Annotated in this window: 54 protein-coding genes (2 of these 54 only partly in view); 13 read left to right on the plus strand and 41 right to left on the minus strand. The window is 67.2% G+C overall.

What is annotated here, in order from left to right; translation table 11 throughout:
* The 4 genes in view from PKE75_RS03930 to dctP are tightly spaced (at most 27 nt apart) and all read right to left on the minus strand, a layout consistent with a single transcriptional unit that may run on beyond the window.
* Window positions 1-224: the 5' end (the start) of a malonyl-CoA decarboxylase gene (locus tag PKE75_RS03930; protein WP_271167395.1), read on the minus strand. It extends 1168 nt beyond the left edge of the window; 224 of the gene's 1392 nt are visible here — the first part of the coding sequence; it begins with the start codon at window positions 222-224; its stop codon lies beyond the left edge, outside the window.
* A 27-nt stretch (window positions 225-251) separates the two neighbouring features.
* Window positions 252-1604: a TRAP transporter large permease gene (locus PKE75_RS03935; protein WP_271167396.1), complete on the minus strand. Its 1353-nt coding sequence runs from the start codon at window positions 1602-1604 to the stop codon at window positions 252-254.
* Window positions 1601-2263 (minus strand): TRAP transporter small permease, encoded by a 663-nt coding sequence (locus tag PKE75_RS03940; RefSeq protein WP_271167397.1) that lies wholly within the window; start codon window positions 2261-2263, stop codon window positions 1601-1603. The genes PKE75_RS03935 and PKE75_RS03940 overlap by 4 nt, the downstream gene beginning before the upstream one ends.
* Window positions 2260-3282, minus strand: a complete 1023-nt coding sequence (gene dctP / locus PKE75_RS03945) for a TRAP transporter substrate-binding protein DctP (protein WP_271167398.1) — start codon at window positions 3280-3282, stop codon at window positions 2260-2262. Before dctP ends, PKE75_RS03940 begins: the two co-directional genes overlap by 4 nt.
* Before the next feature lie 308 nt (window positions 3283-3590).
* Between dctP and PKE75_RS03950 the strand changes: the two genes are divergently transcribed.
* The 3 genes from PKE75_RS03950 (at window position 3591) to PKE75_RS17895 (ending at window position 5405) form a co-directional block, all read left to right on the plus strand.
* A complete protein-coding gene (locus PKE75_RS03950) occupies window positions 3591-4259 on the plus strand; it encodes a GntR family transcriptional regulator (RefSeq protein WP_271167399.1) in 669 nt (222 codons plus the stop codon).
* Window positions 4260-4555: 296 nt separating this feature from the next.
* Window positions 4556-4813 carry a hypothetical protein gene (locus PKE75_RS03955; protein WP_271167400.1) on the plus strand — a complete coding sequence of 86 codons (258 nt, stop codon included), beginning with the start codon at window positions 4556-4558 and terminating at the stop codon, window positions 4811-4813.
* 280 nt (window positions 4814-5093) lie between these two features.
* Window positions 5094-5405, plus strand: coding sequence for a GCG_CRPN prefix-to-repeats domain-containing protein (locus tag PKE75_RS17895; protein WP_428979101.1), 312 nt, complete (start codon window positions 5094-5096; stop codon window positions 5403-5405).
* A gap of 229 nt (window positions 5406-5634) precedes the next feature.
* On the opposite strand, the gene PKE75_RS03965 is transcribed toward PKE75_RS17895, so the two are convergent.
* From PKE75_RS03965 to PKE75_RS04010, 10 genes are all read right to left on the minus strand, one after another.
* Window positions 5635-8769, minus strand: coding sequence for a multidrug efflux RND transporter permease subunit (locus PKE75_RS03965; protein WP_271167402.1), 3135 nt, complete (start codon window positions 8767-8769; stop codon window positions 5635-5637).
* Window positions 8766-9929: an efflux RND transporter periplasmic adaptor subunit gene (locus PKE75_RS03970; RefSeq protein ID WP_271167403.1), complete on the minus strand. Its 1164-nt coding sequence runs from the start codon at window positions 9927-9929 to the stop codon at window positions 8766-8768. Before PKE75_RS03970 ends, PKE75_RS03965 begins: the two co-directional genes overlap by 4 nt.
* A 232-nt stretch (window positions 9930-10161) precedes the next feature.
* A complete protein-coding gene (locus PKE75_RS03975; RefSeq protein ID WP_271167404.1) occupies window positions 10162-10743 on the minus strand; it encodes a histidine phosphatase family protein in 582 nt (193 codons plus the stop codon).
* A 59-nt stretch (window positions 10744-10802) separates the two neighbouring features.
* The gene (locus PKE75_RS03980; protein ID WP_271167405.1) at window positions 10803-11588 is read right to left on the minus strand and encodes a CbtA family protein; all 786 of its coding nucleotides are present in this window, start codon (window positions 11586-11588) and stop codon (window positions 10803-10805) included.
* A 117-nt stretch (window positions 11589-11705) separates the two neighbouring features.
* The gene (locus PKE75_RS03985) at window positions 11706-11918 is read right to left on the minus strand and encodes a CbtB-domain containing protein (RefSeq protein WP_271167406.1); all 213 of its coding nucleotides are present in this window, start codon (window positions 11916-11918) and stop codon (window positions 11706-11708) included.
* Between the two features lie 393 nt (window positions 11919-12311).
* On the minus strand, window positions 12312-12689 hold the full coding sequence (locus PKE75_RS03990) for a (2Fe-2S) ferredoxin domain-containing protein (protein WP_271167407.1): 378 nt from the start codon (window positions 12687-12689) through the stop codon (window positions 12312-12314).
* Window positions 12690-12695: 6 nt separating this feature from the next.
* Window positions 12696-13703: a CobW family GTP-binding protein gene (locus tag PKE75_RS03995; protein WP_271167408.1), complete on the minus strand. Its 1008-nt coding sequence runs from the start codon at window positions 13701-13703 to the stop codon at window positions 12696-12698.
* A 120-nt stretch (window positions 13704-13823) separates the two neighbouring features.
* Window positions 13824-15536 (minus strand): FtsZ/tubulin family protein, encoded by a 1713-nt coding sequence (locus PKE75_RS04000; protein WP_271167409.1) that lies wholly within the window; start codon window positions 15534-15536, stop codon window positions 13824-13826.
* Between the two features lie 82 nt (window positions 15537-15618).
* A complete protein-coding gene (locus tag PKE75_RS04005; protein WP_271167410.1) occupies window positions 15619-15945 on the minus strand; it encodes a hypothetical protein in 327 nt (108 codons plus the stop codon).
* Window positions 15946-15962: 17 nt separating this feature from the next.
* A complete protein-coding gene (locus tag PKE75_RS04010; RefSeq protein WP_271167411.1) occupies window positions 15963-17366 on the minus strand; it encodes a hypothetical protein in 1404 nt (467 codons plus the stop codon).
* A 589-nt stretch (window positions 17367-17955) separates the two neighbouring features.
* Between PKE75_RS04010 and PKE75_RS04015 the strand changes: the two genes are divergently transcribed.
* Entirely contained in the window at window positions 17956-19089 is a 1134-nt protein-coding gene (locus PKE75_RS04015) for a transporter substrate-binding domain-containing protein (RefSeq protein WP_271167412.1), read from the plus strand.
* A 54-nt stretch (window positions 19090-19143) separates the two neighbouring features.
* Entirely contained in the window at window positions 19144-19776 is a 633-nt protein-coding gene (locus tag PKE75_RS04020) for an ANTAR domain-containing response regulator (protein WP_271167413.1), read from the plus strand.
* Between the two features lie 85 nt (window positions 19777-19861).
* On the opposite strand, the gene PKE75_RS04025 is transcribed toward PKE75_RS04020, so the two are convergent.
* Window positions 19862-20005 (minus strand): ribosome modulation factor, encoded by a 144-nt coding sequence (locus PKE75_RS04025; protein ID WP_271167414.1) that lies wholly within the window; start codon window positions 20003-20005, stop codon window positions 19862-19864.
* A 326-nt stretch (window positions 20006-20331) separates the two neighbouring features.
* On the opposite strand from PKE75_RS04025, the gene PKE75_RS04030 reads away from it, so the two are divergent.
* Window positions 20332-21309 carry a tripartite tricarboxylate transporter substrate binding protein gene (locus PKE75_RS04030; RefSeq protein ID WP_271167415.1) on the plus strand — a complete coding sequence of 326 codons (978 nt, stop codon included), beginning with the start codon at window positions 20332-20334 and terminating at the stop codon, window positions 21307-21309.
* 27 nt (window positions 21310-21336) lie between these two features.
* Here the strand turns inward: PKE75_RS04030 and PKE75_RS17900 are convergent, their stop codons facing one another.
* Window positions 21337-21642, minus strand: coding sequence for a winged helix-turn-helix domain-containing protein (locus PKE75_RS17900; RefSeq protein WP_428979102.1), 306 nt, complete (start codon window positions 21640-21642; stop codon window positions 21337-21339).
* On the opposite strand from PKE75_RS17900, the gene PKE75_RS04045 reads away from it, so the two are divergent.
* Window positions 21637-21933, plus strand: a complete 297-nt coding sequence (locus PKE75_RS04045; RefSeq protein WP_271167416.1) for a hypothetical protein — start codon at window positions 21637-21639, stop codon at window positions 21931-21933. The genes PKE75_RS17900 and PKE75_RS04045 overlap by 6 nt on opposite strands.
* A 103-nt stretch (window positions 21934-22036) precedes the next feature.
* Here the strand turns inward: PKE75_RS04045 and PKE75_RS04050 are convergent, their stop codons facing one another.
* Entirely contained in the window at window positions 22037-23065 is a 1029-nt protein-coding gene (locus tag PKE75_RS04050) for a glycosyltransferase (RefSeq protein WP_271167417.1), read from the minus strand.
* Between the two features lie 186 nt (window positions 23066-23251).
* On the opposite strand from PKE75_RS04050, the gene PKE75_RS04055 reads away from it, so the two are divergent.
* Window positions 23252-23428, plus strand: coding sequence for a hypothetical protein (locus PKE75_RS04055; protein ID WP_271167418.1), 177 nt, complete (start codon window positions 23252-23254; stop codon window positions 23426-23428).
* 266 nt (window positions 23429-23694) lie between these two features.
* Here PKE75_RS04055 and PKE75_RS04060 read toward each other — a convergent pair whose 3' ends face one another.
* Both PKE75_RS04060 and PKE75_RS04065 read right to left on the minus strand, forming a co-directional pair.
* On the minus strand, window positions 23695-24717 hold the full coding sequence (locus PKE75_RS04060; RefSeq protein WP_271167419.1) for a fatty acid desaturase: 1023 nt from the start codon (window positions 24715-24717) through the stop codon (window positions 23695-23697).
* 338 nt (window positions 24718-25055) lie between these two features.
* Window positions 25056-25352 carry a hypothetical protein gene (locus PKE75_RS04065; protein WP_271167420.1) on the minus strand — a complete coding sequence of 99 codons (297 nt, stop codon included), beginning with the start codon at window positions 25350-25352 and terminating at the stop codon, window positions 25056-25058.
* 313 nt (window positions 25353-25665) lie between these two features.
* Here PKE75_RS04065 and PKE75_RS04070 point away from each other — a divergent pair, with 313 nt between their 5' ends.
* On the plus strand, window positions 25666-25881 hold the full coding sequence (locus PKE75_RS04070) for a hypothetical protein (protein ID WP_271167421.1): 216 nt from the start codon (window positions 25666-25668) through the stop codon (window positions 25879-25881).
* A 120-nt stretch (window positions 25882-26001) separates the two neighbouring features.
* Here the strand turns inward: PKE75_RS04070 and PKE75_RS04075 are convergent, their stop codons facing one another.
* The 8 genes from PKE75_RS04075 to rph form a co-directional block, all read right to left on the minus strand.
* Window positions 26002-27084, minus strand: coding sequence for a fatty acid desaturase family protein (locus tag PKE75_RS04075; RefSeq protein ID WP_271167422.1), 1083 nt, complete (start codon window positions 27082-27084; stop codon window positions 26002-26004).
* A gap of 164 nt (window positions 27085-27248) precedes the next feature.
* Window positions 27249-30062, minus strand: a complete 2814-nt coding sequence (locus tag PKE75_RS04080; RefSeq protein ID WP_271167423.1) for a [protein-PII] uridylyltransferase — start codon at window positions 30060-30062, stop codon at window positions 27249-27251.
* A 119-nt stretch (window positions 30063-30181) separates the two neighbouring features.
* Window positions 30182-32812: a DNA mismatch repair protein MutS gene (gene mutS / locus PKE75_RS04085; protein ID WP_271167424.1), complete on the minus strand. Its 2631-nt coding sequence runs from the start codon at window positions 32810-32812 to the stop codon at window positions 30182-30184.
* A 79-nt stretch (window positions 32813-32891) separates the two neighbouring features.
* A complete protein-coding gene (locus tag PKE75_RS04090) occupies window positions 32892-33272 on the minus strand; it encodes a type II toxin-antitoxin system death-on-curing family toxin (RefSeq protein ID WP_271167425.1) in 381 nt (126 codons plus the stop codon).
* A 9-nt stretch (window positions 33273-33281) separates the two neighbouring features.
* Window positions 33282-33506: an AbrB/MazE/SpoVT family DNA-binding domain-containing protein gene (locus tag PKE75_RS04095; RefSeq protein ID WP_271167426.1), complete on the minus strand. Its 225-nt coding sequence runs from the start codon at window positions 33504-33506 to the stop codon at window positions 33282-33284.
* Window positions 33507-33580: 74 nt separating this feature from the next.
* Window positions 33581-34729 carry a radical SAM family heme chaperone HemW gene (gene hemW / locus PKE75_RS04100; protein WP_271167427.1) on the minus strand — a complete coding sequence of 383 codons (1149 nt, stop codon included), beginning with the start codon at window positions 34727-34729 and terminating at the stop codon, window positions 33581-33583.
* A complete protein-coding gene (gene rdgB / locus PKE75_RS04105; protein ID WP_271167428.1) occupies window positions 34726-35388 on the minus strand; it encodes an RdgB/HAM1 family non-canonical purine NTP pyrophosphatase in 663 nt (220 codons plus the stop codon). The genes hemW and rdgB overlap by 4 nt, the downstream gene beginning before the upstream one ends.
* Before the next feature lie 8 nt (window positions 35389-35396).
* Entirely contained in the window at window positions 35397-36110 is a 714-nt protein-coding gene (gene rph / locus PKE75_RS04110) for a ribonuclease PH (RefSeq protein WP_271167649.1), read from the minus strand.
* A gap of 120 nt (window positions 36111-36230) precedes the next feature.
* Between rph and hrcA the strand changes: the two genes are divergently transcribed.
* Window positions 36231-37319 carry a heat-inducible transcriptional repressor HrcA gene (gene hrcA / locus PKE75_RS04115; RefSeq protein WP_271167429.1) on the plus strand — a complete coding sequence of 363 codons (1089 nt, stop codon included), beginning with the start codon at window positions 36231-36233 and terminating at the stop codon, window positions 37317-37319.
* A 58-nt stretch (window positions 37320-37377) separates the two neighbouring features.
* Here the strand turns inward: hrcA and PKE75_RS04120 are convergent, their stop codons facing one another.
* The 13 genes from PKE75_RS04120 to PKE75_RS04180 all read right to left on the minus strand — a co-directional run bounded on the left by PKE75_RS04120 (window position 37378) and on the right by PKE75_RS04180 (window position 50694).
* Window positions 37378-38736, minus strand: coding sequence for a PQQ-dependent sugar dehydrogenase (locus PKE75_RS04120; protein WP_271167430.1), 1359 nt, complete (start codon window positions 38734-38736; stop codon window positions 37378-37380).
* 252 nt (window positions 38737-38988) lie between these two features.
* The gene (locus tag PKE75_RS04125) at window positions 38989-39762 is read right to left on the minus strand and encodes a ferredoxin--NADP reductase (protein ID WP_271167431.1); all 774 of its coding nucleotides are present in this window, start codon (window positions 39760-39762) and stop codon (window positions 38989-38991) included.
* A 47-nt stretch (window positions 39763-39809) separates the two neighbouring features.
* Window positions 39810-40148: a ferredoxin FdxA gene (gene fdxA / locus PKE75_RS04130; protein WP_271167432.1), complete on the minus strand. Its 339-nt coding sequence runs from the start codon at window positions 40146-40148 to the stop codon at window positions 39810-39812.
* Between the two features lie 30 nt (window positions 40149-40178).
* Window positions 40179-41087: an ABC transporter ATP-binding protein gene (locus PKE75_RS04135; RefSeq protein ID WP_271167433.1), complete on the minus strand. Its 909-nt coding sequence runs from the start codon at window positions 41085-41087 to the stop codon at window positions 40179-40181.
* Window positions 41084-41959 carry an ABC transporter permease gene (locus PKE75_RS04140; protein ID WP_271167434.1) on the minus strand — a complete coding sequence of 292 codons (876 nt, stop codon included), beginning with the start codon at window positions 41957-41959 and terminating at the stop codon, window positions 41084-41086. Before PKE75_RS04140 ends, PKE75_RS04135 begins: the two co-directional genes overlap by 4 nt.
* Before the next feature lie 4 nt (window positions 41960-41963).
* Entirely contained in the window at window positions 41964-43388 is a 1425-nt protein-coding gene (locus PKE75_RS04145) for an ABC transporter substrate-binding protein (protein ID WP_271167435.1), read from the minus strand.
* 164 nt (window positions 43389-43552) lie between these two features.
* On the minus strand, window positions 43553-44335 hold the full coding sequence (locus PKE75_RS04150; RefSeq protein WP_271167436.1) for a Crp/Fnr family transcriptional regulator: 783 nt from the start codon (window positions 44333-44335) through the stop codon (window positions 43553-43555).
* Between the two features lie 199 nt (window positions 44336-44534).
* Window positions 44535-45497 carry a HEAT repeat domain-containing protein gene (locus PKE75_RS04155; protein WP_271167437.1) on the minus strand — a complete coding sequence of 321 codons (963 nt, stop codon included), beginning with the start codon at window positions 45495-45497 and terminating at the stop codon, window positions 44535-44537.
* 13 nt (window positions 45498-45510) lie between these two features.
* Window positions 45511-45744 (minus strand): 4Fe-4S dicluster domain-containing protein, encoded by a 234-nt coding sequence (locus tag PKE75_RS04160; RefSeq protein ID WP_271167438.1) that lies wholly within the window; start codon window positions 45742-45744, stop codon window positions 45511-45513.
* Window positions 45745-45755: 11 nt separating this feature from the next.
* Complete coding sequence (locus tag PKE75_RS04165; RefSeq protein ID WP_271167439.1) at window positions 45756-47498, minus strand: fumarate reductase/succinate dehydrogenase flavoprotein subunit; 1743 nt, start codon at window positions 47496-47498, stop codon at window positions 45756-45758.
* A 70-nt stretch (window positions 47499-47568) separates the two neighbouring features.
* Window positions 47569-47934 (minus strand): DUF971 domain-containing protein, encoded by a 366-nt coding sequence (locus PKE75_RS04170; protein ID WP_271167440.1) that lies wholly within the window; start codon window positions 47932-47934, stop codon window positions 47569-47571.
* An 89-nt stretch (window positions 47935-48023) separates the two neighbouring features.
* On the minus strand, window positions 48024-49745 hold the full coding sequence (locus tag PKE75_RS04175; protein ID WP_271167441.1) for an ABC transporter ATP-binding protein: 1722 nt from the start codon (window positions 49743-49745) through the stop codon (window positions 48024-48026).
* 52 nt (window positions 49746-49797) lie between these two features.
* Entirely contained in the window at window positions 49798-50694 is an 897-nt protein-coding gene (locus PKE75_RS04180) for a helix-turn-helix transcriptional regulator (RefSeq protein ID WP_271167442.1), read from the minus strand.
* 222 nt (window positions 50695-50916) lie between these two features.
* Between PKE75_RS04180 and PKE75_RS04185 the strand changes: the two genes are divergently transcribed.
* From PKE75_RS04185 to fhuB, 3 genes are all read left to right on the plus strand, one after another.
* Window positions 50917-53178: a TonB-dependent siderophore receptor gene (locus tag PKE75_RS04185; RefSeq protein WP_271167443.1), complete on the plus strand. Its 2262-nt coding sequence runs from the start codon at window positions 50917-50919 to the stop codon at window positions 53176-53178.
* 71 nt (window positions 53179-53249) lie between these two features.
* On the plus strand, window positions 53250-54083 hold the full coding sequence (locus PKE75_RS04190; RefSeq protein WP_271167444.1) for an ABC transporter substrate-binding protein: 834 nt from the start codon (window positions 53250-53252) through the stop codon (window positions 54081-54083).
* Window positions 54070-56025: a Fe(3+)-hydroxamate ABC transporter permease FhuB gene (gene fhuB, locus PKE75_RS04195; RefSeq protein ID WP_271167445.1), complete on the plus strand. Its 1956-nt coding sequence runs from the start codon at window positions 54070-54072 to the stop codon at window positions 56023-56025. Before PKE75_RS04190 ends, fhuB begins: the two co-directional genes overlap by 14 nt.
* On the opposite strand, the gene PKE75_RS04200 is transcribed toward fhuB, so the two are convergent.
* Window positions 56022-56410, minus strand: the end of a protein-coding gene (locus PKE75_RS04200) for a LysR family transcriptional regulator (RefSeq protein ID WP_271167446.1). The gene runs 490 nt beyond the window's last position; only the last 389 of its 879 coding nucleotides appear in the window; its start codon lies beyond the right edge, outside the window; the stop codon is at window positions 56022-56024. The genes fhuB and PKE75_RS04200 overlap by 4 nt on opposite strands.

The raw sequence follows: 56410 nt of genomic DNA on the forward strand, positions 1-56410 counted from the left end.
TTCTGAGAGGGCGACAGGCTGCTCCACCGGTCGAACACGAGGCTGGCGAGCGCCATGCCGGAGGCTTCGCCGCGGCCGCGCAGCAGGCTGTCGCAGATCTCCTCCAGACTCGCGCGCTTCTTGTGCGCAGCGGGCCCGTCCTCGGCGGGTCCGAGCGACAGCAACTGCCGGCCGCGCTCCGTGATTGTCTGCAGCATGTCGCCGAAGAAGGATTGCCCGCTCATCAGTCGGTGGTCTCGCGAAATGTCGGCTCAGCGCGTGGTCGGCAGAAGAAGGTCCGGCAGCCACATGGCGACGCCCGGAACCAGGCACAGGATCAGGATGGCGACCGCCATCAGGATCACAAAGGGCAGCGTTCCCCAGATGATGTCCCTGAGGGGGATGTCAGGGGCGATGTTTTTGATGACGAAGATGTTGAGGCCGACAGGAGGGTGGATCAGCCCCATCTCCATCGTGATGGTCATCACCACGCCGAACCACACCAGATCGAAGCCCGCGGCCTTGAGCGGCGGCAGGATGATCGGCGCGGTCATCAGGATGATCGAGACCGGCGGCAGGAAGAAGCCGAGCCCGACCACCAACAGCAGCACCGTCAGCAGGAGCAGCCAGGGCGACAGGCCCAGCGCCACGATGCCGGCCGCCGCGGACTGCGAGATATGCAGGTAGCTCATGACGTAGGCGTAGAGCAGCGACATGCCGATGATCAGCATCAGCATGGTGGATTCCCGTAAGGTCGCGGTCAGGATCGGGTCGATGTCCTTCGGCTTCCAAGCCTTGTAGATCATCGCGATCAGCGCGAGCGCGAGCAGGCCGCCGAGCCCGGCTGTCTCCGACGGGGTTGCGTAGCCGCCGTAGAGCGCGACCATGACGCCGGTCAGCAGCACGACGAAGGGCAGCACCCGCGGCAGCGTCGAGAAGCGCTCGCGCATCGTGAACGCGTCGCCCTTCAGAATCGTCGAGGTCCGTCCGGTCCGCTCGTAGACGTCCTTGGCGGCCGCATATTCGCGCCGGTAGTTGTGGACCGACCAGGCGGCGAACAGAGCGACCAGCAGCAGGCCCGGTCCGACGCCGGCGAGGAACAGGCGCCCGAGCGACTGTTCGGCTGCGACCGCATAGAGGATCATGGTGATGGATGGCGGAAGCAGGATGCCGAGGGTGCCGCCGGCGGCGATGATGCCGGCCGCGAAGCCCGGCGAATAACCGCGCTTGCGCATCTCCGGGATGCCGGCCGAACCGATCGCCGAACAGGTCGCGGGACTCGACCCCGCCATGGCCGCGAACAGCGCGCAGGCGAAGACGTTCGCGATCCCGAGGCCGCCGGGGATGCGGCTCATCCAGGCGTGCATCGCGGTGTAGAGATCCTGTCCCGCCTTGGACCGCCCGATCGCCGCCCCCTTCAGGATGAAGAGCGGGATCGAGAGCAGCGTGATCGAGGACATCTCTTCGTAGACGTTCTGCGTCACGGTATCGAGCGAGGCCGCGGGCATGAAGGCGTACATGAAGGCGAGCGCGACGAAGCCGAGCGCGAAGGCGATCGGGATGCCGGCCAGCATCGCGGCGAGCGTCGCGCCGCCGTACATCAGCCCGATCGCAAGCACGCTCATGGCCGGGTGTCCGCCGGAACGGGTCGGGCGTCGTCCGCCGGGAGGTTCTTGGTGAGGTCGGCGCCCATGCCGATTTTCTGCGCGCCCCACCCGGCGAGCTTCGGGCCGTAGATGACGGCTTCGAGGATCTGCAGGACGAACTGAAAGGTCAGCAGGCTCATGCCGACAGCCATCAGCGAATAGGGGATCCAGAGCGGCGGCCCCCAGGTCGATTGCGACGTCTGGCCGTCGACCCAGGCCTCGTGCAGCAGCATCCAGCTCTTCCAGGCGAAGAAGGCGACGAATGCGAGGCTGATCACGTCGGCGACGAGAAGACGGGCGCGGTTCGCGCGCTCAGGCAGCAGGCCCGAGACCGCCTCGATCGCCACATGCCCGCGCCTCGCCTGAACGCCTGCGGCCGAGAGGAAGGTCGCGCCGACGATGAGGAACACCGCTGTCTCGTCCTGCCAGTCCGTCGCCTCGTTCCAGACATGCCGCGACAGCACGCTGTAGCTCAGCACCCCACAGGCGACGACCAGCGCGATGCCGCCGAGCACGAGGATGACGTGATTGAGACCGTTCATGGCGCGGTCGACGACGCCGAGCGGGCCCGGAACGCGCGGCTCCGGCGCCCGGACGTTTTCGGCTGACGCCGTCGCGGCGTCGAAACCCTGCGTCACGCGACCTTCTCGGCCAGCCTGAGGAGCTCCGCGCAGGTTTCGCTCTTCGCCCCGTAGTCCGCCCAAGCCGTCGCCTTGGCGATGTCGCGCCATTTATCGAGCGTCGCCTCATCCATGCTCTCGACCTGCGCGCCGGCCTTGGAGAAGATCCGCTCGACGTTGAGGTCGTCCTCCTTCGCGCCCTGCTGGCCGAAGGGCTCGAGCTCCGCGCCGGTCTGCATGATGGCGTCCTGCTGGTCCTTCGGCAGGCTGTCGAAGATCGACTTCGACATCATGATCGGCTCGAGCATGAACCAGTAGGAACGCTCGCGGCCCGACGTCAGGTGCTTGGCGAGCTCCTCGAGACGGAACGAGATCAGCGAAGTGGACGAGGTGATGACCGCGTCGCAGGCGCCCGTCTGCATCGCGGCGTAGGATTCGTTCGATGGAATCGACAGCGTGGCGGCGCCGGCCTGCTTCAACATCAGGTCCATCTCGCGCGAACCGCCGCGGACCTTCATGCCCTTGGCGTCGTCCGGCGAGACGAGCGGCTTGCCGCGGCTCGCGACGCCGCCGGTCTGCCAGACCCACGACACCAGTACGATGCCCTTCGCCTGCAGGACCTCGGTCAGCTTCCTCCCGACCTCGCCGCTCTTCCAGGCGATGGCGTGCTCGTAGGACGTGACGAGCGCAGGCATCAGGCCGATGTTCATCTCGGGCACCTCGCCGCCCGCGTAGGGCGCGGGGTAAAGCGACATGTCTAGCGCGCCTTTGCGCATCGCTCCGAACTGCGCGTTCGTCTTCATCAGCGACGAGCCGGGATAGACCTGGACCTCGATCTCGCCGTTCGTCTTGCTCTTCATCGCTTCGGCGAACTTACGGCACATCCGGTCGCGGAAATCGCCCTGGTCGATCGTGCCGCCGGGGAACTGGTGCGAGAGCTTCAGCGTGGTGGCGGCCCGCGCCGGCTGCAGTCCGAGACCGAGGATCGCAGGCATCGCGAGCCCAGCGCCGACGAAGCTGCGGCGATCAAATTGCATGGCCGTTCCTCCCGATGGTTCCGGACTCGGCGCCCGCCCGCTTGCGGGGCGTTGGCGCGGCCGGTCGTCACGTCGCCGCGTGCTGCCCGACCGCGAATTCGGTCGGCCGACGAACGTCAGATCGTTGTGGGAACGGTCGCGCCGGTCGCGGCGACGGCGAAGCCGCCGGCCGGACAAGCCCATCAGTTCCTCCCAGTTGAGCCTTGTATGCGGCTCTTACCAAGGAGCTTGCAGGCTCCATGTGCGCGGTGTCAAGCTAGGCGCACGCAACAATCCTCATCTTGTATACAAGAAGTCTGATGTCAGGCATGAGCGAGAACGCCGTCCGCAAGGTGCGGGACCAGATCGAGGACGCCCTGGTGTCGGGCGAGTTTGCGCCCAACGGCCGGCTCGACGAAGTGCAGCTCGCCACGCGCTTCGGCGTGTCGCGCACGCCGGTCCGCGAAGCGCTGATGCAGCTCTCGGCGATCGGGATGATCGAGCTCCGGCCGCGCCGGGGCGCGATCGTGGTCGCGCACGGCCCGGCGCAGATCTACGAGATGTTCGAGGTGATGGCCGAGCTCGAGGGCCTCGCCGGGGCCCATGCGGCGCGCCGCCTGACGGACGAGGACCGCAACTCGATCTCGAAAGCGCACGATCGCTGCCGCGCCGCTGCGGAAGCCGCCGATCTCGACGGGTACTACTATGAGAACGAGGCGTTCCACGTCGCGATCTACGCCGCGACCCACAGCGGATTCCTCGCCGAGCAGTGCGGCGCTCTGCACCGTCGGCTTCGCCCATTCCGGCGGCTCCAGCTCAGGGTGCCGAACCGCCTCAAGGCGTCGTTCGAGGAACACGACCGCGTGACGACGGCGATCTTCAGCGGCGACGCAGAAGCCGCAAAGGCGCGGCTCAGGGCTCACGTGATCGTCCAGGGAGACCGCTTCGGCGACCTGGTGGCGGCCTACGAGCAGGCGCGCCTCCGGCAAGCGGTCTAGTCGCCGCCGGCCCATGCGCGACGGTCCCGCCTTGGCCGACGCCGCGGAAACCGGGTCGGCCAAGGGCGGGGGGCAAGCCTCAGTCGAGCGTTCAGCGCTGTCTGAACGGCCGCAGACCGCTTGGCGTGTAATAGCAACGCTTGCCGTACCAGCGGCCTCTGCTGCACCAGCGCCCGGGGCGGTGGATCGATCGAAGAGAATAGGGGCGGTTCGTCCGGTAGCGCTTTCGGTGGACGGGGCGGTTGGCGACTTCCTGAACGTCGCCGCGTCTGAGGCTCGCCGTCGCGGCGGCGCGAATGTCGGCGCGCAGTCCCGGCGACGATGAAGACGGCGTTGGCGACGCCGTCGCCGCCGACGACGGAGACGTCTCCGCGAGGCCGGTGATCCCGACCGCGCAGGCCAGCGCAAAGAGTAGGGTTTTGTTCATCTCTTCCTCCCTGTTCTCGTTCCGGCGAACTAACGCGCAAGAGTTCGAGGGGAAGGCCATCTCGCGAACCGTCATGGGCCGACTGCGCGGCGCGCCAGGAGATCTCGGCCCCGCCGGGAAGTATTGATTGCGTGTGCGGGCGGCGTTTTCGAGCCCGGTGGTCGTCCGGATAAACGCGCCGGCTTGGTCGTAAAATGCCGACGCCGGCTAACGTCTTCTTCACCCTAGAAAGTTGTATCTCAGCGCCTTCTTGGCGCAAATCTTCCGTCGGCCGCGTTCTGTTCTGAGCGTACCGGACGAGCCCAGCCGCGGTCGCGACAGCCGTCGGGCGAAAAATACTTATTGATCGAAATAATCCTTTATCTAAGCTTGTGGCGTCTCAAAATGTAGAGGGGAGAACAATGTTAATGAAGTATTCCGCTTTGGCGGGCGCCATGGCTTTGGGCCTGCTGGCGGCGTCTGATGCCAGCGCCGTTGCTGTCGCGCCGTCTCTAGAGCCGGCTCAGTCAATAATCCCGGTCGCGGGCGGCTGCGGGCCGGGCGGTTGGCGAGGGCCCTGGGGGCACTGCAGGAACACGCCTTACTACGGACCGCTGCCGGGCGGATATTATCAGCCGCCGGTCGGAAACGGCTGCCCTCCGGGCTATTGGCGCGGTCCCTGGGGCCACTGCAGGAACACGCCCTATCACGGCCGCCTGCCAGGCGGCGGATGGCAGTGACGTCAGTAAGTATCGGAGCCCCCGTCCCGGCTCCGGCCGGGGCGGGGTCTTCGCATCGAAGCCGGCGGCGCCGTCAGCAGAAGACAGAACAAGTAGCGCCATGCGGGCGACGCCACTTCGTGGCCCCGCAGTTCTGCTCGCGATAACGGAACGCTCGGCGCTTCAATGCAAGCCGAAAAACTCGGCGCTGGAGACGGCGCCCGAGGGTCGGATCTTGTTGTTGCTGTTGCTATTCCGCCGGGTGAGCGATCTGGCGGGATGAACGCGCAGATCGAACGGACAGCCACGAGGCGGCGTGGTCGAGATAAAGATAGACGACCGGCGTCGTGAACAACGTGAGAAGCTGGCTCACGATCAATCCGCCGACCATGGCGTAGCCGAGCGGCTGGCGGAGCTCATAACCGACCCCGTGCCCCAGCATCAACGGCACGCCGCCGAGCAAGGCCGCCATGGTCGTCATCAGGATTGGCCGAAAGCGCAGCATACAGGCTTTTCGGATCGCCTCCTCAGGCGTCAGCTTCTCCTCGCGCTCGGCGGCGAGAGCGAAGTCGACCAGCATGATGCCGTTCTTCTTCACGATGCCGATCAGCAGGACCACGCCGATCAGCGCGATCAGACTGAACTCGAAGCCGAAGAGATAGAGAGCGCCCAGCGCGCCGAGGCCGGCCGAAGGGAGGGTCGACAGGATCGTGAGCGGATGGATGTAGCTCTCGTAGAGCATGCCGAGGATCAGGTAGACGGCGATCAGGGCGGCGCCGATCAGCAACGGGATGGTGCTGATCGAGGCCTGGAACGCCTGTGCGGTGCCCGTGAATCCGCCGACCAGCGAGGCCGGGGCGCCGAGGGCCGCCTGCGCCCTGTCGATCGCCGCCGTCGCCTCTCCGAGCGCGACGCCCGGCGCGAGGTTGAAGCTCAGCGTCACCGCAGGGAACTGGCCCTGATGATTGATCGTCAGCGGCGCCACCTTGTCCTGCGTCCAGGTGGCGAGCGAAGACAGCGGCACCTGATCGCCGGTATCGGGCGACTTCACGTAGAGCTCGCGTAGCGTGTCGACGCTGCCGCGCTTGAGCGGCGTGGTCTCCAGTATCACGTGGTAGCTGTTCAGCTGAGTGAAGAACTGAGCCACCTGACGCTGGCCGAATGCGTCGTAAAGCGTGTCTTCGATGGCCTGCGGCTGGATGCCGTAGCGCGCGGCCTGCCGGCGGTCGATCGAGAGCGTCAGCGTCGCGCCGTTGGTCTGCTGATCGCTGGCGACGTCCCGAAGCTCGGGGAGCCCTTTCAGGGCGGCCAGCACCTTCGGGGCGTAATCGTTCAGTTCGTCCAGGTTCGAATCCTGAAGGGTGTACTGATATTGCGTCCGCGTCCGACGCGCGCCCACGCGCACATCCTGCGCGGATTGCAGCAGAAGCGATGCGCCCTCGACCTCGGCGAGCTTCGGCCGCAGGCGGTTGATCACCTCGTCAGCCGACGCGTCTCTCTCCGCCTGGGGCTTGAGCGTGAGGAAGCTGCGTCCGGCGTTCGCTGAGGAGGCGCTTCCGCCGGAGCCGATCAGGCTGCCGACCGTCGCGACCGCGGGGTCCTGCAGCACGATCGCGTCGAGCGCCGCCTGCCGGGCGGACATCTCCGTGAAGGAGATGTCCTGGGCGCCCTCGCTCGCTCCGGTGATGAGACCGGTGTCCTGCTGCGGGAAGAAGCCCTTCGGGATGACGACGAAGAGCGCGCCGGCCGCGGCGATCGATGCGAAGAAGACAAGCAGCGTGACGAAGCGGTGGCGCAAGGTCACGTCGAGCCCGCGGCCATAGGCGTTCAGCAGGCCGTCGAAGCCGCGCTCCACGATCATGAACAGCCGGCCGTGCCGCTCTCCCTGGTGCGGCTTCAGGAAGCGCGCGGCGAGCGTCGGCGTCAGCGTCAGAGAGACGAAGGCCGAGACCGCGATCGCGATCACCACCGTCATCGAGAACTCGCGAAACAGCCGCCCGACGATGCCGCCCATCAGCAGCAACGGAATGAACGCGGCGACGAGCGAGATGCTGATGGAGAGGATCGTGAAGCCGATCTCGCCTGCGCCCTTCAACGCGGCCTGCAGCGGCGACATGCCGTCCTCGATATGCCGGACGATGTTCTCCAGCATGACGATCGCGTCGTCGACGACGAAGCCGACAGCGATGGTCAGGGCCATCAGGGACAGATTGTTGAGACTGTAGCCGACCGCGAACATGACGCCGCAGGCGCCGAGCAGCGACAGCGGCACCGTCAACGCCGGAATGACGGTGGCCCAAACGTTCCGCAGGAAGACGAAGATAACCGCGATGACCAGGGCGATGGTGAGGGCCAGCGTGAACTCGACGTCTTCGAGCGACGCGCGGATCGTTGTCGTGCGGTCGCTCATCACCGCGACCTTCACGGCGGGCGGGAGGGAGGCCGTCAGGCGCGGCAGCTCCGCCTTGATGGCGTCGACCGTGTCGACGACGTTGGCGCCGGGCTGCTTGAAGATCACCAGGAACAGACCGCGCTTTCCGTTGACCCAGGCGGCCTTCTGCACGTCCTCGGCGCCGGCGACGGCCCGCCCCACGTCGCGGACCCGGATCGGCGCTCCATCGCGATAGGCGAGGACCACGTCGTTCCAGGCGTCGGCGTCGGTCAACTGGCCGTCGGCGTAGATCGTGAGAGCGCGTTTCGGTCCGTCGAGCGTGCCGTTCGGGCTGTCGACGGTGACCGTCGCCATCACGCCGCGGATGTCCTCGAGCGTCAGGTTCTTCGCGGCGAGCTTCTGGGGATCGACCTGAACGCGGATGGCGGGCTTCTGTTCGCCGGCGATCGTCACCTGCCCGACGCCGGAGATCTGGCTGATCTGCTGGGCGAGAGTCGTATCGGCGAGGTCGTCGACCTCGGTGATCGGCATCGTGTCGGACTGCACCGAGAGCAGCAGGATCGGCGCGTCGGCCGGGTTCGTCTTCCGGTATGTCGGCGGCGAGGGCAGGTTTTTCGGGAGCTGCCCGCCCGCCGCGTTGATGGCGGACTGAATGTCCTGCGCCGCCGCGTCGATGTTTCGATCGAGCTCGAACTCGGCCGTGACCGTCGTCGTGCCGAGCGCGCTCACGGAGGTGAGCTGCGCGATTCCGGGCACCTGCCCGAACTGGCGTTCCAGGGGCTGGGCGACCGAGGAGGCCATGGTCTCAGGGCTCGCGCCCGGCAGGTTCGCGGTGACCTGGATCGTGGGGAAGTCGATCTGCGGCAGCGGCGCGACCGGGAGTCTCGGAAACGCCGCGAGGCCGGCCAGCAAGAGAGCGGCCATCAGAAGCGACGTCGCGATCGGGCGTCGGATGAACGGCCCGGAGAGGCCGCCGGAGACGCCGTCCTTCATTGCGTGTCGCCCGGTTTCGGGGTGGCTTGCGCAAGCGGGGCGACGGTCGCCTCGGTGGCCGAGACCGCGGTCCCCTGCTCGACGCGGGCGGCGCCGGCGGTGACGACGCGCTCGCCCGGATTCACGCCGTCGTCGATCACGACGACGCCGTCCGCCTGTCGGCGGACCTTGACGGCGCGCCGCTCCGCCACCGAGTCGTCGTTCACCACGAAGACAAAGGCGCTGTCCGCGCCGCGTTGGAGGCCGTCTTCCGGAATTGTGACGACGCCTCGCAGGGTGTCGACGAGGATACGCACCGTCACGGACTGGCCCGGCCAGAGCGCCCCCTCGGCATTCGCGAAGGTCGCCTTCGCCTTGAAGGTTCCGGAGGCCTGATCGATCTGGCTGTTGAGGACGGTCAGCTCGCCGCGCGCGAGCTCCTGGCCGTCGGGAGCAAAGGCCTTCGCCGGCACGACGCCTTTCTTCATGGCCGCCGACACGATCGCAAAATGCCGCTCCGGCAGCGTAAAGACCGCTGTGATCGGATCGAGCTGCGTCAGCGTCACGACGCCGGTCGCGTCGGTCGCCCTGACCAGATTGCCTTTGTCCACGAGCCGGAAACCGGCGCGACCGGTGATCGGCGCCCGGATCGTGCTGTAGTCAAGCTGGAGCTGGGCGCTTTCGACCGCCGCGGCGTCGCCGGCGATCTGCGCCTCGAGCTGGGCGACGGTCGCCCTTTGCGAGTCGAGCTGCTGGCGGGACGCAAAGTTGCTCTGGGCGAGCTGCTGGTAACGGGCGAGGTCGCGCTCGGCGTTGGCGTGCTGCGCCTCGTCCTGCTGCTGCTTCGCCTTCGCCTGATCGAGCGCCGCCTTGTAGGGCCGCGGGTCGATCTGCACGAGCAGGTCGCCGGCGTGGACGGTCTGCCCCTCCGTGAAGGCGACCTGCATGACCTCGCCGTCGACGCGGCTGCGCACCGTCACCAGATTGAGCGGCTGCACGGCGCCGAGGCCGTGCCGGAACACCGGCGCGTCCATCAGGCGCGCCGCGGCGACCTGAACGGGCGTCGGTCTCTTTCCAGGGGCCGCCGGCGGCGTGGAGGCGTCCGCGACCCAATGCGCGCGCCAGAGCCCTCCTGCCGCCAGGAGAACAAGGCCTAGGATGACAGGCAGACGCTTGCGCATTGTGCTTCTATTAAATCGGGCCGGGTCCGGCTGCTGGACCTGACACGATGATAAGCCCGGTCGCCTGCGAAGCCTCTGCTCAATTTGGTCTACAGCAGCCCAAACGACACGCCTGGATTGCAAGCGCCCGGATCGCGAGCGCCGCTGGTTCGATCTCGGTCAGCTTTGCTGGCCGTTCGCGGCGAGGCCGGCGGACCTTATCCGACAAAATTCGGCGGCGCAGATCGATGTCTCAACCGCGAGCGCCCGCCAGCGGGGCGATCGAGGCGAGGTTCCATCGGCCATGGCTTGACGTCAGCGACGTGACGGACAGCGGGGCCACGTCCACGCGCCAGAACGACGCCGGCTCCGCGCCGAGCGCGCTGACGATCGCGGCGCGGACGATGGCGGCGTGCGTGACCGCCACGACCGAGCCTTCGCGACGCCGGAGCGTCTCGAGCCAAGCGCTGGTCCGTCCGAGCACGTCGCGAAGCGTCTCGCCGCCATGGGGCGCGGCGTCGGGGTTCTGAAGCCACGCCTCGAGGCCTTCGGGATCGTCCGCGTGGACGCCGGCCATCGAACGGCCCCGCCACCGCCCGAGATCCCAGTCGCTTAGCGCAGCGTCGACCTCGGCGTCGAGCCCGAGCGCTTCCGCGGTCTGACGCGCCCGCAAGGCGGGGCTCGTCAACGCCCGGTCCGCCCGGACCGGAGGCCGGGCCAGCGTCGCGAGCTTTCTCAGTCCATGCGGATCAAGCGGCTCGTCGTCGGCGAAATCCGCGGCGCGAACCGCCGTCGTCGAGGCGTGGCAGATCAAGGCGACCCGCGTCGTCACCATCTCCGCCCGGCGGCCCCGCGCGCCGGACCGCTTGCATGCCGTCTCAACGCCGCGCCTGGCTAGACCGTCGACGTGCGCAACGGAGCGCGCCGCATACCGGTCTCCGCCGCCCGCTCCGTGAGGAGCCCGAACAGAAGCCCGATCGTGGTCCACATTAGCAGCTGCGCTCCTATCGAGGACAGCCTGAACTGCCAGAGCACGACCGCCGGGAACTGCTCCGGAACCTCGTTCACGCCCGGCAGCCCCACTGCGACGACGATCATCACGACGATATAGCCCAGGGCTGCGACGACGCTCGCGTTCCAGACGCTCATTCGGGAGGACAGATGGCGTTGGAGCAGCGCCGTCCCGATCATCGCCGCCAGGGAGATCGCGATCATCGCGAAGTAAAGCGAGGTCCGCATGCCGAGCGTGCTCGGGTCGCCGACCGCCGGCGGGTTGGCTGGGTATTTGAGGAACGGAACCAGGCCGACTGAGACGAAGCCGGCGATCGCTATGAAGGCGGCGGTCACGCGCGGGCCGGAGTCGCCGAAGCGGCCATGGACGAAGGCGAAGGTGAGCGCGAACAGCCCGCCAAGCGACGAGGCGAAGACGACGACGCCAGTCAGCAGGCCCACGCCGGCCTGGACCGGGCGGCTGACCAACTCGTGTCCGTCCTCGTCGTCGGCATGCTCATGGGCCGCCGTCGCACCAGCGGGGGCGTGCTCGTGCGCTTCCGCCGTGCGGGCTTCGAACGCGATCGCGCTGTCGACGGCTGGCTCACCCGCAATCTTCAGGAAGCCAAAGCATAAAAGTCCGGCGACGAGGCCGACCAGCATGCCGCGAAGCAACAGGGTTCCGGTCACCGTGGTTCTCCAGGATTAGTCTGCGAGGGGCGGAGAACGCCGGGCGCCTGCGCGTCCGACGTTGTGGTCATGCCGACCGTGCTGGAGACCGACGGGGCGCCGGTCACGTCAGCGCCGTCAATGGCAGGGGAAGCCCAGCAGATGGCGGCCATCGTGGAGGAACTCATGGACGAGCGCGCCGTTTCCGCTCATCGAGGTGACGCCACCCTCGGCGCCGAAGAAGTAGATCGCCAGCAACAGGAGCAGCCCCGCGAAGACCGCCCACGGGAGGGCGTCTCCGACCGGGATGGCCGCGGGCTTTGCGGAGGGCGAGAGAACCGCTGCTGTCATGGTTGAGATCCTCGAGTCATCGGTGAAGTTCCAGAGGTTAAGTCGAAACGCAAAAAGCCCTCGCGTTTTCGCTCTATGCGCGAAAATGCCGAGGGCTTTTGTGCCGTATGTCAATTGGCGATGCTGCCAATTTGGGATTATGAATGACGCGCCGCCGCTGTCAATGGCTCTGGTCGATTAATTCAATATCGCGGGGGCTATGAACTAGGAAAGGAGCGCGTCCCCTGACAGAAAATCTTGCCAGATCGCATTGTGCGGCAATTTTAATCTTTGCGCCTCTGTATTGTGCAGCGTTTTGGCCGGCCAGGGTTCTGGAGGCTTGTCCTCGCGGGCGAAGGCGGTCCGCCCGGCCAATTGAACAAGACCAATGGGGCGGCCGGGCCATTCCGCCGTTCAGCCGTGGAGAGTCGCGGGATCGATCGACAGGACCAGGCGTTCGACCCGCACGCCCCCCAAGACGTGGCTGCGCATGATCTCCTCGACGTCCGTCTCCGTCTCGTATCGGTACCAGACACCCTCCGGGTAGAGCACCATCACCGGCCCGTGCTCGCACACGTTCATGCATCCGGCATGATTGATCCGAACGCGCCGCGCGCCGAGCGCCATGCCGAGGCGGCACATATAGTCGCACAATCGCCGGCTGCCGCGGCCGGCGCAGGAGCCGCGCCAATGCGTCTCGGGCCGTTCGTTGCTGCAGCAGAACACATGGACGCGGTAAAGCGGCTCTCCGTCTCCCGGAGAAACCGATGGCGCCGGCGGCGACGTCGTCATCCCGGCTCAAGCGGCGTCGGCGGAGCGGACGACGCAGCGTCCGAAACCTTCGGCGAACTCGGCCCGGTCGAGATTTTTGCCGATCACCACGAATTGCGACATGCGCTGCTCGCTCCCGCCCCAGGGACGGTCCTGGCGCATCGTCGTCAGCATGCGCACGCTCTGAAAGACGAGGCGCTCGTTGAATCCCTGCGCGTTGAAGATGCCCTTCGTGCGGTAGAGATCGTCGCCGCGTTCCTGCGCGACCGCGTTCATCCAGAGGGCAAAGCGGTTGATGTCGATCGGCCGGGTCTCCTCCAGCACGAAAGAGCCGACCGAAGGATCGTGTTCGTGCTCGTGGTCCCCCAGAAACTCGGGATCGACCTCAAGCTTCTGCACGAGATCGAAGGCGCCGACGTTGACGACCTTCGCGATGTCGATCTCGGCGTTCGTCGTGCGGTGGAGCGTGGCGAGCGGATTGAGCTTGCGGATGCGCGCCTCGATCGCCGCGAGCTGCTCTTCCGTCACGAGATCCGCCTTGTTGACGAGGATCACGTCGCTGAAGGCGACCTGCTCGACCGCCTCGTTGCTCTGAGCGAGATTGGCCTCGAGGTTGACCGCGTCGACGACGGTGACGAACGCGTCGAGGCGAATGGCGGCCTTGACCTCGTCGGCCACGAAAAAGGTCGACGCGACCGGCGCCGGATCGGCGAGCCCGGTCGTCTCGATCAGGATACCGTCGAGCGTGCCGGCTCGCTCCTGAAGCCGGCTCAGCGTGTCGATCAGATCGCCCCGCACCGTGCAGCATAGGCAGCCGTTGTTGAACTCCACGAGCTGTTGCGCGTCGTCATGGACCACGAGCTGCCCGTCGATGCTGATCTCGCCGAACTCGTTGACGATGACGGCGAGCTTCTTGCCGTGATCCTCGCGGAGAATGCGGTTGATGAGCGTCGTCTTGCCGGATCCCAGGAAACCCGTGACGACGGTGGCCGGAATGCGATCGGCCTTGCCGGGGATAGTTGGGGTGGACGCCATGATTCAATGCCTTCGTGACAGCGGGAGCGCTGTGAGGAATGGCGGGCGGACCGCTGGGTCCGCCCGCCCATCTGTTCAGGCCGGGATCCGACGATGTCGGGATCCGGCCGGCGCGGCGGACTACTCGGCCGCGACCGGCTCGGCCTGGGGCGCTTTGCTCTTCCGCTTCGTCGCTGCGCCGCCCGGCGTCGCCACCACGGTTTTGGTCATCGCGGCGATGCCCTCCTCCATGATGATCTTTCGGTTCGCCGGCGGCAGCTTGTCGCCGCGCAACTGGTCGTAGGGGACCACCACCCAGCAGGCGCAGCCCCAGATGCACTCGCCCGCCATGCCTTCGAAGCGGATCGCCGGCTCAGACAGCATGGGTCCGATGTCGATCAGCCAGGCGTGCTCGTTGAGCTTCTCTTCCCAGGACAGCTTGTCATAGACTTTCTGGCTGCTCCAGAACGCTTCGAGATCGGTCTTCGCCACTCCCGGCAGGATGACGTTCGCGTAGGAGGTCAGCGCGTCAAAGAACTCGTGCGTAGAGACATGCAGCGACGATTCCGAGTCGAGCATGTACTTCTTCGAGACGACCTCCCGGAAGGTCTTGGCGATATCCTCCATCGGCATGTTGCGAGAGCCATAGATCAGGACCTCGGCGTAGTCGGTCTTGAAGCCGTCCCTCAGGCCGTCGTACTTCGGCACGAAGTCGATCCACTGGTTGACGACGGCCTCCCATTTCGACGGGGCTTCGCCGGGAAGGACCTGCACGCCGGGATGGGTGAGCTTGGCGACGTCGAACAGCGTCCAGCTCCGCGACTTGGAGCTGACCGTCTCGTGCGGCGCCCCGGTCAGGCCCGCGGGACGAAGCGCCCGGAACAGGTCGCGGCCGTTGTCGGCGACGACGAAGCGCATAAAGGAATCCGCGACGAAGCGGTTCGTGACCATCTCCTTGAAGCTCTGGCGGATGGGGGCCTCGCCCGTCGTGGTGTAGGCCGTCAGCCGCTGCCAGCTCTGCTCGGGGTTCACGACGAAGAAGCCGCCGGTGAAGGGGCTGCGGTAGAGGTCGCCCCAGACCGCGGTGACGCCGGCGTTCTTGTCGTCGTCCAGCATGCAGTCGAGGTCGTTCAGCGTGGTGTAGAGCGCCGGGCTGTCCTTGTAGGTCTCAGGATCGCCCGAGTGCGGCAGCTGACCCACGCCGATCACCGGGATGCGGCGCCCGAGCTTCACGTTCGACAGATGGCGGGCGAGGTCGACGACCATGCCGCTGCCGGTGCCGCCGGCCATGCTGAAGCAGACCGTCACCAGCGAGGGCAGGCCGGCCTTCTCGATGTGGTCGACGAACTTGCGCAGCGCCGCGTCCATCGGGCGGTCGCCGGCATAGTAGGCGTTGGCGTAGATGCCCTTCGCCACCGCGCGGGGGAAGTGCTCGCCCGCCTTCGGCATCTCGTATTTCTTCGGAACATACGATTCGAAGTTCGGATTCCAGTAATAGCGCGGATACTCGAGCTTCAGGAACTCGCGGGTCCGGTTCATGCCCTCGAAGAACTCTTCCTTCTCCGGCACGGGCAGGGCGACCGACTGGAACAGGAAGCGGTCGCTGGGGATGCCGCGGGATTCCAGGCGCTTGATGAAGGCGGCGGCGTAGTCCTGCGCGAGCCCCATGTCCTGATCGCCGATGTCGACGACGAGGGCGGCGAAGGTCGCGCGGGGATCGGCGAGGTGATCCTCGATCTCGCCGGTGCGCAACAGCGCCTCCACATAGGCGGCGCCCGTGCGTCCGATGCCGACGACGTGCATGCAGTGCGGCGCCTGGACGCCTGTCGCACTGTGGTAGAGAGATGCGGACATCATGTTCTCCTGCTGTGGCTGGCTGTGCGGCGTTACGCGGCGTGATCGCGGTGCGTGTCGACGCCCGTTGACTTCGTGACGATCAGCATCTGATCGAGAATGTTTCCGTGAGATCCAGGAATCCGAGATCTCTCAGGATGTGCGCGACGGACGTCGCCCGATTGTTCGAGACGTAGAGCATGTAGTCTTCGACGAAGAGCCCCGGGTCCGTCGATATTGTGCCGTCGTCGATCAGGCTGACGCCCTTCTCGAGATCTTCTCTTGCGAGCCGTGCGGTCCAGATCGGGGATTCGATGTAGATCGCCTCGTCGGTCGCCCGCGAAATCTGTAGGAACTTGCCGCCGGTGATTGTCGTCACCTTCGCGCCCGCTCCGTATTTCTCCATAACCTTCGACCAATCGAGCGGCATCCTGCGATCTCCAGCGATCAGGCGGCGTGGGCGGGGCGAGCGTCGCCCTCTTGCGGTGCCGGCCTGGGTCCGCCCCTCAGGTCGTCGAACGGCACGGCGATCCATCCGTCGCTGCCGGGCAGACTGGCCCCCGCCATGCCTTCGAGGCGGGTCGAGGGCTCGCTGAGAAGCACGCCCCGCTCGAGCAGAAGCGCGTGATCGAGCGCCCGTTCGCTCTCGTCCGTCGCGTCGTAGGCGTCGCGCGCCGTGTAGAAGAGGTCGAGGTCGGTCTTGGCGATCGACGGCAGGATGAATTGCACCGAGCCCTTGCGCCCGCCGCCCGCCACCTGCGGAGGGACATCGGGCGAGAACGCCGCCTCGAGCGCTGCTGCGTCGGCTGCGGCCTCCGGCGCGTCGGGGGCGGCGACGCGGAGCTCGATGAACTCCGGCTGAAAGGTCGGAAGAAGGCCCAGCCGCGATGGGAGAGTGGGATCCAGGGGGATAGCGCCCTCCACGCCGTCGGCGAAGCCCAGCATGTGGATCCACTTCGGGCCCCAGGGCGTGCGCGCCGCGGAATGCTGGGTGGAGGGCGCTGCGACCCAATTGAGCAACCGCAGCGTCTCCCAGAGATTGGCGCCGCCCCTCGCGGTGAGCAGCGAGGCGATCTCGCTGGTCACTCGCTCGTGGGTGGCCGCAAGGTCGCCCGTGCTCTCCCAGACATGCTGCTGCGGCACCACCAGAAGGCCGGCGGTGAACGGGTTTCGGAAGAGCTCGCCGCAGGCGGTGACGACGCCCTGGTTCTTGCCCTCGTCGCCGAAGCAGTCGAGTTCGTTCAACAGCGGATACATCGCCGCGCCGCCCTGCATCAGCGCATCGCCGGCGCATGGCAGGACGCCGAGGCCGACCATCAGGGCCTGCCGACCGAAGACAACGTTCGACAGGTGGCGGACGAGGTCGACGATCATGCCGCCGCCGACGCCGCCGGCCATGCCGAACACGGTGCAGACGATCGACTGCGCCCGGCTCGCTTCGACCCTGGCCCCGAACCGGCTCAGCGCAGACTTCAAACTCCGTTCGCCGTCATAATAGGCGCGGCCGTAAACGGCCTTGGCGTAAGCGCGGGCGACGCCCCCCGCAGGCTGCGGATCCCCGATTGACGATGGGAGCCAAGCCGTCGCGTCCGGCGTCCCGTGGGCCATCGGGTATTCAAGCTTCAGAAACTCCGGGTAGCGCCCCAAAGCGTCCAGGAGTTCGCTGCGGGACGGAGCCGCCAGCTCGATGATTTCGACGTCCGCGCGATCGGCCGGCAGCCCCCTGGCCGCCTCGCGAACGCCATCGAGGTCCTGATCGCCGATGTCGATCACGAGCGCGGACATCTTCGGACCGGTCGACGGCAGCGTGCGCAATACTTCCGCGACGATGTCGGCGCCCGCCTTGCCCACGCCGACCAAATTTACGCAAAACGGAATCCGTTCTTCATTCCCGACGCGGTGAACGCCACGACGCAAAGCATCGAGCTTTCGCCGTTTCAGTTTTTCTTCCATTGATAAAGACATGACTGTCCTTTCGCAGGATCCGGAAATCCAGCAATGCTTCAGCGTCGACCAAGAAAACTGCCGGAAACGCAAAAACCCCCGATTTTTCGCGAGATCGCGAAAAATTCGAGGGCTTTTATGCCGATGTCAGTGTGGCTTTATTGCCGCGATGGAACGGTAGAAGACAGCTGCGCGCCTTGTCAACGGGAGCGTCGGCCGCAATTTTGCGCAACAAGGCCGCTCGGCGCCTATGGTTCGCGCATGATTTAGGAGCGCCTGACGCGGGCGCGGCCAAATCTCCCTGCGTCGGTATGCAATTTGCAAAGTGTCCGCCAACCTGACTTTATGAAACGGCGGCGTCGAGCATTTTGCGGCGCCCGCCGTAACGGCGCCCTATGGTCGGCTCCGCGGCATGGGGAAATCTGTGAGCGCCTGAGAGGTTCTAGACCAACGACCCGATTGAGCCCTGGATTGCGACGATTGAGAGACATCAGCCATGCGCAAGACGACTCAAGCTCCTTGGAAGGTTGGTGTGCTGTTCTCCCAGACGGGATGCACGGCCGACATCGAGCGAACCCAGTTGCATGGCACGCTCATGGCGATCGAGGAGATCAACGCCGCGGGCGGGGTTCGCGGCCGAGAGATCCGTCCGATCGTCTACGATCCGGGCGCGGGAAGCGTGCCCTACGCGTACCTCGCCAAGAAGCTGATCGTCGAAGACGGCGCCACGTCGATCTTCGGCTGCTACACCTCGGCGAGCCGGAAGGCGATTATCCCGGTGATGGAGCGCCTCAACGGGCTGCTCTGGTATCCCACGCCCTATGAAGGCTTCGAGTATTCGCCGAACGTGATCTACACCGGGGCGGTTCCGAACCAGAACAGCTCCGAACTCTGCCGCTTTATGATGCAGACCTACGGGCCGCGGTTCTACCTGATAGGATCCGACTACGTGTATCCGCGCCGATCGAACCGCCTCGTGAGGGAGTTTCTCGCGGGCGCCGGCGGTTCCGTCGTGGGCGAGCGCTACGTTGGAATCCGCGCCCGACGCCAGGATTTCACGCCAATCATGCGGGACATCGAGGACGTCGGCGCCGACGTGATCTTCTCCACTGTCGTCGGGGAGGGCACGAGTTTCCTCTATCAAGCCTACGCCGACGCCGGCTTTGATCCGACGCGGATGCCGATCGCGAGCCTGACGACGACCGAGGCCGAGATCGAGGCGATGGGATTCGACGTCGGCGAGGCGCACATCACCGCTGCATGCTACTTCGCCGGCATCGAAAGCCCGTCCAACACCGCCTTCGTGAACGGGTTCAAGAAGCGTTTTGGCGAGGCTTCGACCAACGCATGCGCCGAAGCAGCCTATTTTCAGGTCCATCTGTTCGCGCGCGCGCTCGAGAAGACGAATTCGCTTGCGACGGACGACCTGAGGCCGCTCGTGCTGGGGTCGACATTCGATGCGCCTCAAGGGCGCGTGCGGATCAACCCGGCGTCAGGGCATACCGATCTCTGGACGCGGATAGGGCGGGCGAACCGACGAGGTCAGTTCACGCTGTTGCGTGAGGTGCGGACGCCGGTGCAGGCCGACCCCTTCATGATCTGCGCCGAGCCGGCTCAACTCAAGGCATGACGCCGCGGCGGACGTTCGAGACGAGCGATCCGCCGGCGCGCGTGGAGACCCATGATGGATTTTGATCGAACGGGGCAGGGCGGCCCCATGCACGCTGCTCAGGCTCGCGAAGCCAATGATCTGGACGTCATCGTCGTCACGGCGCTCGACGATCAGGGAAGCTTCCTCGTCCGGGAGCTTCAGCGCCTGCGTTTGAGGGTGCGGCACGTCTGGCCGTCGGGCGGCTCCCTGCCGGTCGAGGCGGACGTGATTTATTGCGACTACTCCGATGATCTGTCGCTCCGCATCCCGTGGCCTATCGGCGAGGCGCAAGCCGCGCTCGTGGCCATCCTGCCTCAGACCGACTCCTTCGGATCGGAGGCGCTCGAAGCCGCGACGCCCGACGCGGTGCTGGCGCGGCCCTTCACCGCGAATGCGATACGGGCGAGCCTGATCATGGCGCGAAGCCAGTTCCGCTACGAGCAGCGGCTCCGCAACAAGGTGGATCGGCTCGAGGAGAATCTGCGCTCGACGCGCACGATCGAACACGCCAAATCCATCCTCATGGCGGTACGGGCCCTGGACGCGGAGCAGGCTTACGCCGTCATGCGGAGTCAGGCGATGGCGAGGCGGGTGCCCGTCAGCGCGGTCGCTGCGGCGATCGTCTCGTCATCGGAGATCCTGAGCGACGAGCCCTCGCACAGCTAGAACCGCGCGAGGAGCCGATAGCGGAGGAAGGCGCGTCGCGCTCCCGCGCGGCGCGCAATCGGCGGCTTAGGGCTTGGCGGCGACGCTAGCCAGGCACCCGCGACACCCGGCGGGCTTCCATCCAGCCCTTCAGCCAGGCGTCGCGTCTCGCGACGTCCTTATAGGGACAGCGGCGCATCTCGACGCCCGCGGCGTAGGCCTCGCGGCCTTCTTCTTCGATACCGTTCAACGCTCATCTCCTGCGATTGCTGTGTTCTATATAGGAAATCCGATCGCGGCGCGTCGGCATCTCCGGCCCGTCTGCGCTTTCTGCGACCATTTGCGGGAGATCGGGGCGCCGCACGGGCGGCGTGCTTCCGCGTTTCATGCATTCCGGACCCGGCCCGGCCAGGCGTGGAGCCGGTCTCGCCGACGGTCGGCGGCGCCTCAGTCTGGACCATCGGAGCGGTCGACCAAGGCGGCGCCGCGTGCCAGACTTTCAGCCGCTGCGGCTCCGCCGCCAACAGACGACGATCGCCAGAAGGCGACGGGACCTCCAAGGGTGAGGAAGACGCCATGATCAAGTTGCTGTCCGCCATGGCGCGGATCGTCGGCGCGGTGGGGCTCGCGTTCGCGGCGCCGGCGGCGTTCGCGGCTGATTACCCGACCCGGCCCGTGGTCATGATCGTGCCGTTCGCGCCCGGCGGCTCCACCGACCTCGTGGCTCGACTCGTCGCCGCCAAGATGAGCGACGCGCTGAAGCAGCAGGTGATCGTCGAGAACCGCGGCGGCGCAGGCGGAAACCTGGGCGCCGCCGCGGTCGCGAAGTCCGCGCCTGACGGCTACACCATCCTGATGGGGACGGTCGCCACCCATGCGCTCAACCCGGCGCTCTACAAGAAGAAGGCCTATGACGCGGAGAAGGACTTCGCGCCGGTCACGTTGCTCGTGAACGTCCCGAACGTGCTGACGGTCAACCCCAACTTCGAGGCGAAATCGGTCAAGGAGCTGATCGAACTCGCCAGGAAAGAGCCGGGCAAATACGCCTACGCGTCGTCCGGCAACGGGTCGCCGCTGCATCTTTCGGGCGCGTTGTTCGAGAAGCTCGCCGGCGTGAAGCTCATCCACATCCCCTACAAGGGCTCCGGTCCGGCCCTGGTGGACGTGATCGCGGGGCAGGTGCCGATCCAGTTCGACAACCTTCCGTCCTCGGTCGAGCACATCAAGGCCGGGAGGCTGCGCGCGCTGGGCGTGACGACCGCGCAGCGGGCGCCGAGCCAGCCAGACATCCCCACGATCGCCGAGACGCTCCCGGGTTACGAGACCTACTCGTGGAACGCGCTGTTCGCCCCGGCCGGAACCCCGAAGGAGATCGTCGACAAGCTGCACGACGCCGGCGTTGCGGCCGTGAACGACCCGATGGTGAAGGCGAAGCTTTCGGATGCGAGCGCCGTCATCGTCGGCTCGACGCCCGACGAACTGGCCGCGCATGTCACGAAGGAGCTCGCGAAGTGGGCGCCCAACGTGGCGGATTCAGGCGCCCAGATCGACTGACCGGATCGGGAACGGCGCTGAACGCCCTCATCCGTCTTTGGTCAGCATGTATCCGACTCCCCAGAGGGTCCGGATCATCGCGCCTTCGTCATCGCCCAGCTTGCGACGGAGATAGCGGACATAGACGTCCGCGACCTTCGTGCGGCTATAGTCGGACGCATCCCGGCTCTCGCCCCGCAGCGAGACGTCGGCTTCGCCGCGCAGCACAGTGAGCGGCGTCCTCAGCTCATGGCTGACGTCGCCAGAAATCGCGAGCGCTGCTCGTTCAGCGCCTCGAGTTGCTCGTTCGTCCGCCTTAATTCGCTCGTGCGGCCCTGGGGAGTCTCTATGCATCGTGTCGTGATCGTGGCCGCCGCGCTCAGCCTGACGGCGTGCGCCAGATCGCCTGACGGCGCCGCACCATTCTCCGCCAGCCAGTCAGGGCTCGAAGGCTATTCGTGCGGGCGGCTCGGCGAGGAAAGCCTCCGCCTGAGTGCGGCGCTGGCGACAATTCAGACGCAGCAGGAAAAGCTTCGGCTGAAGGCCGAACAGGACGCGGTTCAGAGGGCTTCGACGATCAAGCGCTGCGACGCGCCCCGTTTCCAGGCGGCCGCCGCCCCGATCCAGCGGCACACGGGATACTGAAGGGCGAGCCTCCGGGCGCACGCCGCGCTGAGCCCCGGCTTCAGCGCCGCGGACGCCGCGATGTCGTCCGCTGTCCGTCCTCGGTCAGATCGCGGCGGGCGATCTATGATGCGGCTTGCGCCAGCATCCGGTTGTCGACCGGAAACACGACGAGGTCGGTCTCGGGCGCCGCGGAAGCGCGTTGTTCGATAATCGCGAGCTGCCTGGAGAGCTTATCAAGGCGCACGTGGAAGCCGAGCTTTCGAAGCAGCTTCGTGGCGCGTTTGGCGCCGAACGCCCGCCCTCGAACGGCCCGGCGCGTTCCAGTGTCGTTCCCGCCATGCGTCGTCTGAACGAAGGCGTTCTTCGTGGCGTCCTGAATGACCGGCCGACGCTTATGCATAAAAACGTGCCGATCCGACACATCGAAGATGGTTCGCGGGTTCGAACGCGTGGAGATGTAGGCCAGACCCACGCTGGCGTTCGGCGCGATGACGGCCTTCAGGCCCACCGTCTCGGCGGTCTGAGCGATGTCAAGAATATATCCCTTACAGAGCGAGATGCAGAAATCGTCATGCTCGGGACGCACGTATCGCCTGAGGTTCGCGATGAAATCCTGAGAGACAGCGTCGTCGTCGTCGATCCGGAATGTGCCAAACGCATCCTGGCTGGTGATCATCTTCTGGCAGATCAGAGACGACAGATCGCTCATCTTAAAATTTTGTTCGCTGACAAAAGTCACTTTCAGATAATCCCGCGACCGGCAGATCCTGCGTAACTTGGACTTGAACGATCTCGGTAGCAGGGATGGCGCGACTATCAGTATTTTGAAGTCTTTATCGGTCTGTGCATCGAGAGACGAAAGGCATATGCTCTTAAGGAGCACCAGTCTTTGATGTAGTCTCTTCTCGTCAAGTATATATGAGAAGTATGACTCTATCGGAAGGTTCTTAGAGATCTTGAATGGATTGTAAGTTGTTGAGAGGACTGAAAATCGAATAATTCCGACGATCGCGTTCCTTTTTGGAGGCGCCTTCGCACTGTCCGGCCTGAAACGCCTTGGCGCCAGATTGTATACCGACCGTGTTACCCTCCGACAGCGCTTGATGATCGGGTGATCGCTCTTGAGAAAGCGGCCGAAGGGAATCTGCATTGCGCCGGCCGTCTCACCTTGGAACGAGGTAGACCACAACTTTCGATAGCGGATAGCGATGCGTCAAGAGCATCGAGCCGGCTTTTCTTGCGGCGAAGATCGAGCGAAGCGTCATGCGCTTCGGGCTGGACCGTTCTTGGGGACTGTCGGCTGTCGCCGGCGGCTGCAGCGCTCGTTCTCTTGTAGATGGCGGCGAGCGACGACGGCGTCGCCATGACGAAGCTTCGTGATCACGGCGAATCGGTGGACTTCCAGTTCATTGAAACTCTTCCGGGCGGCGCGCCGATCCATGGCGTTACAGGCGAGCTGGCCGAAATTCGGGGTGGTCTGCGGTCAGCCGGACGCGCAAAGGCGATGCGGTGATGCGCCAGGTCGGGGAGCGGGAGCTCGGCGCGTCAGAGCTCGCATCACGATATTGTCAGGTCGAAAGGACAGAGCCCGGACGGCGGCTTATGGCGAAGATCGACGCCAGACCGCGTCGTGCGACGAGCAGCGTGGAGGACCCGGGCCTCCGCGCCCGCTCTTTTCTGGCGGCGAGACCCGACGTTGTGAAGAGAAAGAGCGCTCGCCTTGAGCTTTTCAGGATCGGGCTCTCATTTAAGACCCCAGCGTTCCTGGAGCGGCCGCTGCTACGCCGCGCGAAACTCTCTGAACGAGATCAGCCTCTGGCTGTTCTCGTCCCAAAGGGTCAGCGGAACGCATTTCAGGCTCTGGAGAAGAGTCAGCCGACCGACGTCGCGCAGCTCCGGGATGTCCCGCAGCACGTCAGGCAGACGATAGAAGGGAATGCGGCTCGACAGATGATGGACGTGGTGGACGCCGATGTTCGCCGTCAGCCATCGCAACGCAGCCGGCAGATGATAGTGCGAACTGCCGTAAAGCGCCGCTTCGGAGGAATCCCAGTCGTCATCGATCCGCCAATGCGTTCGGTCGAACTGATGCTGGACGAAGAACAGCCAGACGCCGGCCGAGGCTCCAAGCGCCACGACGGGTAGCTGGATCATGAAGAACGCCCCGGCCCCGACGGTCCACGCCATCAGAGCCGCCAGCAAGGCGATGGCCGTGTTCGTCGTCATGGTGCTGAGCCAGAGCGCGCGCCCCTTGCGCATGAAACCCACCGGAAGCCGGCCCTGCAGGATGAAGACATAGGCCGGTCCGAGGCCGAACATGACCGCGGGGTGGCGGTAGAACCGGTAGCGGAAGCGTCCCCAGGCCGAGCGCGCCCGATATTCCGCGACGGTCAGCGTATCGATGTCGCCGACGCCGCGATGGTCGAGATTGCCCGACGTCGCGTGATGCACGGCGTGGCTGCGCTTCCAGTGATCGTAGTCCGTGAGGGTCAGCACGCCGATGGCGCGGCCGATCCAGTCATTCGCCGATCGGTTGGCGAAGAACGCGCCGTGCCCGCAGTCGTGCTGAACCATGAAGAGGCGCACCAGCAGACCGGCGGCCGGCGGGATCATCAGGAGATAGACCCACACCAGGCCGTAGCGCAGCGCGACGGCCATGACCGCCCAGGCCGTGGCGAACAGCGCGACGGTCAGGCCGACCTCGTAGAGGCTGCGCGCCATGTTCGGCCTCTGGTAGGCCCGAAGCGTCCGCCGCAGCGCGCTTGCGTCCAATCCGACGGGCCGGCTGTCATCCGCCGCCATGGCGCAATCGCTTTCTCTGCGCCGAGGGCGGCCAGCGTTGAAGAAATCGGATCATCGAGGGCGCGCGGTGGTCCGGCGGCCCTTCTGCGAGAGCAGGCTATCGCGCGAATGCGCCTGAAACACGAGGCGACGTCGACTCCTAGCATTTTCCTGAGCGGTCAGGTTGTTTAGACGCCGAACGTTTTGGTGATGGCCGCGCGCAAGTTCATCATACTGGCCGCCGCCCTTTCAGGGTGGCCATGGGGCCGAGCGGGATCGGGAGCCCCGGGGGACTGCGCGCCCCTTACGTCGAAGCGGCCATTGTGACGTCTTAGGGGTCGGACCGGCCGGGAGATCGCTCAGGGCCCCGCATGTCGCTGGTCGGTCTCCAGGCGGCAGAACACCGGGGTGGAGTTGGTGTGGCCGCACTCCGCGCGCAGGGCGTGAAGCCCCTTGCCCGGCGCCGCGATCCGTTCGGCCCACGCCGAGTCCTCCCGGGTCGCCGGGCCGAATATCACCTTTCCGTTGTCGGTGACGGTGATGCTCGATGTGCTGTTGATCCGCGTATTGTTGGTCCGGACCGATGCGATGACATGCAGCCCGTCATCGTTCTGGGCCTGCACATCGGCGACGTCGTAGTCCCGGCCCTCGGTCAACGACGAACCGGAAGCAAGTGACGGTGCGAAAAATAATATTGACGAAATAAGAATAACATATGGTCTATGACGCACCATCGCCTCCTCCTCCCTTTAGAGTAGAAGTCCGACTCTTTGAGGTGAGGCCGTCAAGTTTATTATTCCTTATGCGATAGCGCAGCGAGGCTGCGGGCTCGCCCGATCATGAACGCGAACGCATTTCAGTTGTCTCGGCCGTCGTAGCTGCGAGACTTTCAACGAATGAGCCGCTTGCGCACAACCGGCTTTCCGCCGCCGAGCGGCGCGCCATAACATCGCAAAACAGGAGGAAGGCATGCCCTACAACATCATCACCGAAGACGGCCGCCGCCGCATCCATCACGCCCGCACCGCGAGGGAGGCGCTCGAGGTCGCGGCGAGGGAACGTGAGGCGCATCCCGATCTGAGGATCGTATCGAGCGAGGGAACGGTGCTGCCGATCGACCGGCTCGAGCTGATGGCGCGCGCCGAGGACATGGCTTCGGCGCGGCCATCGAAGTCGGCGGCCTAAGCCCTGCGTCCATCCGTCGAGCGGCGCTTGGGAGGTCGACGAAAGCGCGATGAGACGCTGCGCGCCCTGGCGATAGCGCCAGCGGCTTGCCGAGAAGGCCGCCTTGCGCGCCCCGAAACCTTATTCGCCCGGGACGATCTCGACGGCGTCGGCGCGGCGCCGATCGCGGATCGCGCCCAGCAGACGGTTAGTCACCGCCCAGAAGCCTGCGTGGTTGCCCTTGTGGTAGGGCGAGGTCGCCGGCAGCGCGGCGAGCAGCCTGGCGTGGGCGGCGCCCAGATTGTGGTAGGGCAGACGCGGCAGCAGGTGATGCAGCGCATGGTAGCGCAGGCCGACCGGGGCCCACAGCATCGGGAGCGTCGCCGGCGGCGGTACATTGACCGAGTCAAGGAACTGACCGGTCGAGGTCATCTCGTCGCCGTCGTTCTCCCAGTGATGGGCGGCGAGCGTGCGCACCTGGTTCAGCACGGCGACCGTTGAGCCCAGAGCGAGCGCCGTGAGGAAGACGCGCCACGGGATCACGCCGAACACCGTCAGCCACACGAAGGCCGTCGCCCAGAGCCAGCAGGCGGCCTCCAGCGTCAGCCAGAGCGGCAGCTGGGCCGCGGTCGGCATGTCGCGCCTGAACTGCGGGTTGATGGCGAGCGCCGAGAAGCGCTCGACGACGATCTTGCGGAATGGCGGGATGACGGCCGCGAGCGGCGTGAGCACGCCGAAGCGAAGCAGCACGCCAAGCGGGGCGAGCGCGGAAACAGCGATGAAGCCGATCACATGCCACACCGTCTGGCGGGCGAGCGGCATGTATTCGGGGTCGAGGACGGTGCCGTAGCGCGACTTGGAATGGTGCTGATTGTGCACGCCCTCATACATCAGCGACGGCACGAGATAGGGCACGCCGATCAGCACGTTGTAGCCCGCCTTGAAGCCCGGCACGTCCTGCGCGCGCAGGTGGCTGACCTCGTGGATGAAGCTGATCCCCCGGTAGAAGGCGAGCACGGCGAGCACGAAGGAGATCGAGCGCAGCGGCGCGTTCGGCAAAAGAAGGGCGCCTGCGAAGCTCGCATAGGCCACCGCCGTGGTCGCGATCAGGTCGGCCCAGTAGATCGCGGGCCGCGCCTTGGCGAGGTCCGCCGTCAGCTTGTAGGCGGCTCCGGCGAGCTGGCGCTCGGACTGCGGGTCGGCGGTGAGGGTTTCGACTGACAAGACGGTCGTTTCCATCGGTCTCGTGGAGGACGCGCCATTCTCTCTTGGAGAAGCGCCGATATTGAGGCGGCAGAATACCACCGCCCACCGGCCAGCGCGAGCGCCGGCGGGCTCACGAAATGCAACGGAGCGTTGCGAAGGAAGGGTCTTGGATTGCGGCGGCGCTATTTCGCCTTCGCCGCGGCATGGGTCTTCTCGTCGATCTCGAGAGCGGCCTTCAGCTTCGAGCGGATGGCGTTCTGCCGGCCAAGGCCCGCGATCTTCGCGCCCATCAGGTCGGTCACGTAGAACACGTCGACGGCGCGCTCGCCGAAGGTCGCGACATGCGCCGAGGCGATGTTGAGGTTGAGCTTGGAGATGGCGTCGGTGAGGTCGTAGAGCAGGCCGGGGCGGTCGAGGCCGACGACCTCGACCACGGTGTGCCGGTCCGACCAGGCGTTGGTGACGTTGACCTCCGGCGGAATCTCGAACGGCCGGGTTCTGCCGCGCGCGGTCGCCTTGTTGCGGTTCGCGACGATCTCGAAGAGGCGAATCTCTCCGCGCAGGGACTGCTCGACGCTCGTCGCGATCCGCCGGGCGCGGCGGAGCTCGTCCTCGTCGTCGGGGAAGGCGCGGCCGATGAAGATGGCGTCGAGCGCGAAGCCGTCGGTGGTCGTATTGATGTGGGCGTCCATGATGTTGGCGCCGGCGGCCGCGCAGGCGCCTGCGATCACCGAAAGCAGCTTCGGATGGTCGGGCGCGATCACGGTGAGCTCGGTCACGCCGCGGAACGCGTCGGTCGAGACCTCGGTGGCGAGCTTCTCGCCGCCGGCGTCCGCCCCGATCAGCAGGCGGGCGTGGCGCGCCGCGCGCTCGGGCTCGATCTTGAGCCAATAGGGAGCGTAATGCCGCAGGGCGTAGGCCTCGAAATCGGCGTCGCTCCAGTCCTGCAGCCGGGCGCGCAGATCGGCCTTGGCGTGTTCGACGAGGCTGCGGCGGTCCCCTGTGGAGTGACCGCCGGTCAGCACCAGCTCCGTCTCCCAGTAGAGGGTGCGCAGCAGCTGGCCCTTCCAGCCGTTCCAGACCCCGGGACCGACCGCCTTGATGTCGCAGATCGTCAGGATCATCAGCATCTTGAGCCGCTCGGGGCTCTGCACGATCTTGGCGAAATCCTCGATCGTGCGGCGGTCGGAGAGATCGCGCGACTGGGCGACGATCGACATCGTGAGGTGCTGCTCGATCAGCCAGGCCACGGTGTCGGTCTGCGCGGGGCTGAGGCCGAGGCGCGGACAGAGCCTGCGGGCGATCCGGGCGCCGGCGATCGAGTGATCCTCGGGGCGCCCCTTGGCGATGTCATGCAGGAACAGCGCGACATGGAGGACGACCCGGTCGCGGATCGTCGGCGCCAGTTTGTTCGCGAGCGGATGACTGTCGGCCGCAGCTCCCGCCTCGATCTCGGCGAGGACCCCGACCGCGCGCAGCAGGTGCTCGTCCACCGTGTAGTGGTGGTACATGTTGAACTGCATCATCGCGACGACGCGGCCGAAATCCGGGATGAAGCGGCCGAGCACTCCGGTCTCGTTCATCCGCCTCAGCACCTTTTCAGGGCTGCGGCGCGAGGTCAGGATCTCGAGGAACAGCGCGTTCGCCTCGGGATTGTCGCGCAGGGCGCCGTCGATCAGCTTCAACGACCTGGTGACGAGACGGATCGCGTCCGGATGGAAGGCGAGGCCGTGCGCGTCCGCGATCCGGAAGAAGCGGATCAGCTCGACCGGATCGCGCGCGAAGACCTGGTCGTCGCGCACGTTGAGGCGGTCGGCCTCGATGACGAAGCCCTCGCTCTCCTTCGGCGTGCTGCGGCGCGCCGATTTGCGGAAGCGGGTGAGGAAGCGGTCGAGCTTGGGCTTCGGCTTCTGCTGCCGCTCCTCCAGCGCATGGCAGAGGATCGCGGTCAGGTCGCCGACGTCCTTCGCGACCAGGAAGTAGTGCTTCATGAAGCGCTCGACGTCGCGGAGGCCGGGATGCTCGGTGTAGCCGAGCGCGACCGCGATCTCGCGCTGCAGATCGAAGGACAGGCGCTCCTCCGCCCGGCCGGTCACGAAATGAAGGTGGCATCGGACCGCCCAGAGAAAATCCTCGCACTTCTTGAACAGTCGGAGCTCCGCCGCGGAGAACAGGCCGACCCCCACCAACTCGTTCACGTCGCGAACGCGGTAGACGTATTTCGCAATCCAGAACAACGTGTTGAGGTCGCGCAGGCCGCCTTTGCCCTCCTTGACGTTGGGCTCGACCAGGTAGCGCGAGGCGCCTGCGCGCCCGAGCCGCTCGTCGCGCTCCGCGAGCTTGGCGGCGGCGAACTCGCCCGCCGTGCCCTCGATCACCTCGGCGTCGAAGCGTCGGATGAGCTCGTCGACCAGGGCCTCGTCGCCCGTGACGTAGCGCGCCTCCAGAACGGCGGTGCGGATCGTCATGTCGGCGTGCGACAGGCGAATGCATTCGTCGATCGAGCGCGTCGCGTGACCGACCTTGAGCCCCATGTCCCACAGCGTATAGAGCATGGCCTCGACCACGCTCTCGCCCCAGGCGGTCTGCTTGTAGGGAAGCAGGAACAGCAGGTCGACATCCGATCCCGGCGCCATCGAGCCGCGGCCGTAGCCGCCGACCGCCGCCACCCCGAGACGCTCGCCCGACGACGGGTTGACGCGGGGATAGAGCTCGGTCGTGGCGTGGATGAACAGCGCCGAGATGATCCCGTCCATCAGCGCCGAGAGGCGCTCCGCGCAGGCCGTGCCCGCGCCGTCTTCGTTCAGCCAGAGCCGGGCGGTCTCACGGCCTTCGGCCAGCGTCCGCTTGAGGCTCGCCACCACCGCGAGCCTGAGCGCGTTCGAATCGCCGCGATGCTTGCGCGCAAGTGCGGCCAGCGCTTCGACGATCGCGTCCCGGTCCACGATCTCCCGGCTGGTGCGCGAGGCGCGCAGGCGTTGGCGGACGGTGGACATTGGCGCTCGCAAGATCAGGCGGATCGTTAGGGCAGGGCAGCGCAACATAAGGGTCGCGCGGTTAAGGCGCCATGGACGCCTTGCGAGATCGACCGCGAAGCGTCTGCTTTCGCGGAAGGTCAGTCCTTGCGCAAAGCCTTCAGCCGATAGAGCGCCTCGAGCGCCTCGCGCGGCGTCAGGGCGTCGGGATCGATCGCGTCCAGCGCCTCGACGGCGGCGTCGGCCTGGGGCTCCGGCGGCTTCCGGGCGGCGGCGAACAGCGGCAGGTCGTCGATCATGCGCTCGACCGGCGAGGCGCGGTCGGCGGCCTCGAGTTCGTCGAGCACGGCCTTGGCCCGTCTCACCACCGAATTCGGCAGCCCCGCAAGCTTGGCGACCTGGATGCCATAGGACCGGTCGGCGATCCCGGCCGCGACCTCGTGCAGAAACAAGACCTCGCCCTTCCACTCCGCCACCCGCACCGTCGCATTGCGGAGGCGCGGCAAGCGGCGGGCGAGCGCAGTCAGCTCGTGGAAATGCGTCGCGAACAGCGCGCGGCAGCGGTTGACCTCGTGCAGGTGCTCGATCGCGGCCCAGGCGATCGACAACCCGTCGAAGGTGGCGGTGCCGCGGCCGATTTCGTCGAGGATGACCAGTGAGCGCGGACCGGCGGAATTCAGGATCGCCGCGGTCTCGACCATCTCGACCATGAAGGTCGACCGGCCGCGGGCGAGGTCGTCGGCGGCGCCGACGCGGCTGAACAGTCGATCCACGACGCCGATATGGGCCGCCGTCGCGGGCACAAAGGCGCCGGCCTGCGCCAGCACGGCGCAGAGCGCGGCCTGCCGGAGATAGGTCGATTTGCCGCCCATGTTCGGGCCGGTGACGAGCTGGATCAGCCCGCCGCCGCCGTCCGGCGCCGAGAGGTCGGCGTCGTTCGGAACGAACGGCTTGCCGGACGCGCGCAGCGCCGTCTCCACCACGGGATGGCGCGCGCCTTCGAGGCGGAAGTCGAGGCTGTCGTCGACATGCGGCCGGACATAAGCCTTGGCGACCGCCACCTCTGCGAGAGCGGCGGTGACGTCGAGCGCCGCGAGCGCGGCCGCGCAGGCGGCGAGCGAGGCCCAGCTTTCGGCGACCCGCGCCGCCAGCCGCTCGAACGCATCGAGCTCCAGCTTGAGCGCGGCGCCTGCGGCTTCGCCGATGCGGCGTTCGAGGTCGCCGAGGTCTGTCGTGGTGAAGCGCATCGCGCCGGCCATCGTCTGGCGGTGCACGAAGGTCTCGACATGCGGCGGCTTGACGAGCCGCTCGCCATGGGCCTGCGGAACCTCGATGAAATAGCCCAGCACGTTGTTGTGCTTGATGCGGAGCGTCCGGACGTCGGTCGCCTCGGCGTAAGCCTGCTGGAGCTGTGCGATCACCTTGCGGCTTTCGTCCCGCAGGGCGCGCGTGGCGTCGAGCTCCCCGTCGCAGCCCGCGCGGACGAAGCCGCCGTCGCGCTTCAGCAGCGGCAGTTCGTCGGCGAGCGTCTCGGCCAGCTCGCGCGCGAGCGCATGGTCGGCCGCGCCGAGGGCGGCCGCGATCGAGGCGATCTCGGCAGGCGCGTCGTCGATCGTCCCGAGCCTGCTCGCCAGCGCTTCCGCCGCCGCAAGCGCGTCGCGGATCGCAGCGAGATCCCGCGGTCCGCCGCGCCCGAATGCGACGCGCTGGGCGGCGCGGGCGAGGTCGGGCGCCGAGGACAGAGCCGAGCGGACGCTCCGTCTGAGGTCGGGGGCTTCGACGAAGGCCGCGACGGCGTCGTGCCGGGCGGCGATCGCCGCGGGGTCGAGCAGAGGGCCGGCGATCCGGCTTGCGAGCAGCCGCGATCCGCCGGCGGTGACGCAGGAATCGACCGCGTCCAGCAGGCTGCCCTCACGCTCGCCCGAAAGGCGCCGCACCAGTTCGAGATTGGCGCGCGTCGCGGCGTCGATCTCCATCACCGCGCCGCGGCCTTCCCGCGTCGGCCTCGACAGCGGCGGGCGGCTGGCGAGCTGGGTGCGTTCGAGATAGCCGACGATGGCCGAGGCCGCCGTCAGCTCCGGCTTCGTCAGCGCGCCGAAGCTCTCGGTGGTCGCCACGCCGAAATGCGCGGCGAGGCGGGCTTCCGCACGCGCGGGGTCGACGAGGTCGCGACCCACGGGCGTGACGGCGGCGCGGGTCTCAGAGAGCGGCGGGCCGAGCTCTTCTATCAGCGCGTCGGGGACGAGGATTTCGGCCGCGTCGAGCCGCGCAAGCGCTGCGCTTAAACCCTCGGCCGCGACTTCGGACACTGCGAAGGCGCCGGTCGAGACGTCGACGGAGGCTATGCCAAACGCCATGCCGCCTGCCGCTGATCGGCCGCGCGCGATCGCCACCAGCAGGTTGGCCTGGCGCGGCTCGAGCAGCGCGTCCTCGGTCAGCGTGCCGGGCGTGACCAGCCGGATGACGTCGCGCCGGACGACCGATTTCGCCCCGCGCTTCTTCGCCTCCTTCGGATCCTCCGTCTGCTCGCACACCGCGACGCGGTGGCCGGCCTGGATCAGTCGCTGGAGGTAGTCGTCGGCGCGCTCGACCGGCACGCCGCACATCGGGATGTCCTCGCCGAGGTGCTTGCCGCGCTTCGTCAGCGCGATGCCGAGCGCGCGGCTCGCGACCTCGGCGTCGTCGAAGAACATCTCGTAGAAGTCGCCCATCCGGTAGAACAGGATGCTGTCCGGATTGGCGTTCTTGATCTCGATGTACTGCGCCATCATCGGCGTGGGCGGCGCCGGGGGCGGTACAGGAGGATTGGAAGGTACGGTCAAGGGTTGGCGTCCCGGCTCGGCGACCACGTCATCGAGCGACAAGGGCGGACCGGATCTTCACAGCCAACTCAGCTTCGCTGACCGCGCCCCCGGCAAGGCCCAACCACAGCGACACGGCTTCGACGCCTGCGATCGAGAGATCGTATCCGTTGAGCTCAAGGAAGACATAGGTGACCACGAACGAGACCCGCTTGTTTCCGTCGACGAACGCGTGGTCCTTGGCGAGACCGTAAGCGTAGCTCGCAGCCAGAGCGGCCAGGTCCGGTGGGCCGTAATGAAGCAAATTCTCCGGCCGATGCAACGCCGCTTCCAGAGCGCCCAGGTCGACCGGGCCTGCGCGGCCGCCGTGCTCCGCGACCTGCTCTCCATGCAGCGCCAGAACGACATCCAGCGAAACCCAGACCGGCAAGGCGTCGGCCTATTTGGCCAGTTCGCGTAGAACGTCCCGATGCGTCTTCATGATGCGCCGAGCCACCGCCATCTGTTCTTCGAACTCTGGCGCATAAGGCGTCAACCGGTAACCGTCCTGCGTCTCGGTCAGATAGACCGTATCACCCGCGGCTAATTTCATCCGGGCGAGCACGTCCTTGGGGAGCACCACTCCCGTCGAATTGCCGTGCTTGCTGAGCTTGAGGGCGACCATGGAATATGCTCCGCCGTACTTACATTCGTACTAACATAAGCGACATTGACCGACCGCGACAAGGCCTGCTTCCTTCAGCTCGCGAGATCAGCCACCACGGCGTCGAGCACCGGGAAGCCGGCCGGCGTCACGCGAAGTCGGTCGGGGCCGACCCGCTCCACCATGCCGTCCATCGTCAGGTCATCGATGCGGCGGCCGTCGAGCCTCCGGCCGGAGATCCGATGGAAGCGGGCGAGGTCGATGCCCTCCGTGAGCCTCAGGCCCATGACGAGGAACTCGTCGGCCTGGGCCTCGATGCTGAGCGCCTCGTCCACGACGAGGCCGGCGCCGTCGGCCTCGACCGCGGCGGCCCAGAGCTCGGGATTACGCTCGGTCGCGAGCTCGCGGCGGGCGCCGTTCACCACCAGCCGGCCATGGGCGCCGGGGCCGATGCCGGCATATTCGCCGTAGCGCCAGTAGACGAGATTGTGCCGGCTTTCGCAGCCCGGCCGCGCGTGGTTCGAGATCTCGTAGGCCGGCAGTCCCGCATGGCCGCAGACCTCCTGCGTCACGTCCCACAGCGCGCGGCCGGTGGTCTCGTCGGGCGTCTTCAGCTTGCCGGCCTGGTGGAGCGCGAAGAACGGCGTGCCTTCCTCGATCGTCAGCTGATAGAGCGACAGGTGCTCGGTGCCGTAGTCGAGCGCGCGGATAAGCTCGTCGCGCCACGCCTCGGGGCTCTGTCCGGGCCGGGCGTAGATCAGGTCGAACGAGGACCGCGGAAAGATCGAGGTCGCGAGCGCAAGCGCCGTGAGCGCATCGTCGACAGTGTGAAGCCTGCCGAGCGCCGCAAGGTCGGGACCGTTGAGCGCCTGGACGCCGAGCGAGACGCGGTTGACGCCGGCTGCGCGATAGCCCCGAAAGCGCTCGGCCTCGACGCTGGTGGGATTGGCTTCGAGCGTGATCTCGGCGTCGGGCGAGACGTCCCAGGCGCCGGCGATGGCGTCGAGAATTCCGGCGACCGTCTCCGGCTTCATCAGCGAGGGCGTGCCGCCGCCGAAGAACACGCTCTCCACCCGCCGCCCCGGCGCGAGCGCCGCCATGTGGCCGATCTCGCGGACATAGGCCGCAAGGAAACGCGACTGGTCGACCTCGGCGCGGCGGACATGGCTGTTGAAGTCGCAATACGGGCACTTCGCCGCGCAGAACGGCCAGTGGACATAGACGCCGAAGGCCGGCTCGCTCATCTCGGCGGCCCTCCCGGAAACAGCGCCGCCATCAGCTCGCCGAAGGCGCGCGCGCGATGCGAGAGGCCGTCGGCGCGCCCCTGCGCGTCCCAGGAGACGCCATGCTTTTCGTCAGCGGTCATCTCGCCGAAGGTGCGGTGATGACCGTCGGGCAGGAAAATCGGATCATAGCCGAAGCCGAGGCTTCCGCGGGGCGGCCACACGATGACGCCCGCCACCGAGCCTTCGATCGCGAGAGTCTCGCCCGCAGGCCAGGCGAGGCACAGCGCCGCGACGAAGGCCGCTCGGCGGTCGGCCGGGGCGACAGCGCCGCGATCCTGAAGATCTTCCTCGACCCTGCGCATGGCGGCCGGAAAATCCTTGTCGGGGCCGGCCCAGCGGGCGGAGAAGATGCCCGGCGCCCCCCAGAGGGCCTGCACCGCCAGACCGGAATCGTCGGAGAGCGCGGGAAGCCCGGACGCGGCGGCGGCCGCGTCGGCCTTGATCTGCGCATTCTCGGCGTAGGTCGTGCCGGTCTCCTCCGGCTCCGGCAGTCCGAGTTCGCCAGCCGAGACCAGCTCGAGCGGGAACGGCGCGAGCAGCTCGCGGAATTCGCGGAGCTTGCCGGCGTTGTGAGTTGCGACGACGAGCCGGGGGCCGAGCGGGGGAAAGCCGGTCATGAGCGGTTTTACGCGACCGCGAGCTTCTGCAGCTCGACCAGGCCGCCGCACCCGGTCTTGGCGAGCGCGAGCAGCTGCAGCAGCTCCTCCTCGGAGAATGGCGCGCCTTCGGCCGTGCCCTGGACTTCGACGATGCCGCCGGAGCCGGTGATGACGAAGTTCGCGTCCGTCTCGGCGGAGGAATCCTCGGCGTAGTCGAGGTCGAGCACCGGCTCGCCCTTGTAGATCCCGCAGGAGACGGCCGCGACGTGGTCCTTCAGCGCCGGCCCTTTCAGCATGTCGCGCGCCTTCATCCAGGCGAGGCAGTCGTGCAGCGCGATCCAGGCCCCGGTGATCGAAGCGGTGCGCGTGCCGCCGTCGGCCTGCAGAACGTCGCAGTCGACGGTGATCTGGCGCTCGCCGATCATTTTGAGGTCGACGACCGCGCGGAGCGAGCGGCCGATCAGGCGCTGGATTTCCTGGGTGCGGCCCGACGGCTTGCCGCTCGTCACCTCGCGCCGGGTGCGCTCGTGCGTCGCGCGCGGCAGCATGGCGTATTCCGCCGTCACCCAGCCGCGGCCCTGGCCGCGCAGCCATCCGGGCGCCTTGTCCTCGAGGCTCGCCGCGCACAGCACATGCGTCTCGCCGAACTTCACAAGGCACGAGCCTTCCGCATAGCGCGCGACGCCGCGCTCCAGCGACACGGGTCGCATGGCGTCGGGGGCGCGTTTCGACGGACGGATCGACATCAGATGCTCGCAATGGTTTTGCAGGGAACGGCGCCCCTTCTGCCCCCACGGGCCCCAAGCTGCAAGCGGTCATCAACTGTTGACGCGGTCGTCAAAGTCGCGCCGAATCCAGAGATGTCCATAGAACGCCCGATCTCCGAGCTGACCATCGGCCTCACGCAACTCGACAAGCGGTCGCGCGAGGTCTTCCGCCGCATCGTCGACAGCTACCTCACCACCGGCGAGCCGCTCGGCTCGCGCAACGTCTCCCGGCTGCTGTCCGTCGCTCTGTCGCCTGCCTCGGTGCGCAACGTGATGGCCGATCTCGAAGTGCTTGGCTTGATCTACGCGCCGCACACCAGCGCCGGCCGACTGCCGACGGAGCTCGGCCTCCGCTTCTTCGTCGACGCCATGATGGAGATCGGCGAGCTATCGTCCGACGACCGGAGCGTGATCGAGCGGCAGGTCAGCGCGTCGAACCGCTCGCGCTCGGTCGAGGAGATTCTGACCGACGCCTCCACGATGCTCTCCGGCATGTCGCGCGGCGCGGGGGTCGTGGTCGCGAGCAAGCTCGATCCCGCGATCAAGCACATCGAGTTCGTCGCGCTCGACCCCGAGCGCGCGCTGGTGGTCATCGTCGGCGAGGACGGCTCGGTGGAGAACCGCATCGTCGCGCTTCCCAAGGGCCTGCCGTCATCGGCCCTCGTCGAGGCGGGGAATTTCCTCAACGCCCAGATGCGCGGCCGGACGCTCGGGGAGGCGCGGGCGGCGATCGAGGACGCGCTGAACTCGGCGCAGAGCGAGCTGGACGAGCTTTCGACGCGCGTGGTGGAGGCGGGTCTGGCGAGCTGGGCTGGCGTGTCCGCCGGCCAGCCACGTCAGCTCATCGTCCGAGGACAGGCGAACCTGCTCGAGGACCTGAAGGCTCTCGAGGACCTCGAGCGCATCCGCCTGCTGCTGGAGGACCTCGAGGGCAAGAAGGAGGTCATAGACCTGCTTGGCCGGGCCGAGACCGGCGACGGGGTGCGCATCTTCATCGGCTCGGAAAACAAGCTGTTCTCGCTCTCCGGCTCCTCGATGGTCGCGGCCCCGTTCCGCGACGACGAGAAGAAGATCGTCGGCGTGCTGGGCGTGATCGGCCCGACGCGGCTGAACTACGCCCGTATCGTGCCGATGGTCGACTACACCGCAAAGATGGTGGGGAGCCTGCTCAAGCAGGGGTGATGCGCCTCTGATCCTGTTCCGCGCTTTCACGTGGACAGCGATAGAGGCGCCTCCACCGTCAGCCCGCGGGACGCGCCACGTCGCCTTTCTGCGCCGCAGCCTGGCCCGGCGTCACGCGCCACACCTTATTGCCGACGTCGTCGGCGACGAGCAGCGCGCCAGCCTTGTCGATCGCGACGCCGACCGGCCGCCCCTGGGCCTCGTCGTCGCCGTTCAGGAAGCCGGTCAGCACGTCTTCGGGCGGACCGGAAGGCTTGCCGTCCTTGAACGGCACGAAGATCACCTTGTAACCGCTCTGCGGCTTGCGGTTCCAGGAGCCGTGCTGGCCGACGAAAGCGCCGTTCCTGTAGCGCTCTGGGAACAGGCCGCCGGTGTTGAAGGTGAGCCCGAGCGACGCGGTGTGCGGTCCGAGCGCGTAGTCCGGCACGATCGCCTTGGCGACGAGGTCCGGCCGCTCCGGTTTCACCCGGTCATCGACATGCGCGCCATAGTAGCTGTAGGGCCAGCCGTAGAAACCGCCGTCCTTCACCGACGTCATGTAGTCGGGAACCAGATCCGGGCCGAGCTCGTCGCGCTCGTTGACCGCGACCCAGAGCGCGCCGCTGTCGGGCTGCCAGGACGGGCCGTTCGGGTTGCGCAGGCCGGAGGCGAACAGCCGCGCCTGCTTGGAGGCGATGTCGACCTCCAGGACCGCCGCGCGGTTGGTTTCCGCCTCGATGCCGTTTTCGGCGGCGTTCGAGTTGGAGCCGACGGTGGCGTAGAGCTTGGTCCCGTCCTTGCCGGCGACCAGATCCTTGGTCCAGTGGTGATTGATCGGGCCGCCCGGCAGGTCGACGAGCTTCTCGGGCTTGGCGGAAATCTCCGTGTCGCCGTCCTTGTAGGGCACGCTCACGATCGCGTCGGCGTTTGCGATGTAAAGCCGGCCGCCGGCGAGCGCCATGCCGAAGGGCGAGTTCAGATCCTTCACCAGCGTGCTGCGGACCTCCGCCTTGCCGTCGCCGTCGGCGTCGCGCAGCAGCGTGATGCGGTTCGCGCTCTGAACCTTGGCGCCGGCTCGCGCCATGAAGAAGCTCTGGAACCAGGCCTTCACCCCCTTGCCGTCCTCGGGCTTCGGCGGCTCGGCGGTCTCCGCCACCAGGACGTCGCCGTTCGGCAGCGTGTAGACCTTGCGCGGATGGTCGAGGCCGCCGGCGAACTCGCCGACCGCCATCCCGGCGCCGGCGGTCGGCGCCGCGCCTTCCTTCCAGCCGACCGCCTTCGACACCTTCACGGTGGGGAACCAGCTCTTGGAGGGCGCCGGCAGGGTCGGCTCCGGACCATAGCCCTGCGCGATCGGAACGGCTGCGTCCTGGCCGCAGCCGGCGAGCGCCGCGCCGAGGGCGCCGATGAGAACGAGACGGGGAGCGAGAGACGACATCGGTTGTCCAATCCGTCAGACGGGCGGCAGGCCGGATGAGCCTGTCTAGCCATCTACGTCCCGACGGCGGCTACGGTTCCAGCCTCCGAGACCGCGCGCGGGCGCTCCCGCGCGAACGAGAACCGCATATCGTGCGCGCGGGCCGGATTGGAAGCAGCTCCCTCGCATCCGATCACCTGACAAGGTGCGCGATTGAAGCTGGACGGATGGAACGCGGGCTTCGAAAAGGGCTGCGCCGAGCGTTGGCTCAGTTCATTTCTCGACGAAGGCCTTCTCGATCACGAAATGACCGGCCTCGCCGTGGTTGCCCTCGACATAGCCGCCGTCGACCAGCAACTGGCGGGTGTCGCGGATCATCTCGGGGCTGCCGCAAAGCATGAAGCGGTCGCGCTCGATCGACATGGGAGGCAGGCCGATATCGGCGAACAGTTTGCCGGATTTCATGAGGTCGGTGATGCGCCCGGTGTTGCGGAACGGCTCGCGCGTCACCGTCGGATAGTAGATGAGGCCGTTGCTGATCAGTTCGCCGATCAGCTCATCCTTCGGCAACGCCTCGGTGATGGTGTCGCCATAGGCGAGCTCGTTCACCTGCCGAACGCCGTGGACCAGCACGACCTTCCGGAAACGCTCGTAGGTCTCCGGGTCCTTGATGATCGACATGAAGGGCGCGAGGCCGGTGCCGGTGCCGAGCAGATAGAGGTTCTCGCCGGGCAGCAGGTTGTCCAGCACCAGCGTGCCGGTGGGCTTCTTGCCGACGATGATCGGGTCGCCGACCTTGAGATGCTGGAGCCGCGACGTGAGCGGGCCGTTCTGCACCTTGATCGAGAAGAACTCGAGCTCCTCCTCGTAGTTCGCGCTGACCACCGAGTAGGCGCGCACCAGCGGACGGCCGTCGACCTCGAGCCCGATCATCGTGAACTCGCCGTTCCGGAAACGGAAGGTCGGGTCGCGCGTGGTCTTGAAGCTGAACAGGGTGTCGGTCCAGTGATGGACCTGGGTGACGCGCTCTTCGAGGTACTTGCTCATCGTCGGCTCTTTCCAGTCGAATTGTCGGCGCTTCTACCGCTCTTGCGTCACGCGGCGCCAGGGTCGGAGGCCCCGAACACCGCCTCAAGCTTGCCGCTGCGGCCATCCCAGTCGGCGGCGTCCGGCGGCGGGTCGCCCTTCTCCGTCACGTTCGGCCAGAGCGCCGCATATTTGCTGTTGAAAGCGACCCAGCCTTCGAGGCCGGGCTCGGTGTCGGGCTTGATCGCCTCGGCGGGGCATTCCGGCTCGCAGACGCCGCAGTCGATGCATTCGTCAGGATTGATGACGAGCGTCGCCTCGCCCATGTAGAAGCAATCCACCGGACACACCTCGACGCAGTCCATATACTTGCACTTGATGCAGTTTTCGGTGACGACGTAAGTCATCTCGGGCTTCGGCTTCCTGTCAGGTCGGCTTCAGAGCGCACGGGATAGGTCGTGGCCGTCGAAATTCGCGCCGAGCCCGAGAAGCGCGTCGGCGTTGATCTCGCCGCCCATGGCCTTGAGGCTCTCTTCGCGGATCAGGGACATCAGACCTCGCCTCAGCGCCAGGAATTCCGACGACATGATCACCGCCGGCTGCCGGGGCCGTGGCAGGGGCACAGCGATTTCCGCCTTAATGGTCCCGGGACGCGCTGTCATTACATAAATTCGATCGGAAAGAAAAATCGCCTCATCGATATCGTGCGTCACGAACAGCACCGAGATCTTCAGTCGCTGCCACATATTGGTGAGGATCTGCTGCATGATAAGCCGGGTCTGCGCGTCGAGGGCGCCGAACGGTTCGTCGAGCAGCAGGATCCGCGGCCCCGTGGCGAGCGCGCGAACGATGCCGACACGCTGCTTCATGCCGCCGGAAAGCTTGTCGGGGTAGTGGTTCTCGAAGGGGAGCAGCCCTGCGAGTCCGAGCAGGGTGCGCGCCGCGCGCTTGCGCTCGCTTGCTTCCATCCCCTTCATCTTCAGGCCGAATTCGACGTTCTGGCGCACCGTCTTCCAGGGAAACAGCGAGTACTGCTGGAAGATCATGCCGCGGTCGGCGCTCGGCCCCTCGATCGGCTTGCCGTCGACGCGCACCACGCCCGAGGTCGGCTTCAGGAAGCCCGCGAGCGCGTTCAGCAGGGTCGACTTGCCGCAGCCCGACGGGCCGATGATCGAGACGAATTCGCCGGGCTCGACGGTGAGCGACACGTCGGAAACAGCGTCCATCGGTCCGTTCGCGCCGTCATAGCGCAGCGAGAAGTCCGTGATCTCGATGCGGCCCTTCGGACGGTCGGCGTAGGGGGAGGCTGCGGGGACGTCGGCGGGAAGGGGGCTGACGGCGGTCATTTCGCGCTCCACGGCATGGCGAGGCGGCCGATGAGACGGATCGCCCAGCTCGAGGCGAGGCCGAGCACGCCGATCGTGATCATGCCGAGCGCGATGTCCGGATACTGGACCAGCGAATAGGCCTCCCAGGTGAAGTATCCGATGCCGAACTGGCCCGAGATCATCTCGGCGGCGATCAGCGACACCCAGGCGACGCCCATGCCGACGGTGAGGCCCGTGAAGATCTGCGGCAGGGTCGCGGGCAGGTAGACCTCGCGGAAGGTGGCGGCCTCGCTCGCGCCGAGGCAGCGCGCGGCGCGCACCAGCACCGGGTCGACGTTCGCCATGCCGTGCAGCGTGTTGAGCAGAATCGGGAAGAACGAGCCGAGGAAGGTGATGAACACGATCGACTGCTCGTTGGTCGGCCACAGCATGATCGACATCGGAACCCAGGCGATCGCGGGGATCGGACGCATCACCTCGGCGACCGGGAACACGATCTCGCTCAGCAGCTTGAAGCGTCCCATCAGCAGGCCGAGCGGCACGGCGACGACGGCCGCCAGCGTGAAGCCGTAGAGGATGCGGCGGCAGCTCATCAGCACGTGGTCGGCGAACTGGGCGCTGGAGAGCGCGGTCTTGGCGCTCTCCAGCACGTCGTCCGGCGAAGGCACGTTCATGAAGCGGACATAAAGATCGATCCGGTTCACGGTGAGAAAGCGCCAGACCAGGACGAACAGCGCGATCGAGACGAAGCCCACCAGGACGGGCCGGAGGTTGGCGCGGCCGACCATCGCCCAGACGCCGTCGGCCGCCTTCGAAGCCGCGGGCTTCAAGGTTTCGGGCGCGGCGGCCGTTGCAGGGGGCGCCTCGGCGGAGAGCGTCGCGGTCTTCATCGGGTCAGCCTCCCGTCGCCGCCGCCAGCGCGTCCTCGAAGGGCACGACCTTGCCGCCGGCCTTGGCGGCGTAGGCCTCCGCGTCCTGCTTCAGCATGAAGGGCGCCATCTCGGTCTTGTCGGCGACGACGTAGAACGCCTTGTCGGCGAACAGCTTGATCCCGCGGGCGGTATCGAACACGTAGGCGACGTTCATCGCCGTGCCCTTCGACTGGTAATCGCGATAGGCCCCGAGCGTGCAGGAGGCGCTCGAGAACGGCAGGATGTCGCCGTCCTTGATCCAGATCTCGCCAGCCTTGCGCGGCTCGCTCACCGGCTTCTTGCAGAAGCCGTCCTCGCCCTTCACCTCGTAATTGTCGGTCGAGGCGGCCTGTTTGTCGTAGTCCATGCCGCGCTCCTTGAAGGCGGCGCGGATATATTTGTCGTTGACCCAGGGGCCGACGTCGAACGCCTTCATCTTGCCGAGCTCCTGAAGGACCTTCACGTCCTCGCGGGCGGCGTCGATCAAGGGCGTCTTGATCGTGGGATCGACCGTCATGATGCCGGACGGTCCGAGGAAGATATAGACGACCTCCTTGTCGGTGCCGGTCCACTTCGCGATCATCTCAGCCGCGCGCTTGGGGTCTTCCTTCACCCAGGCGTCGGCGTCGAGCACCGCCTGCAGGTAGGCGTCGACGATCTCGGGGTATTTTTCGGCGAAGTCGGTGCGCGCCACCACGCCGTGCCATGTCGGCAGGTTGGTCTGGACGCCGTCGAACACCTTGCGGGCGAACCCACGAAACGGCAGCAACTCGGCGAAGGGGACGAAATCGGCGTGGGCGTCGATCTTGTTCTCCTTCAGGTTCGTCGCGCCGACCTCCGGGCTCTGGCTGACGAGCGTGAAGTAGTCCTTCGGCAGCTTCGCGTCCTGCATGGCCTTCAGGACCATGCCGTGCGCCGCGGAGCCGAACGGCACGCTGACGACCTTGCCCTTGAGGTCGGCCAGCGAATAGTAGGCGGAGTCCTTGTTGACCACGACGCCGTTGCCTGAGCCGTAGAGGTTATAGGCGGCGACCGCGATCAGTTGGGTCTTGCTCTCCGGATTGTTCTGGAAGGTGTAGCCGTTGACGATCAGCGGATAGTCGCCCATCGCGCCGAACTGAAGCTTGTTCGCCATCATGCCGTTGGTGACGGGCGGGCCGGAGGTGAAGTTCTGCCACTCCAGCTTGATGTCCATGCCGGCGTACTTGCCGTCCCTGGGCATATGCTTCTCAAACAGCTTCAGCTCGCGAACGACGACTCCGGTGGTCGCGGTGTTCGTCGTGGTGTCCTGGGTGCCGACGCCGATGGTGAGCGTCTCGGCGGAAGCCGGCGCCGCCAAGGCGAGGCCGGCGGCCGCGACCAGGGCGGCGAAGGACGCCGCGGTTCGGGATGGGAAAGTGACCGACATGGCGCGCCTCGCTGGATTGCATCCCGGGGTCTGACCCGACGCCATGGATGATCCGGCCGCGACCTGGAACCGATCAAATGAAGATGCCCGTTCGTGGTCGATTAGTTGCAGAAAAAAACGCCGTGCCGAAAAAGGCGGCGGCGACCCTCGCGCCTGCTTGAGAGTTAGGCGTCGCCCTCGCTCTTGATCAGCTGGAGCGCGTCCGGGCGTAGGATGACGATCTGGGAGCGCCGCACCTGCACCACGCCCTGGGCGCTCAGCCGTTTCAGGCTGATGGTGATCCATTGCCGCGTGGCGCCGACCATGTGGGCGAGGTCGGCATGCGTGAAGGCGGCCGCGATGGCGACTCCGCCTTCGTCGTCAGGCACGCCGTAGAGGTCGGCGAGATGCAGCAACAGGTGAGCGAGGCGTTCGGTGATCGAGCGGGTGCCGAGCATCTGAGCGAGCGCCGAATAGCACTTGCCCTTGAAGGCGACGCCTTCGATGACGTTGATGGCGAGCGCCGGGATCTGGGCCACGAGCTCCTTCAGGACGCGGCCCTGCAGATGCAGCACCGAGCTGTTGCTCGCCGCCATGCCCGACCAGCAATGCGAGCCGACGCCGAACACCTCCGGGCCGCCGACGAAATTGCCGGGATACCAGTAGGCCAGCGTGATCTCCCGGCCGCTTGGGGCGGCGTAGAACACCCGGATGCGGCCGGTCTCGATCAGCCAGATGCCGTCATGCGGGGTCTCCTGCGTGAACAGCGTCGCGCCGCGGTAGAGAACCTTCCGGCGCGCGCGCTCCATGACCAAAGCGGTCTCGCGCTCGGAAAGTCCCTGGAGCATGGGACGGGGGCCCCGGCCGCGCGTCTCGCCTTCCGCCAGCAGCAGAGCCGAGGCGTGCACCGGCTCGCGGCTCTCCGGTCGGATATGAGGGGGCCACGCCGTGGGGACGCTGCTCTGCATCGGGTCTCCTGCCGTCGCTCACGTGCGTTGCAGCAAACCATAGATCTGGAGCAGTTCCAAACTTTCCGACACGCGGCCGTCCGTTGGGGAGGAGAGCGCGAGAAGGCATGCCGAAAGCGTCTTTCGGCAGCCGGTCGGCGCCGGAGGCGCACGGCCGAGTTTGGCCTCTCAGTCAGGCGTGCGACCTAAAGCAGACGTTTCAGAGCGCCTCGCGGCAGCGGCCGATGGCCCAGCGGATCAGCTTGCGGACGTCGGGATCGGGATCATCCATCGCCGGCTCGAGATAACGCAGCGCCGCGGGCGCCGCGATCTCGCCGAGCGCGCTCGCGGACTCCTTGCGGAGGTTGCTGATCTCGCTGTCGAGCGCCCGCCCCAGCGCGTCGATCGCGCTTTCGGCCTTGAGGCGCCCGAGCGCGTTCGCCGCCTTGATGCGCACCTGCCAGACCTCGTCCGTCATCGCGGCGATCAGCTGAACGGTCGCCTCCGGCAGACGGATCTTGGCGGCGGAGACGGCGGCCTCCTCGCGCACCTGCCAATGAGGGTCGGAGAGGCCGGCGACCAGCGTCGAGGCGCCGGGTCCGCCCGGCCGCACGAAGACGAGCGCCGACATCGTGGCGCGCCGGACCGACGGGTCGGAATCCGAGGCGGTCGCGATCAGGGCCGGCATGGCCTCCTCCGCCTTCAGCCATCCGATGACGCCGAGTCCCTCGCGCCGCACATCGGGCGACGGGTTGCGCAGCGCTTTGAGGGCCGCCGCCAGGGCGTCGGGCAAAGTCAGCTCGCGTAACGCGCGGAGCGCCGCCGCCTGCACGAAGGGATCGTGATGCTCCGCGCGCTCGATGAGGAGCGCGGCGCAATCCGGCTCCTTCTTGTCGGCGAGCGTCTCGGCCGCGGCGTGGCGCACCGCCTCGTCGGGGTCTTCGAGCGAACCGACGAGGCCTTCGACGACCTCGGGCCCGTCGTGCTCGTCAAGCGACTTGGCCGCGGCGGCGCGCACCTGCGGGTCCGGGTCGGCGAGGCCCTTGAGCAGCATCACCTTGGCTTCGGGGCCCACCTGTTCGGCGAGCTCCATCATCGCGACCCGGCGCACGCCTGCGTCCGCGTCGGCGGCGCGGTCCTTGAGATCCTCGAGATCGTCGTCGAAATCGTCGAACACGGGCATCGGTCTTCCTCCCTCAGCGCAGCAGATAGGGAATGTTGACCTTGACCGCGCCGGTCGGGCAGTCGGCCTCGCATGGCATGCAGTACCAGCACTCGTCGTACTTCATGTAGGCCTTCCTGCGCCCCTCATCGATCGCGAGGATGTCGAGCGGACAGACGTCGACGCAGACGGTGCAGCCCTTCTCCGCGATGCATTTCGCTTCGTCGATGACGACGGCGGCGCTTTTCGACTCGGTGATGATCGGCATGACGTCTCTCCTCACTCCGCCGCGGCGGGCGTCTTGACGCGGAGCTGGTGGTAGGCGGCCATCTCGTCCTCGGCGACGGGCACGACGTAAGGCGCAACCTCGCGCTTGCGGTGCGCCATGCGGCCGTTGTCGTCCTTGTAGAGCCCCGTGTGGCAGAACCAGTCGGGGTCGGTCTCGGGATAGTCCACGCGCAGGTGGTAGAAGCCCCAGCGGCTCTCGGTCCGATAGAGCGAGGCCGCGGCCGCCATGTCGGCGCAGTCGAGGATCGACTGCATCTCGAGCGCGCGGTGCAGCTCGTGCGGGTCGCGGGCGCAGAGATAGTGCAGGTCCTCGCGGATCTCGGCGAAGCGGCGCTGCGCGATCTCCATCTTGGCGGTGACCTTCGGCGGCTCGAGATAGTCGTTCACGAGGCGGCGCGTCTTGAACTCCATCTCGTGCGGCGTGAGCCCGTCGTCGCGCCGCGTCGGCGCGAGAACGCGAGCCTTCTCGCTCAACAGCGCGCCCTCGTCATAGGTCGGCAGGTCCGCGCCGTCACAGTAGGCGGCGGCGTCCGCGCCGGCGATCCCGCCGTTGACGAAGGCGCCGAGCATGTAGTTGTGCGGCACGCTCGCCATGTCGCCGACGGCGTAGAGGCCAGGAATCGTGGTGCGCGCGAATTCGTCGACCCGCACGCCCGAGGCCGAATGGCCCGAGCAGAACCCGATCTCCGAGATGTGCATCTCGACCGGCCGCTTGCGGTAGTCGTTGCCGCGGCGTTCGTGGAAGCGGCCGCGCGAGGGCCGTTCATTGGTGTGCAGGATCGTCTCGATCTCGGAGATCGTCTCCTCCGCGAGGTGGTCCATCTTGAGATAGACCGGGCCGTTGCCGCTCTGCAGCTCGCGCCAAAACTCCAGCATCATCTGGCCCGACCAGTAGTCGCACTCGATGAAGCGGTCGCCCTTGTTGTTCGCGGTGTAGCCGCCGAACGGGCCGGTGACGTAGGCGCAGGACGGGCCGTTGTAGTCCTTGATCAGCGGGTTGATCTGGTAGCATTCGAGGTTCGCGAGCTCCGCGCCGGCGTGGTACGCCATCGCGTAGCCGTCGCCGCAGTTCGCGGCGTTCTCGTACGTCCCGAACATGTAGCCGGAGGCGGGCAGGCCGAGGCGCCCGGCGGCGCCGCATGCGAGCACCACCGCCTTCGCCCTCACCACCAGGAACTCGGAGGTGCGGGTGTTGACGCCGACCGCGCCGGCGATGCGGCCGTCCGTGCTCTTCAGCAGGCGGGTCGCCATGTAGCGGTTGGTGACCGCGACCTGCAGGCGGCGGAGCTGCCGGTACAGCACCTTCTTGACGTTGTGGCCTTCCGGCATCGGCAGCACATAGGTCCCCATGTGGTGGACCTTGCGCATGTTGTATTCCCCGGAGCCGTCCTTCTCGAACTTCACCCCGAGCTTGTCGAGATACTGGATCATCGGGAAGGAGCCGGTGGCGTAGGCCATCACCGCCTTCTGGTCGACGATCCCGTCATTGGCGACGGTGATCTCCTTCACATACTGCTCGGGCGTGGCGTAGCCCGGCACGACGGCGTTGTTCAGCCCGTCCATGCCCATCGAGATCGCGCCCGAGCGCTTGACGTTGGCCTTCTCCATGAGGACGACGCGGAGGCCGGGATTGGCCTCCTTCGCCTTGATGGCCGCCATCGGGCCGCCGGTGCCGCCGCCGATGACGAGGATGTCGGCCTCGATGATTTCGGTCTTCGGTTCGCTGCCGCTCATGGGGCTGGTCTCTCTCGTCCTCGGAGGCGGCCTCGAGGGTCGCGCAGGTCCGTGAAAAGCGTGATCGGGGTCAGCCGCGCGGCCGGACGGCGGCCTCCGCCGCTCCCGTCGCGATGCCGCGGAGATAGGTCCAGGGGAAGATTCCCCGGTCATGGCCGTCGGAGAACCTGATGTGCGCCGCATGCGCGCCGAACGGCTCGATCGCGACGATCGCGACGTCTTCGAAGGCGTTCGGGAACTCGCCGTCGGCGCGGGCGCGTGTGCACCAGGCGCAGCGGCAGCGCAGCCGGAGCTGCTCGGCTCCGGTTTCGGCCTTAGAGCCGTCCGTCCACGACATCCGGAAGTCCCGGCCGCCGCGCGCGACGACGATTTCCTCGGGCGCGTCGTTGGCGTCGAATAGCGGGCCGTCGACAGTGCTCTGAGGCTGAAGGCCCATCGCTCGCTCCTGCGTGTTCACGGGGACGAGAGAAGCGAAATTGAGCGGTTCCAGACAGCAATTAGTTGCCGGGCGGGGACGTTTGCCGTTCAGCCGGACGCCAGCGCCTGGGCGTCGTGGAGGCGGCGATACACCCCGGCGCGCGCGACGAGATCCTGGTGGCGCCCCTGTTCGACGATGCCGCTCTCGTCCACCACCACGATGCGGTCGGCCCCGCGGATCGTGGCGAGGCGATGGGCGATCACCAGCGTCGTGCGCCCCCGCGAGAGTTCCGCGAGCGAGGCCTGGATCGCGCGTTCGGTTTCGGCGTCGAGCGCCGAGGTCGCCTCGTCGAGAATCAGGATCGGCGGGTTCTTCAGGAACATCCGCGCGATCGCGAGGCGCTGCTTCTGTCCGCCGGAAAGCTTGACGCCGCGCTCGCCCACGACGGTGTCGAGGCCGTCCGGCAGTCGGGCGACCATGTCGTCGAGCCGCGCCCGCCTTATGGCGTCGGAGATGTCGGCCTCAGCCGCATCGAGCCGCCCATAGGCGACGTTCTCGCGGATGGTGCCGGCGAACAGGAAGACGTCCTGCTGCACCACGCCGATCTGTCGGCGGAGCGACACCAGCGTCATGTCGCGGACGTCGATCCCGTCGATCGTGACGCGGCCGGAGCCGACCTCGTAGAAGCGCGGCAGCAGCGAGCAGATGGTGGTCTTGCCTGCGCCGGACGGACCGACGAAGGCGATGGTCTCGCCGGCCTTGATCGCGAGGTCGACGCCAGAGAGCACCGGCTTGTCGGGCGAATAGCCGAAGGTGACGTTCTCGTAGGCGATGTCGCCCTTGAGGCCGGAAACCTCGATCGCGCCCGGCCGGTCCACGATGTCGGGCGCGGTGTCGAGGAACTCCGTGTAGCGCCGGAATCCGGCGACGCCCTTCGGATAGGTCTCGATCACCGCGTTGATCTTCTCGACGGGCCGGAAGAACACGCCGATCAGCAGCAGGAAGCCGACGAAGCCGCCATGGCTGAGCTGGCCGGTGATCACGAAGTAGGAGCCCGCGATCAGCACCACGATCTGGATCAGCCGCATGCTGAGATAGCTCAGCGACGTGCTCGCGGCCATGATGCGGTAGGCGGTGAGCTTGGTCGCGCGGTAGCTGGCGTTGTCCTTGGCGAACAGGCGGCGCTCGTGCTCCTCGTTGGCGAATGCCTGCACCACGCGGATGCCGCCGACATTCTCCTCGATGCGGGCGTTGAAGGCGCCGACGCGGCCGTAGAGGTCGCGCCAGTTGCGCGTCATGCGCCCGCCATAGCGGCTGGTGAGCCAGGCCGTGAGCGGCACGACGGCCGCTGTGATCAGCGCGAGATGGACGTTGACCGAGAACATGAGCGCGAAGGCGCCGACCAGCGTCATCACCGCGATGAACAGGTCTTCCGGCCCGTGATGGGCGACCTCGCCGATCTCCTCGAGATCCTTGGTCAGGCGGCCGACGAGATGGCCGGTCTTCTGGTTGTCGAAATAGCCGAAGGAGAGCTTCTGCAGGTGGTCGAACGCGCGGCGGCGCATCTCGGTCTCGATGTTGATGCCGAGCATGTGACCCCAATAGGTCACGACCGCCATCAGTCCGGTGTTCGCGACGTAGACGCCGAGCAGGCCGACCGTCGCGAGCACCACCAGGCCCCATTGCTGGCTCGGCAACAGCCGATCGACGAACAGCTTCACCGCCATCGGAAAGCCGAGCTCGAACAGCCCGGACAGCACCGCGCAGGAGAAATCGAGCAGGAACAGGCCGCGATACGGCCGGTAATAGGCGAAGAAGCGCTTCAGCATGATCGGTTTCGGAGCAACTCGCAGGCTCAAATCAGCGCCGGAGCCCTGCGACTTATCCCGGCGGGGCGTCTCCGTCCACACCGCCGCGGCCGATCGCGCCGCGCCAGGCGGATGGGGTGATCCCGACGATCCGCCGGAACACCTTGGTGAAGTGGGGCTGGTCGGAGAAGCCTGTGGCGACGGAGATCTCGATGAGCGGAGCGCTCGTCCTCAGCATCGCCTGCGCCCGGCGGATACGGGCGTTGAGCTGCCAGCGGTGCGGCGGCGTGCCGGTCGCTGCCTTGAAGGCGTGGCTCACATAGGTCTCGGACAGCCCCGTGAGCGCGGCGAGATCGGCCAGCCGGATCGGCTCCAGACAGCGATCCTCGATATAGTCGACGATCTGGCGGAGCTGGCTGTCGGAGAGCGCGCTGCGGCGCGACGGCGGCTCTTCGGACGGGCGGAAGACCGCAGCGATGATCGCCGAGAACAGCCCATCGTCGTAGAGACCCGGCCTCGAACCCGGCGAAGCGCAAGCCGCTGCAAGAAGCCGCGCGAGGCGCATGACCCGCTCGTCAGCGAACAGCAGGCGCGGCTCGCGGCCCGAGCCGCCGGGAACGCCCGGCAGGCCGTCGATCCGCTCGCGGGCGAAATGCAGGTCGAGATGCCGGATGCCGGTCTCGGCGGCGAACCGCGCCGAGACCGGCGCGCCGGCCGGCACGTAGGTCACCGAGGGCCCTGCGCCCGCCACCGCCATGCCGGCGTCCGTCGCGAGCTCCAGCGACGCCGCCAGCGGCTCCAGCACGATGAACAGGCGCGGGTCGAGCGACGCATAGTCGCCGCCGCCGCCGGCCGCGCAGCGCGCGTCCCAGAGCTCCGCCAGCCCGTATTCCGACTGATGCGCACGGCGTCCGGCGACGACCGAGATGCCGTCGCGTCGCGCCTGCATCCTGGGGCGGAACCCGGTCATGGCTTTCGGACCTTTCGCGCTGCGGCGCGGCGCCGTCGTGATGCGTCCAGAGCACAGCGGCGCGGCGGAGTATAGCCACGCCAAGAATGTACAAGACGGAAGCTTGTCACAAAACTCCTAATGGCGAAATCGGGAAGATCAAGCTTTGAAGAGTCCGGATTAGATTTTAGTAGTTCTAATCTAGAATATCTCTAAGTCATGATCGCGTTTAGTTGAGAAACGGTGGCGGACGTGATTTACGTGGGGAAGTTGAAGTCGGTGCTGTTGGCGGGCGTCGCGCTCGCTCTTTTGACTCCGTCGCATCATGCGGCGGCGCAGCAAGCGGCGGACGGCGCAACGGCGCTGGAGCCCATCGCCGTGACGGGCCAAAGGCAGGAAAGCGGGACCGGTCCGGTCGACGGCTACGTCGCCAAGGTCACCACGACCGGATCGAAGACCGACACGCCGATCGCGCTGGTGCCGCAGTCGATCTCGGTGATCGGCCGTCAGCAGATGGACGACCTCGGGGCGATGAAGACCGACGAGGCCGTGCGCTATTCCGCAGGCGTGTTCGCCCAGCCCTTCGGCGAGGATAGCGACACCAATTGGTTCTACATCCGCGGCTTCGACGCGACGCAGACTGGCGTCTACCGCGACGGCATGCAGCTCTACAGCTACGCGTTCGGCAACTTCTTCCAGGACCCGTACCTGCTGGAGCGCGTCGAAGTCCTACGCGGCGCCTCGTCCGCGCTCTACGGCGGCGGCAATATCGGCGGCATCATCAACTATGTCTCTAAGCGTCCCTTGGACGCCAATTTCGGTCAGGTCGAAGTTGGAATTGACAATTATCCCACCGCCTTCGCGGCTTTCGACATCAACAGGGTCATTCCGAACGACCTCGTCACCAAGGGCGATCCGCTGCCGCCGGTCTGGAAGTACCGCGTCACCGGCAAGATCGAGGGCGGCGACGGCAACAGCGACCGGGAGGACGGCTTCCGCGGCGTCATCCAGGGCGCGGCGACCTATTCGCCCGACGCCGGCACAGACCTGACCGTCTACGCCAATTATCAGCACGTCGACCAGAAGCACGGTGGCGGCGACTTCCTGCCATATTACGGAACGGTGAAGTCAACGATCTTCGGCCGTATCCCGCGCGACGAAAACTATTCCGAGCCTGACATCGATCGGTATGACCGCCGGCAGGCCATGGTGGGTTATGAGCTCAATCACGACTTCAATGACGTCTGGACCGTCAATTCGAAGGCCCGCTTCGCCTATGCCGATCTCAAGGAGGCGCAGCTCTATCCGTTCGGATGGAACGCCTTCCTGACGGCGCCCGGCGCCGACGACGCGCTGTCGCGCATCCGCTTCGATCACCACACCGAGAGCTACAGCTTCACCACCGACAACAGCGTGACGGGTAAGTTCTCGACCGGCGGCGTCGAGCACACGGTCCTCTTCGGCGTCGACTACAAGTTCTATGGCATTGACGAGGTTCAAGCCTCGAGCGTGGGCACGCCTATCGACGTCCACCACCCCGACTACGGCGCGGCTCAGCCCGGCACGACGCCGTACATCGACGAGTGGGTGAAGTTGAATCAGGTTGGCGTCTACGCTCAGGAGCAGGCCCGCTTCGGCGGCGGCTTCATCGCGACCCTGAACGGCCGTTATGACCGCTACTGGCTCGACGGCGACGTCAAGAACACCGGCTTCGATCGCGGACCGGACTACAGCCGCGAGGGCGGCCGCTTCAGCGGGCGCGCCGGCCTCGGTTACGAGTTCGCCAACGGCGTCGTCCCCTATGTCAGCGTCGCTTCGACCTTCAATCCGCTCGTCGGCGCGAACCTCATCCAGCGCGACACCAACGGAGACGGCTTCGCGGACGGAACATTCGGCCGTACGGCGTTCAAGCCCGAGACCGGCGTCCAGTATGAAGCCGGCGTGAAGTGGTCCCCGACTTGGTTCCCGGGCCTTTTCACGGCTTCGATCTTCGAACTCACCAAGAAGAACGTGGTGACGGGCACCACCTCGCCGACCACGATCCAGAGCCAACTCGGAGAAGTGCGCTCGCGCGGCGTCGAGTTCGAGGTGCAGGCGAACCTTACCGAGAACTGGAAGTTCCTCGGCTCGTTCACGGCCTACGACCTGAAGATTCGCAAGGACGCCGTAGCCGCGCTCGTCGGCGATCAACCATTCCTCGTTCCGGAAGTGCTCGGTTCGGCGTTCCTCGACTACACCGTCACGACGGGAGCGCTGAAGGGCGTCAGCCTTGGCGGCGGCGTGCGCTATCTCGGCAAATCCTGGGCCGACCAGCCCAATACTCTGCGCGTTCCCTACGCGACTCTCTTCGACGCCGCAGCGCGTTATCAGTGGGAAAACTACAAGATCAGCCTGAACGTGACGAACCTAGCCGACAAGCGCTACGTCTCAGGCTGTCAGGGCCTCTATACCTGCTCCTATGGCGAGGGCCGCAAGGCGCTGGTGAAGGCGAGCTATACGTGGTGACAGGCCTGCGGGCGCAACAGCGCCCGCGCGTTCCGATCTCCCGCCGCGGCGTCCTTCTGGGCGCTGCGGCTTTGTCGTCTGCTGGCCCGGCAGGCGCTGAGGTCGCCGCTCCCCGCGTCGCCGCCGTCGACTGGGCGATGCTGGAGACCGCGCTTGCGCTCGGCGTCACGCCGGTCGCCGGCGCGGAGCTCCGGTTGTTCGCGAAGGCCGCGGTCGAGCCGGCGATCCCGGCCGGCGTCGCCGACATCGGCCTGCGGGGGGGGCTCAGCTACGAGGCGCTCTACGCCGCGAAGCCCGATTTGATCCTGTCTTCGCCATGGTACGCCGCGCGCGAGGCGATCCTTGCGCGCATCGCTCCAGTGGCGAGCTACTCGATCTACGAGCCGGGGCGCCCGCCTTACGTCCCGGCAGAGGCCGCGACCCGCGCGCTCGGCGAGCGCCTGGGGCGGCGGGCGGAGGCCGACGCGCTGATCGCGGCCGCGGCTTCGGAATTCGAGGCGGGGAGGGCGCGGCTCGCCCGTTTCGCGACGCGGCCGCTGCTGATCATCAACCTCGGCGACCCCCGCCATTTCCGCGCCTTCGGCGACGAGAGCATGTTCGTCGACGCGGCGAAGCGGCTGGGGCTGTCCTCGGCCTGGGTCGCGCGGACCGCCTTCGGGGCGTTCCCGACGGTCGGCGTCGAGGCGCTCGCGGGGATGCCCGACGCGTTCGTGGTGAACGTCGGTCCGAGCCCGCGGGACGCGCTCGACGCTCTGGGGTCCAGCCCGCTCTGGCGCGCCATGCCGCAGATCGCGAATGGCCGGATCGTCGCGCTCGACCCCGTCAACGCCTATGGCGGGATTCCCGCCGCGCGGCGCTTCGCGCGCCTGCTCGTCGAAGCCCTCTCGGCGCATGCCGAAGGCTGACGGCGCGCGCTCCGGCGTCCTGCCGTGGGTGGTCTGGACGGCGCTCGGCGCGCTCGCGGCGGCCCTTGCGATCGGCTTGGTTTCCGCCCGCCTCGGCGCCGGCTTCGAGCCGGCGAGCGCGCTGGACCGCGCGCTGCTGCTTTATGGCGTCGGCCCTCGGATCGCGACCGCGATCCTCGCCGGCGCGGCGCTCGGCCTGGCGGGAGCGCTCATGCAGGCGGCTCTCGACAACCCGCTGGCGGAGCCTGCGACGCTCGGCGTCTCGGCCGGCGCGCAGCTCGGCCTCGGCCTGCTCGCGATCGCCGCGCCCGATATCGGAGGTTTTGCGCGCGAAGGCGCCGCCTTCCTCGGCGGGACGGCTGCGGTCGCGCTGGTGATCGCGCTGTCGTGGCGGCGCGGGCTCGATCCGGTGACAGTCGTGCTCTGTGGCATGATCGTCGCGACGATCGCGAGCGGCCTCAGCGCGGCGCTCATCCTCGCAAATGGCGACTACCTGTTCGCGTTGCTGATCTGGGGCGGGGGCTCACTCGTCCAGCAGGGATGGGGGCCGGCGTGGGCGATCGGCGCGGCGCTCATTGCGGGGAGCATCGGCGCGGCCCTGCTGGCGCGTGCGCTCGGCGTGCTCTCCGCGGGCGAACCGGGAGCGCGGTCGCTCGGCGCGCCGGTTGCGGCGATCCGGACCGCGGCGCTCGGCGTCGGCGTGCTGCTCGCGACGACCGTCGCGGCGGAGGTGGGGCTGATCGCCTTCGTTGGCCTCGCGGCGCCGACGCTCGCAAGGCTCAGCGGCGCGCGCTCGACGCGCCACGTGCTGCTGGCCGCGCCTGCGACCGGGGCGATCCTGCTGTGGCTCACGGACGGCGCGGTTCAGCAGTTCGGGACCGGCGACGCGCTGCCGACCGGCGCCGCCACCGCCTTCCTCGGCGCGCCGCTGCTGCTCTGGATGCTGCCGCGGCTCCGGATGGCCGACCGGCCCGGCGCCAGCGTCCGACCTGGCCCAAGATCGTCGGCGCGGTTGGTCGCGTTGTGCGCGGCTCTCGCTTTGCTTGTCTTCGCGGCGGCGCTTGCGCTTGGGCGCGGGCCGGACGGCTGGTCGATCGCGACCGGCGGAGACTTCCTCGCGCTGCTCCCCTTCCGCCTGCCGCGGGCTGTGGCCGCCGCGGCGGCCGGCGCGATGCTGGCGGCGGCCGGCGTCGTCCTGCAGCGGCTCACCGCCAACCCGCTCGCGAGCCCCGAAGTGCTCGGCGTCGGCGCAGGCGCGGGCGTCGGGCTCGCGGTCGTTCTGGTCACGGCGGGAGCGGCCTCCGCCACGCTCGAACTGGCCGGCGCCGCCTGCGGCGCGATGGCGGCGCTGCTGCTGATGCTGGCGCTTGCGACCCGGAGCCGGCTCGGCCCAGAACGTCTGCTGCTCGCCGGCGCCGCGATCTCGGCGCTTTGTCTCGCGGCCGTGAACGCCGTCATCGCCGGCGGCTCGGCCGGCGCCTTCGCGCTGCTCGGCTGGATCAGCGGCTCGACCAGCGCCGTCGGTCCTTCGGAGGCGATCGCAGGCTGCCTGGCCGCCGTCGTGCTGATCGCGGCGCTGGCTCCGCTCCGCCGCTGGCTCGACGTGCTGCCGCTGGGCGAGGCCGTCGCGCGCGGCGTGGGGCTGGAGCTGACGGCGGCCCGCGCGGCCCTCACGGTCATCGCGGCGCTGCTCACGGCCGTCGCCTCGCTGATCGCCGGGCCGCTCAGCTTCGTCGGCCTCGTCGCGCCGCATATGGCCTACGCCGCAGGTCTCACCCGTCCGGCGCTGCATCTTGCGGGCGCAGTCGCCCTCGGCGCGGGGCTGATGGTGGCGGCCGACCTGCTCGGCCGGACGGTGATCTATCCCTACCAATTGCCGCTCGGCCTGTTCGCCTCGCTGATCGGCGGCGGCTATCTCGTGCTCGCGCTCCGCGCCCGCTAACCGCCGATCAGGTCGAGGAAGGCGGCCGCCGCCTGCGTGACGTGGCGTTCCCGGTGGCGAAGGGCGTAGAAGCGCCGGTTTGGCACGGCGAAACCCGCAAGCGCCAGCGCGCCGGTGGCGAGCGCCGAAGCCGCGACCAGTTTCGACATCACCGTCGCCCCGGCGCCAGCCTCGACCGCCGCCCGCACCGCCTCGTTGGACGACAGCGTCATCGCGATTTCGAGGTCGTCGAATGAGCGACCCGCGCGCGCGATCACAGCTTCCAGGATCGCCCGCGTGCCCGAACCGTATTCGCGCAGCACCCATGGCGTCGCGGCGAGGTCCCCGGACGACACCTCCCGCCCGTCGGCCCACGGATGGTCCCGGCCCACGACGAGCACCAGCT

The organism is Hansschlegelia plantiphila (genome assembly GCF_027922265.1).
GTDB classification, from domain to species: Bacteria; Pseudomonadota; Alphaproteobacteria; order Rhizobiales; family Methylopilaceae; genus Methylopila; species Methylopila plantiphila.

Bases quoted from the DNA above. Each gene is read 5' to 3' on its own strand.
- PKE75_RS04140 (WP_271167434.1), bottom strand. From the start codon at position 41,959: ATGAAGACCGCGACGCTCTCCGCCGAGGCGCCCCCTGCAACGGCCGCC.
- mutS (WP_271167424.1), bottom strand. From the start codon at position 32,812: ATGATGGCGCAGTACATCGAGATCAAGAACGCCAATCCGGACAGCATC.
- PKE75_RS04180 (WP_271167442.1), bottom strand. From the start codon at position 50,694: ATGACCGGGTTCCGCCCCAGGATGCAGGCGCGACGCGACGGCATCTCG.
- PKE75_RS03990 (WP_271167407.1), bottom strand. From the start codon at position 12,689: ATGACGACGTCGCCGCCGGCGCCATCGGTTTCTCCGGGAGACGGAGAG.
- PKE75_RS03965 (WP_271167402.1), bottom strand. From the start codon at position 8,769: ATGAAGGACGGCGTCTCCGGCGGCCTCTCCGGGCCGTTCATCCGACGC.
- PKE75_RS03975 (WP_271167404.1), bottom strand. From the start codon at position 10,743: ATGGTGACGACGCGGGTCGCCTTGATCTGCCACGCCTCGACGACGGCG.
- PKE75_RS04160 (WP_271167438.1), bottom strand. From the start codon at position 45,744: ATGCCGATCATCACCGAGTCGAAAAGCGCCGCCGTCGTCATCGACGAA.
- PKE75_RS04070 (WP_271167421.1), top strand. From the start codon at position 25,666: ATGCCCTACAACATCATCACCGAAGACGGCCGCCGCCGCATCCATCAC.
- PKE75_RS04050 (WP_271167417.1), bottom strand. From the start codon at position 23,065: ATGCAGATTCCCTTCGGCCGCTTTCTCAAGAGCGATCACCCGATCATC.
- PKE75_RS04015 (WP_271167412.1), top strand. From the start codon at position 17,956: ATGCGCAAGACGACTCAAGCTCCTTGGAAGGTTGGTGTGCTGTTCTCC.
- PKE75_RS04055 (WP_271167418.1), top strand. From the start codon at position 23,252: ATGGCGGCGAGCGACGACGGCGTCGCCATGACGAAGCTTCGTGATCAC.
- PKE75_RS04045 (WP_271167416.1), top strand. From the start codon at position 21,637: ATGCATCGTGTCGTGATCGTGGCCGCCGCGCTCAGCCTGACGGCGTGC.
- PKE75_RS04095 (WP_271167426.1), bottom strand. From the start codon at position 33,506: ATGGTCGCCCTCAAGCTCAGCAAGCACGGCAATTCGACGGGAGTGGTG.
- PKE75_RS04020 (WP_271167413.1), top strand. From the start codon at position 19,144: ATGGATTTTGATCGAACGGGGCAGGGCGGCCCCATGCACGCTGCTCAG.
- PKE75_RS04000 (WP_271167409.1), bottom strand. From the start codon at position 15,536: ATGTCCGCATCTCTCTACCACAGTGCGACAGGCGTCCAGGCGCCGCAC.
- hemW (WP_271167427.1), bottom strand. From the start codon at position 34,729: ATGAGCGAGCCGGCCTTCGGCGTCTATGTCCACTGGCCGTTCTGCGCG.
- PKE75_RS04175 (WP_271167441.1), bottom strand. From the start codon at position 49,745: ATGCTGAAGCGCTTCTTCGCCTATTACCGGCCGTATCGCGGCCTGTTC.
- PKE75_RS04005 (WP_271167410.1), bottom strand. From the start codon at position 15,945: ATGCCGCTCGATTGGTCGAAGGTTATGGAGAAATACGGAGCGGGCGCG.
- PKE75_RS03935 (WP_271167396.1), bottom strand. From the start codon at position 1,604: ATGAGCGTGCTTGCGATCGGGCTGATGTACGGCGGCGCGACGCTCGCC.
- PKE75_RS17895 (WP_428979101.1), top strand. From the start codon at position 5,094: ATGAAGTATTCCGCTTTGGCGGGCGCCATGGCTTTGGGCCTGCTGGCG.
- fhuB (WP_271167445.1), top strand. From the start codon at position 54,070: ATGCCGAAGGCTGACGGCGCGCGCTCCGGCGTCCTGCCGTGGGTGGTC.
- PKE75_RS03950 (WP_271167399.1), top strand. From the start codon at position 3,591: ATGAGCGAGAACGCCGTCCGCAAGGTGCGGGACCAGATCGAGGACGCC.
- PKE75_RS04145 (WP_271167435.1), bottom strand. From the start codon at position 43,388: ATGTCGGTCACTTTCCCATCCCGAACCGCGGCGTCCTTCGCCGCCCTG.
- PKE75_RS03970 (WP_271167403.1), bottom strand. From the start codon at position 9,929: ATGCGCAAGCGTCTGCCTGTCATCCTAGGCCTTGTTCTCCTGGCGGCA.
- dctP (WP_271167398.1), bottom strand. From the start codon at position 3,282: ATGCAATTTGATCGCCGCAGCTTCGTCGGCGCTGGGCTCGCGATGCCT.
- PKE75_RS04150 (WP_271167436.1), bottom strand. From the start codon at position 44,335: ATGCAGAGCAGCGTCCCCACGGCGTGGCCCCCTCATATCCGACCGGAG.
- PKE75_RS04080 (WP_271167423.1), bottom strand. From the start codon at position 30,062: ATGTCCACCGTCCGCCAACGCCTGCGCGCCTCGCGCACCAGCCGGGAG.
- PKE75_RS03985 (WP_271167406.1), bottom strand. From the start codon at position 11,918: ATGACAGCAGCGGTTCTCTCGCCCTCCGCAAAGCCCGCGGCCATCCCG.
- fdxA (WP_271167432.1), bottom strand. From the start codon at position 40,148: ATGACTTACGTCGTCACCGAAAACTGCATCAAGTGCAAGTATATGGAC.
- PKE75_RS04165 (WP_271167439.1), bottom strand. From the start codon at position 47,498: ATGAGCGGCAGCGAACCGAAGACCGAAATCATCGAGGCCGACATCCTC.
- PKE75_RS04060 (WP_271167419.1), bottom strand. From the start codon at position 24,717: ATGGCGGCGGATGACAGCCGGCCCGTCGGATTGGACGCAAGCGCGCTG.
- hrcA (WP_271167429.1), top strand. From the start codon at position 36,231: ATGTCCATAGAACGCCCGATCTCCGAGCTGACCATCGGCCTCACGCAA.
- PKE75_RS04135 (WP_271167433.1), bottom strand. From the start codon at position 41,087: ATGACCGCCGTCAGCCCCCTTCCCGCCGACGTCCCCGCAGCCTCCCCC.
- PKE75_RS03955 (WP_271167400.1), top strand. From the start codon at position 4,556: ATGTCGGCGCGCAGTCCCGGCGACGATGAAGACGGCGTTGGCGACGCC.
- PKE75_RS04120 (WP_271167430.1), bottom strand. From the start codon at position 38,736: ATGTCGTCTCTCGCTCCCCGTCTCGTTCTCATCGGCGCCCTCGGCGCG.
- PKE75_RS17900 (WP_428979102.1), bottom strand. From the start codon at position 21,642: ATGCATAGAGACTCCCCAGGGCCGCACGAGCGAATTAAGGCGGACGAA.
- PKE75_RS03995 (WP_271167408.1), bottom strand. From the start codon at position 13,703: ATGGCGTCCACCCCAACTATCCCCGGCAAGGCCGATCGCATTCCGGCC.
- PKE75_RS04170 (WP_271167440.1), bottom strand. From the start codon at position 47,934: ATGGGCCTTCAGCCTCAGAGCACTGTCGACGGCCCGCTATTCGACGCC.
- rdgB (WP_271167428.1), bottom strand. From the start codon at position 35,388: ATGACCGGCTTTCCCCCGCTCGGCCCCCGGCTCGTCGTCGCAACTCAC.
- PKE75_RS04155 (WP_271167437.1), bottom strand. From the start codon at position 45,497: ATGCCCGTGTTCGACGATTTCGACGACGATCTCGAGGATCTCAAGGAC.
- PKE75_RS04125 (WP_271167431.1), bottom strand. From the start codon at position 39,762: ATGAGCAAGTACCTCGAAGAGCGCGTCACCCAGGTCCATCACTGGACC.
- PKE75_RS04030 (WP_271167415.1), top strand. From the start codon at position 20,332: ATGATCAAGTTGCTGTCCGCCATGGCGCGGATCGTCGGCGCGGTGGGG.